The sequence below is a fragment of the Streptantibioticus rubrisoli genome (assembly GCF_024436055.1).
Classification (GTDB): domain Bacteria; phylum Actinomycetota; class Actinomycetes; order Streptomycetales; family Streptomycetaceae; genus Streptantibioticus_A; species Streptantibioticus_A rubrisoli.
The window spans coordinates 1-57,019 of the sequence record NZ_JANFNH010000028.1 but is presented as its reverse complement, the minus strand read 5'-3'; the positions used below and the strand labels follow the sequence as shown (position 1 = coordinate 57,019).

Annotated in this window: 52 protein-coding genes, 1 tRNA gene and 2 pseudogenes (1 of these 55 cut by a window edge); 26 read left to right on the top strand and 29 right to left on the bottom strand. The window is 69.2% G+C overall.

Annotation, left to right across the window (positions count from 1 at the left end):
* The 3 genes from NON19_RS21540 to NON19_RS21530 form a co-directional block, all read right to left on the bottom strand.
* Nucleotides 1–305, bottom strand: partial view of a TetR/AcrR family transcriptional regulator gene (locus NON19_RS21540; protein ID WP_255930422.1) — the 5' portion only. Its footprint begins 319 nt before the window's first position; the window shows 305 of its 624 coding nt (coding positions 1–305); its start codon is at nt 303–305; its stop codon lies off the left edge, out of view.
* 162 nt (nt 306–467) lie between these two features.
* The gene (locus tag NON19_RS21535; RefSeq protein WP_255930420.1) at nt 468–1,349 is read right to left on the bottom strand and encodes an SDR family oxidoreductase; all 882 of its coding nucleotides are present in this window, start codon (nt 1,347–1,349) and stop codon (nt 468–470) included.
* 31 nt (nt 1,350–1,380) lie between these two features.
* On the bottom strand, nt 1,381–3,003 hold the full coding sequence (locus NON19_RS21530) for an FAD-dependent monooxygenase (protein WP_255930418.1): 1,623 nt from the start codon (nt 3,001–3,003) through the stop codon (nt 1,381–1,383).
* Nucleotides 3,004–3,280: 277 nt separating this feature from the next.
* Between NON19_RS21530 and NON19_RS21525 the strand changes: the two genes are divergently transcribed.
* From NON19_RS21525 to NON19_RS21505, 5 genes are all read left to right on the top strand, one after another.
* Nucleotides 3,281–3,580 (top strand): antibiotic biosynthesis monooxygenase family protein, encoded by a 300-nt coding sequence (locus NON19_RS21525; RefSeq protein ID WP_255930416.1) that lies wholly within the window; start codon nt 3,281–3,283, stop codon nt 3,578–3,580.
* Between the two features lie 52 nt (nt 3,581–3,632).
* Nucleotides 3,633–4,073 carry a nuclear transport factor 2 family protein gene (locus tag NON19_RS21520; protein ID WP_255930415.1) on the top strand — a complete coding sequence of 147 codons (441 nt, stop codon included), beginning with the start codon at nt 3,633–3,635 and terminating at the stop codon, nt 4,071–4,073.
* 91 nt (nt 4,074–4,164) lie between these two features.
* Complete coding sequence (locus NON19_RS21515; protein ID WP_255930414.1) at nt 4,165–4,626, top strand: nuclear transport factor 2 family protein; 462 nt, start codon at nt 4,165–4,167, stop codon at nt 4,624–4,626.
* Between the two features lie 104 nt (nt 4,627–4,730).
* Complete coding sequence (locus NON19_RS21510) at nt 4,731–5,498, top strand: SDR family NAD(P)-dependent oxidoreductase (RefSeq protein ID WP_255930413.1); 768 nt, start codon at nt 4,731–4,733, stop codon at nt 5,496–5,498.
* Between the two features lie 28 nt (nt 5,499–5,526).
* Entirely contained in the window at nt 5,527–6,606 is a 1,080-nt protein-coding gene (locus tag NON19_RS21505; RefSeq protein ID WP_255930411.1) for an LLM class flavin-dependent oxidoreductase, read from the top strand.
* A gap of 77 nt (nt 6,607–6,683) precedes the next feature.
* On the opposite strand, the gene NON19_RS33450 is transcribed toward NON19_RS21505, so the two are convergent.
* Both NON19_RS33450 and NON19_RS21495 read right to left on the bottom strand, forming a co-directional pair.
* Nucleotides 6,684–8,165: a GMC oxidoreductase gene (locus tag NON19_RS33450; protein WP_255930409.1), complete on the bottom strand. Its 1,482-nt coding sequence runs from the start codon at nt 8,163–8,165 to the stop codon at nt 6,684–6,686.
* 120 nt (nt 8,166–8,285) lie between these two features.
* Complete coding sequence (locus NON19_RS21495; RefSeq protein WP_255930408.1) at nt 8,286–9,359, bottom strand: phosphotransferase family protein; 1,074 nt, start codon at nt 9,357–9,359, stop codon at nt 8,286–8,288.
* Nucleotides 9,360–9,553: 194 nt separating this feature from the next.
* Between NON19_RS21495 and NON19_RS21490 the strand changes: the two genes are divergently transcribed.
* The 8 genes from NON19_RS21490 to NON19_RS21455 all read left to right on the top strand — a co-directional run bounded on the left by NON19_RS21490 (nt 9,554) and on the right by NON19_RS21455 (nt 17,834).
* Entirely contained in the window at nt 9,554–10,072 is a 519-nt protein-coding gene (locus tag NON19_RS21490) for a flavin reductase family protein (protein WP_255930407.1), read from the top strand.
* Between the two features lie 108 nt (nt 10,073–10,180).
* The gene (locus tag NON19_RS21485) at nt 10,181–10,969 is read left to right on the top strand and encodes an SDR family NAD(P)-dependent oxidoreductase (protein ID WP_255930406.1); all 789 of its coding nucleotides are present in this window, start codon (nt 10,181–10,183) and stop codon (nt 10,967–10,969) included.
* A gap of 72 nt (nt 10,970–11,041) precedes the next feature.
* On the top strand, nt 11,042–11,995 hold the full coding sequence (locus NON19_RS21480) for an aromatase/cyclase (protein ID WP_255930405.1): 954 nt from the start codon (nt 11,042–11,044) through the stop codon (nt 11,993–11,995).
* Nucleotides 11,996–12,240: 245 nt separating this feature from the next.
* Complete coding sequence (locus NON19_RS21475; RefSeq protein WP_255930404.1) at nt 12,241–13,812, top strand: MFS transporter; 1,572 nt, start codon at nt 12,241–12,243, stop codon at nt 13,810–13,812.
* A 116-nt stretch (nt 13,813–13,928) separates the two neighbouring features.
* Complete coding sequence (locus NON19_RS21470; RefSeq protein WP_255930403.1) at nt 13,929–14,576, top strand: hemerythrin domain-containing protein; 648 nt, start codon at nt 13,929–13,931, stop codon at nt 14,574–14,576.
* 111 nt (nt 14,577–14,687) lie between these two features.
* A complete protein-coding gene (locus tag NON19_RS21465; RefSeq protein ID WP_255930402.1) occupies nt 14,688–15,137 on the top strand; it encodes a hypothetical protein in 450 nt (149 codons plus the stop codon).
* Nucleotides 15,134–16,741 carry a multicopper oxidase family protein gene (locus NON19_RS21460; RefSeq protein ID WP_255930401.1) on the top strand — a complete coding sequence of 536 codons (1,608 nt, stop codon included), beginning with the start codon at nt 15,134–15,136 and terminating at the stop codon, nt 16,739–16,741. Before NON19_RS21465 ends, NON19_RS21460 begins: the two co-directional genes overlap by 4 nt.
* A gap of 172 nt (nt 16,742–16,913) precedes the next feature.
* The gene (locus tag NON19_RS21455; RefSeq protein WP_255930399.1) at nt 16,914–17,834 is read left to right on the top strand and encodes a zinc-binding dehydrogenase; all 921 of its coding nucleotides are present in this window, start codon (nt 16,914–16,916) and stop codon (nt 17,832–17,834) included.
* Between the two features lie 49 nt (nt 17,835–17,883).
* Here NON19_RS21455 and NON19_RS21450 read toward each other — a convergent pair whose 3' ends face one another.
* The 10 genes from NON19_RS21450 to NON19_RS21405 all read right to left on the bottom strand — a co-directional run bounded on the left by NON19_RS21450 (nt 17,884) and on the right by NON19_RS21405 (nt 32,540).
* On the bottom strand, nt 17,884–19,338 hold the full coding sequence (locus NON19_RS21450) for an MFS transporter (RefSeq protein WP_255930397.1): 1,455 nt from the start codon (nt 19,336–19,338) through the stop codon (nt 17,884–17,886).
* Nucleotides 19,339–19,463: 125 nt separating this feature from the next.
* A complete protein-coding gene (locus NON19_RS21445; RefSeq protein ID WP_255930395.1) occupies nt 19,464–20,855 on the bottom strand; it encodes a class II 3-deoxy-7-phosphoheptulonate synthase in 1,392 nt (463 codons plus the stop codon).
* Nucleotides 20,856–20,961: 106 nt separating this feature from the next.
* Nucleotides 20,962–22,377: a nitrosuccinate lyase gene (locus tag NON19_RS21440; protein ID WP_255930393.1), complete on the bottom strand. Its 1,416-nt coding sequence runs from the start codon at nt 22,375–22,377 to the stop codon at nt 20,962–20,964.
* Nucleotides 22,374–24,344: an FAD/NAD(P)-binding protein gene (locus NON19_RS21435; protein WP_255930391.1), complete on the bottom strand. Its 1,971-nt coding sequence runs from the start codon at nt 24,342–24,344 to the stop codon at nt 22,374–22,376. The genes NON19_RS21440 and NON19_RS21435 overlap by 4 nt, the downstream gene beginning before the upstream one ends.
* A 104-nt stretch (nt 24,345–24,448) precedes the next feature.
* Entirely contained in the window at nt 24,449–26,659 is a 2,211-nt protein-coding gene (locus NON19_RS21430) for an anthranilate synthase component I (protein ID WP_255930389.1), read from the bottom strand.
* Between the two features lie 85 nt (nt 26,660–26,744).
* Nucleotides 26,745–28,304 carry a class I adenylate-forming enzyme family protein gene (locus tag NON19_RS21425; RefSeq protein WP_255930388.1) on the bottom strand — a complete coding sequence of 520 codons (1,560 nt, stop codon included), beginning with the start codon at nt 28,302–28,304 and terminating at the stop codon, nt 26,745–26,747.
* Nucleotides 28,301–28,789 (bottom strand): acyl-CoA thioesterase, encoded by a 489-nt coding sequence (locus tag NON19_RS21420; RefSeq protein ID WP_255930387.1) that lies wholly within the window; start codon nt 28,787–28,789, stop codon nt 28,301–28,303. Before NON19_RS21420 ends, NON19_RS21425 begins: the two co-directional genes overlap by 4 nt.
* Nucleotides 28,779–30,482, bottom strand: coding sequence for an AMP-binding protein (locus NON19_RS21415; RefSeq protein WP_255930386.1), 1,704 nt, complete (start codon nt 30,480–30,482; stop codon nt 28,779–28,781). The genes NON19_RS21420 and NON19_RS21415 overlap by 11 nt, the downstream gene beginning before the upstream one ends.
* 227 nt (nt 30,483–30,709) lie before the next feature.
* Nucleotides 30,710–30,952 (bottom strand): acyl-CoA carboxylase subunit epsilon, encoded by a 243-nt coding sequence (locus NON19_RS21410; RefSeq protein WP_255930385.1) that lies wholly within the window; start codon nt 30,950–30,952, stop codon nt 30,710–30,712.
* A gap of 10 nt (nt 30,953–30,962) precedes the next feature.
* Nucleotides 30,963–32,540 (bottom strand): acyl-CoA carboxylase subunit beta, encoded by a 1,578-nt coding sequence (locus NON19_RS21405; protein WP_255930384.1) that lies wholly within the window; start codon nt 32,538–32,540, stop codon nt 30,963–30,965.
* A gap of 719 nt (nt 32,541–33,259) precedes the next feature.
* On the opposite strand from NON19_RS21405, the gene NON19_RS21400 reads away from it, so the two are divergent.
* On the top strand, nt 33,260–33,880 hold the full coding sequence (locus NON19_RS21400) for a hypothetical protein (RefSeq protein ID WP_255930383.1): 621 nt from the start codon (nt 33,260–33,262) through the stop codon (nt 33,878–33,880).
* Between the two features lie 65 nt (nt 33,881–33,945).
* Here the strand turns inward: NON19_RS21400 and NON19_RS21395 are convergent, their stop codons facing one another.
* Both NON19_RS21395 and NON19_RS21390 read right to left on the bottom strand, forming a co-directional pair.
* Nucleotides 33,946–34,668 carry an SDR family NAD(P)-dependent oxidoreductase gene (locus NON19_RS21395; RefSeq protein WP_255930382.1) on the bottom strand — a complete coding sequence of 241 codons (723 nt, stop codon included), beginning with the start codon at nt 34,666–34,668 and terminating at the stop codon, nt 33,946–33,948.
* A gap of 278 nt (nt 34,669–34,946) precedes the next feature.
* Nucleotides 34,947–35,882, bottom strand: coding sequence for an MBL fold metallo-hydrolase (locus tag NON19_RS21390; RefSeq protein ID WP_255930380.1), 936 nt, complete (start codon nt 35,880–35,882; stop codon nt 34,947–34,949).
* Nucleotides 35,883–35,995: 113 nt separating this feature from the next.
* Here NON19_RS21390 and NON19_RS21385 point away from each other — a divergent pair, with 113 nt between their 5' ends.
* Entirely contained in the window at nt 35,996–37,066 is a 1,071-nt protein-coding gene (locus NON19_RS21385) for a phosphotransferase family protein (RefSeq protein WP_255930378.1), read from the top strand.
* Between the two features lie 53 nt (nt 37,067–37,119).
* Nucleotides 37,120–37,554 carry a GNAT family N-acetyltransferase gene (locus NON19_RS21380; protein WP_255930376.1) on the top strand — a complete coding sequence of 145 codons (435 nt, stop codon included), beginning with the start codon at nt 37,120–37,122 and terminating at the stop codon, nt 37,552–37,554.
* On the opposite strand, the gene NON19_RS33745 is transcribed toward NON19_RS21380, so the two are convergent.
* From NON19_RS33745 to NON19_RS21355, 5 genes are all read right to left on the bottom strand, one after another.
* The gene (locus NON19_RS33745) at nt 37,472–38,338 is read right to left on the bottom strand and encodes an MmyB family transcriptional regulator (RefSeq protein WP_372514223.1); all 867 of its coding nucleotides are present in this window, start codon (nt 38,336–38,338) and stop codon (nt 37,472–37,474) included. The genes NON19_RS21380 and NON19_RS33745 overlap by 83 nt on opposite strands.
* A gap of 202 nt (nt 38,339–38,540) precedes the next feature.
* Nucleotides 38,541–39,488, bottom strand: a complete 948-nt coding sequence (locus tag NON19_RS21370; protein WP_255930457.1) for a M56 family metallopeptidase — start codon at nt 39,486–39,488, stop codon at nt 38,541–38,543.
* A gap of 13 nt (nt 39,489–39,501) precedes the next feature.
* Nucleotides 39,502–39,903 (bottom strand): BlaI/MecI/CopY family transcriptional regulator, encoded by a 402-nt coding sequence (locus tag NON19_RS21365; protein ID WP_255930374.1) that lies wholly within the window; start codon nt 39,901–39,903, stop codon nt 39,502–39,504.
* Between the two features lie 298 nt (nt 39,904–40,201).
* The gene (locus NON19_RS21360) at nt 40,202–41,377 is read right to left on the bottom strand and encodes an RNA polymerase sigma factor (protein ID WP_255930372.1); all 1,176 of its coding nucleotides are present in this window, start codon (nt 41,375–41,377) and stop codon (nt 40,202–40,204) included.
* Between the two features lie 8 nt (nt 41,378–41,385).
* Nucleotides 41,386–41,793, bottom strand: coding sequence for a YciI family protein (locus NON19_RS21355; protein WP_255930370.1), 408 nt, complete (start codon nt 41,791–41,793; stop codon nt 41,386–41,388).
* Between the two features lie 945 nt (nt 41,794–42,738).
* On the opposite strand from NON19_RS21355, the gene NON19_RS21350 reads away from it, so the two are divergent.
* Nucleotides 42,739–44,994, top strand: coding sequence for an nSTAND3 domain-containing NTPase (locus tag NON19_RS21350; RefSeq protein ID WP_255930368.1), 2,256 nt, complete (start codon nt 42,739–42,741; stop codon nt 44,992–44,994).
* Between the two features lie 30 nt (nt 44,995–45,024).
* Here NON19_RS21350 and NON19_RS21345 read toward each other — a convergent pair.
* Together NON19_RS21345 and NON19_RS21340 are read right to left on the bottom strand one after the other, a co-directional pair.
* Nucleotides 45,025–45,207 (bottom strand): annotated as a pseudogene (locus tag NON19_RS21345) (IS110 family transposase); the annotation flags it as partial.
* Between the two features lie 434 nt (nt 45,208–45,641).
* Nucleotides 45,642–46,376: an XRE family transcriptional regulator gene (locus NON19_RS21340; protein WP_255930366.1), complete on the bottom strand. Its 735-nt coding sequence runs from the start codon at nt 46,374–46,376 to the stop codon at nt 45,642–45,644.
* A 205-nt stretch (nt 46,377–46,581) separates the two neighbouring features.
* Between NON19_RS21340 and NON19_RS21335 the strand changes: the two genes are divergently transcribed.
* The 3 genes from NON19_RS21335 to NON19_RS21325 all read left to right on the top strand — a co-directional run bounded on the left by NON19_RS21335 (nt 46,582) and on the right by NON19_RS21325 (nt 48,547).
* Nucleotides 46,582–46,986 (top strand): ATP-binding protein, encoded by a 405-nt coding sequence (locus tag NON19_RS21335; RefSeq protein ID WP_255930364.1) that lies wholly within the window; start codon nt 46,582–46,584, stop codon nt 46,984–46,986.
* A 535-nt stretch (nt 46,987–47,521) separates the two neighbouring features.
* Nucleotides 47,522–47,992, top strand: coding sequence for a GntR family transcriptional regulator (locus NON19_RS21330; RefSeq protein WP_255930362.1), 471 nt, complete (start codon nt 47,522–47,524; stop codon nt 47,990–47,992).
* Nucleotides 47,993–48,001: 9 nt separating this feature from the next.
* Nucleotides 48,002–48,547 carry an HD domain-containing protein gene (locus NON19_RS21325; protein WP_255930360.1) on the top strand — a complete coding sequence of 182 codons (546 nt, stop codon included), beginning with the start codon at nt 48,002–48,004 and terminating at the stop codon, nt 48,545–48,547.
* 8 nt (nt 48,548–48,555) lie between these two features.
* Here the strand turns inward: NON19_RS21325 and NON19_RS21320 are convergent, their stop codons facing one another.
* Both NON19_RS21320 and NON19_RS21315 read right to left on the bottom strand, forming a co-directional pair.
* Nucleotides 48,556–49,032 carry an NUDIX hydrolase gene (locus tag NON19_RS21320; protein ID WP_255930358.1) on the bottom strand — a complete coding sequence of 159 codons (477 nt, stop codon included), beginning with the start codon at nt 49,030–49,032 and terminating at the stop codon, nt 48,556–48,558.
* Nucleotides 49,033–49,034: 2 nt separating this feature from the next.
* A complete protein-coding gene (locus NON19_RS21315) occupies nt 49,035–49,778 on the bottom strand; it encodes a helix-turn-helix domain-containing protein (RefSeq protein WP_255930356.1) in 744 nt (247 codons plus the stop codon).
* A 265-nt stretch (nt 49,779–50,043) separates the two neighbouring features.
* Here NON19_RS21315 and NON19_RS21310 point away from each other — a divergent pair, with 265 nt between their 5' ends.
* From NON19_RS21310 to NON19_RS21285, 6 genes are all read left to right on the top strand, one after another.
* Entirely contained in the window at nt 50,044–50,256 is a 213-nt protein-coding gene (locus NON19_RS21310) for a hypothetical protein (RefSeq protein ID WP_255930355.1), read from the top strand.
* Nucleotides 50,253–50,537, top strand: a complete 285-nt coding sequence (locus NON19_RS21305) for a hypothetical protein (protein WP_255930354.1) — start codon at nt 50,253–50,255, stop codon at nt 50,535–50,537. Before NON19_RS21310 ends, NON19_RS21305 begins: the two co-directional genes overlap by 4 nt.
* Before the next feature lie 17 nt (nt 50,538–50,554).
* Entirely contained in the window at nt 50,555–50,749 is a 195-nt protein-coding gene (locus tag NON19_RS21300; RefSeq protein WP_255930353.1) for a hypothetical protein, read from the top strand.
* Nucleotides 50,750–50,772: 23 nt separating this feature from the next.
* Nucleotides 50,773–52,608 carry an FtsK/SpoIIIE domain-containing protein gene (locus NON19_RS21295; RefSeq protein WP_255930352.1) on the top strand — a complete coding sequence of 612 codons (1,836 nt, stop codon included), beginning with the start codon at nt 50,773–50,775 and terminating at the stop codon, nt 52,606–52,608.
* A 107-nt stretch (nt 52,609–52,715) separates the two neighbouring features.
* Nucleotides 52,716–52,973 carry a helix-turn-helix domain-containing protein gene (locus NON19_RS21290; protein ID WP_255930351.1) on the top strand — a complete coding sequence of 86 codons (258 nt, stop codon included), beginning with the start codon at nt 52,716–52,718 and terminating at the stop codon, nt 52,971–52,973.
* Nucleotides 52,924–54,372 carry a tyrosine-type recombinase/integrase gene (locus NON19_RS21285; protein WP_255930350.1) on the top strand — a complete coding sequence of 483 codons (1,449 nt, stop codon included), beginning with the start codon at nt 52,924–52,926 and terminating at the stop codon, nt 54,370–54,372. Before NON19_RS21290 ends, NON19_RS21285 begins: the two co-directional genes overlap by 50 nt.
* On the opposite strand, the gene NON19_RS21280 is transcribed toward NON19_RS21285, so the two are convergent.
* The 3 genes and pseudogenes from NON19_RS21280 to NON19_RS21270 all read right to left on the bottom strand — a co-directional run.
* Nucleotides 54,346–54,419, bottom strand: a tRNA-Thr gene (locus NON19_RS21280). The genes NON19_RS21285 and NON19_RS21280 overlap by 27 nt on opposite strands.
* A gap of 142 nt (nt 54,420–54,561) precedes the next feature.
* On the bottom strand, nt 54,562–56,157 hold the full coding sequence (locus NON19_RS21275; protein WP_255930349.1) for an alpha/beta hydrolase: 1,596 nt from the start codon (nt 56,155–56,157) through the stop codon (nt 54,562–54,564).
* A gap of 145 nt (nt 56,158–56,302) precedes the next feature.
* Nucleotides 56,303–57,019, bottom strand: a pseudogene (locus tag NON19_RS21270) (hypothetical protein); the annotation flags it as partial.

The following is a 57,019-nucleotide window of genomic DNA, read 5'->3' as shown; positions in this document are numbered from 1 at the left end:
AACGCGTCCAGCTCACGGACCAGGTCGCCGCGAAGCTCGCCCGTGGGCTCGGGCCGGACCACCGACATCCGCTGGGCGATCGCGTCGTGGATCAGCGAGGCGGCGTCCGGCCAGTGGCGGTAGAGCGTGGTGCGGCCGATGCCGCTGCGGGCGGCGACCGCCACATGGGTGACCGCCGACCAGCCCTGCTCCACGAGCAGTTCCTGGGCCGCGGCGAGGGCCGCCGCCCGGCTGCGCGCCGCGCGGGGGTCGGGACCGCGAGGCGGCCCTCCAAAGGCGCCCTCCGTACCGGCCTGCGTGGTCAATCGCGGCTCCCATCCATCGATCACGGCCGCGGGCAAGCGAGCCGCCGGAGAAGTTACGGTACAATCTGCCCCAGAGCTTACTCCGTCATACGGGCATGAGACACACCTGCGGTTCTCCCCAGGCCGCGGGCCGTGCGGCGCACCGTGCCTGGTGAAGCGGGATCAGGCGCCCGCGGCACTGTGCGCCAAGAACGCGTCCTTGTGGTCCTCGGCCCACTCCCGCAGCGAGCGCGGCGCCCTGCCGAGCAGCCGCCGCACATCGTCGAAAACCGTACCCGCCAGCCGGTCCCCGGACTCGATCACATACCGGATCGACCGGATCACCCCGTCCACGGTCTCCGCGGAGAAGTACCGCAGCATCACCTCGCGCTGCTCCTCAAGGGTGACCGTCTCGAAGCGCAGGGTACGTCCCAGCACCTGGCCGACGATCTCCACCTGCTGCGGAACGGTGAGCCCGGCCGGGCCGGTGAGCGAGTACACCGCGCCCTCGTGCCCGGGAGAGGTCAGCACACGCGCGGCGGCCTCCGCGACATCGCGGGGATCGACCACCGCCTCCGGCACATCGGCCACCGGAGCGCGCACCACACCCTCGGCCCGGATGGACGGCGCCCAGGCGAACGCCATGCTCATGAAGCCGTTGGGCCGCAGGATCGTCCACGGCACCGCGGACGCCCGCAGTGCCTCCTCGGCGCTGCGGTGCCAGTCACCGATCGGGTAACGGCCCTCGCCCGCGGCGGTCTCCACCCCGAGGGTGGACAACTGCACGATGTGCTGGACACCGGCCTTCCCGGCCGCGGCCACCAGATTGGCGTCGTGGACCGTCTTGTCGGCCCCGAGCGACATCAAGAAGACCTTCCGTACACCGTCGAGCGCGGCGGGCAGCGTCTCGGGTCTGCCCAGGTCCGCGCCGACCACCTCGATACCGGTGGGCAGTTGGGCGCGGTCGGGGTCCCGGGTGAGCGCACGGACCGGGTGTCCGGCCGCCCGCAGTCGGGCCAGCACCTTGCCGCCGATGTTGCCGGTGGCACCGGTAACCAGAATCATCGTCATCTCCTTGTCGGGGGCCGGGCGGGCGTCAGTGGGCTTCTTCGCGGTCCAGCACGGTGCGTAGCGCCCGCTCCAACGCGCTGGCCTGCTGCGGCCCGGCCGAGCGCCAGGCGACGAACCGGTCCGGGCGGACCAGCACCGCCCCCTGCGGGGTGATGCCATACGCCTTCTCCCAGGTACCCGCCGGATCGACCAGCCCGTCGGGGCCGCCGATCCGGTGCACCGGAAGTTCGATGCCCAGCCGCGCCGCCACCTGCGCCGCCGCCACCTCCCACGGCGCGCCGTCGGATCCGGCGAGCAGCACGAACGCGCGCCCGAACAGCGCCGTGGTGGACGTGGCGCCGCCGTCCTGCCGCCGCAGCGGTACGTACGGCGCCCTTGAGCCGGGGCGGCCGGTGGGGGCGGTCGGGTCCTCCAGCAGAGCGCCGTCGTCGTCCGGCTCGCGGACCACGGCGCCGCCCGCGTACCGGTAGCCGAAGACCTGGACCACCGGTGGGATCTGCGCGACCTGCGAACCGTCGTCGAACTCCGGCGCCAGCCGCTCGACGGTGTTGGCGTACTGCTGCTGCGAGATCATGTCGGAGACCGGGCGGCGCTCCGCGTCATGGCTGTCCAGAAGGCGCGGCCCGGCCTGGCCCTTGACGACCATGGCGAGCTTCCACGCGAGGTAGAAGCCGTCCATGATCGCGGTGTTGCCGCCGAGCCCACCGGGCGCGAGCACCACCTTCGCCGCGTCACCGACGAGATGGGCCCGGCCGACGGTGAACCGGTCGGCCACCTCGTCCACGAGCGTGGTCTTCCCACTGCCGACCACGGTGAGCGGCAGATCGGGCATCCCGATGCCGTACCGCACCAGTTGCGCGCACTTCTCCTCGGTGTAGCCGGTGAAGTCGGGCTGCTCACGGGTCAGCCCGCGCCCGTAGCCGTACCGGCCGGGCACATCGGTGGTGTAGAAGACACCGGGTACCGGCGAGAGCAGGTGGAACAGGGCGAACCTGCGGCCTTCCGCGACGCCTGGCAGCTGCGCCAGCGGTCCGCTCATGTCCGCGTCGAAGAAGACCCGGAAGACCTCCCCCAGTCGGCCGCGGCCGTGCGTGCCCACGCCGAGCGCGGTACGCACCCGGCTGTGCCGCCCGTCCGCCCCCACCAGGTGGTCGGCCCGCACCGTGCGCTTGGCACCGGTGGTGGTGGAGCGGATGACCGCGGTGACGCCGTCCGCGTCCTGGGTGAAGGACAGCAGCTCGGTGGAGAAGCTCAGCCGGGCACCGAGCTCCACGGCCCGCTCGGCCAGGATCTGCTCGGTCAACTCCTGGCTGGCCATGGCCCACTGCTCCGGGGAGACATGGTCCATGGCCATCTCCCCCTGCGTCATGATGCCCTTGAGCACCGGCCCGGCGAGGGTCTCGGCGAGCGCCATGTAGAACTCGCCGGTGCCGCCGGGTGACGCGGCGGTGATCCGGTCGGCCACGCCCGCGATGCGCAGCGCCTCCATGGTGTGCGGGTACTGGCCGCGGGCCTTCATCACCACCGAGGTTCCGGGGTGCTTCTCGATCAGGAGCGGTTCGACCCCGTGCAGGCCGAGGAAGAGCGCGGTGGTCAGGCCGGACAGGCCACCACCGACGATGATGACGGGTACGTGCTCTTCTGACACGGCCGCTCCTGGTCGGTTCGCGAGGGAAAGTCCTGATCAGCGTGGTGCCAGGAACTGGTGCCCCGCTCGAGCCGCCGTCCACTCGCCGTCAATGGCCGGTCCCGGTCGGCCCGCGGCACGGTCGCCAGGCGCCGCGCGCCCTGCCTCCACCGGCCCCCCAACACGCCATCAGCGGCGGCGGAAAGGGTGGATCAGCGGCCGGTGCGCTGTGCGCCCACCGGACGCGGTGGTCCCGCGAACCGAGGGGCCGTCCCACCATCCACACCCGGGAGACGCCGTGGTTGTCTTCGTCAACAAGCTGACGCTCACCGGCTCGGCCGAGGACCTGGAGCGCATCTACGCCCACGTCGCCGAGTTCATGCTGGCCCAGCCGGGGATCATCCGCTACCAGCTGGTCCGCTCGCAGAAGGAGCCGGGCACCTACTTCAACGTCGCGGAGTGGCAGACGCAAGAGGCGTTCGAAAACGCTCTGTCGGAGCCGGAGTTCAAGAACCGGCTGCGGGCCCTGGGCAGCGTGATCAAGGGCGAGCCGCATGTGTGCGACGTGGTCGAGTCCGGCGAGCGCCAGACGGTCTGAGGCCTGAACCACCAAACGCCAGGCGCGAGTTGGAAGCGTGAGGAGAGCTGTGATGACACAGACCAGCCAGGCGACCGTCCCGGTCAGCGGCGAGACGTACGGGCAGATCCTGGACTTCTACGCCGGTCACATGCAGGCGCTCGACGAGGGATCCGTGGAGCTGTGGGCGTCCGGCTTCACCGAGGACGGTGTCTTCGCCCAGAACGTCAAGCCCGAGCCGTGGCGCGGCCGTTCCGCCATCGAGGAGAACATGCGCCGCGGGCTCGCCCGGCTCGCGCAGAAGAACGTCCAGCGCAGGCACTGGTTCGGCATGGTCACCACCGACCAGCGGGACCAGGACACCGTACGCACCCGCTACTACGCGGTGGTCTTCGAGACACCGGTCGGCGGCAAGGCGTCGGTGTATCTGAGCACCACCGGCGAGGACCTTTTGGTCAGGCAGGACGGGCAGTGGCGGGTCAAGCACCGGCTGATCACCCACGACGCGACCTGACCGACGTCGCCCGGCTCAAGGGCGCGCCAAGCCGAACCTTTCACCACGAGACGGGGGCGGGCAGGTACCCGCGCCGAGAAGGAGACACCGAATGTCGGATCTGACGAAGGAGCGCGTGGAGGCGGCCTACGCCGCACTGGCGACGGGCGACCGGGACAAGATCCTGGAGTACTGGTCGCAGGACGTGCGCTTCCAGATGCCCGGCAACCACCAGTTCGCCGGCTGGTACACCGGCCTCGACGACTACCTCGGCAAGATGGGCAAGTTGATGGAGGCGTCCGGCGGGCGGATCACCGCCACCACGCTGAACGTGCTCATCAACCAGGAAGAGGGCATCTCCGTCGACATCTACCGGCTGGACGGCTACCGGGCGGGCGCCGAGGAGGGCACGATCTCGCCCTACGAGCGCCTGCAGGTGGAGGGCGTGCACCAACTGCGCTGGGAGAACGGCCGGATCGTGGAGGGCCGCAGCGCGCTGTTCGCGGACGGTGTGACCCGGGCGAACCTGTGGTGGTCCCCGGTGGGCACCGACGGCGAGCGCACCGAACTCTGACCGCGGCAGCCGACGCCAGCCGTCGGTACGCACGGCCCGCGGCCCCGTCCGCGGGCCGTACCGCTACGGCCGTGCCCCAGTCCAGGAAGCGAGAAGCACACCCCATGACACAAGCCCAGCAGGGCGCGGTGCGGGACCGCGCGGTCGTCATCACCGGTGGCGGCACCGGCATCGGCCGAGCGGCGGCGCACGCCTTCGCCGACGAGGGTGCCAAGGTCCTGGTGGTCGGACGCAACGCCGACCGGCTGGCCGAGACCGCGCAGGCCCGCCCCGGCATCCGTACCCATCAAGCCGACATCTCAGCGCCCGGCGCGGCCAGCGGCATCGTGGCGGCCGCCGCACGCGAACTCGGCGGCATCGACGTACTGGTGAACAACGCGGTCACCATGAAGTCCGCGCCGCTCGGACACATCGAACAGGACAACACCCAGGCGCAGGTGGCGACCAACCTGCTCGCCCCGATCTTCCTCACCCAGGAGGCGTTGCCGCACCTGGAGGCGGCCAAGGGCCTGGTCGTGAACGTCACCACGGCCGGGAACCAGCGCGGTTGGCCCGGGCACTCGGTGTACGGAGCGACCAAGATCGCGCTCGACTTCCTCACCCGCACCTGGGCACTTGAGCTGGCGCCCAAGGGAATCAGGGTCGCCGGGGTGGCGCCCGGACCGGTGGAGACGCCGATCGGCGAGCACGCGGGACTCGGTCCCGAGGCCATCGCCCGGGTGCGGGCCCGGCAGCGCGAGCGGGTGCCGCTGGGACGCGTGGGGCAGCCGGAGGAGGTGGCGTGGTGGATGGTCAACCTCGCCCGCCCCGAGGCCTCCTTCGCCACCGGCCTCGTCCTGCACATCGACGGTGGCGCCGGCATCGTCTTCTGACCGAGGGCCTCAACCTTACGGAGCTCCCATGGAATTCGGCATCAACTTCTTCCCGACCGTCGGCCCTGACGACAAGTCCGCCGCGGAGTACTTCGGCCAGAGCCTGCGGCTCGTCGAACTGGCCGAGGAACTCGGCTTCGACCACGTCAAGACGGTCGAGCACTACTTCTTCAAGTACGGCGGCTACAGCCCGGATCCGGTGACCTTCCTCGCCGCCGCGGCGGCGCGCACCCACCGGATCAAGCTGGTCACCGGTGCGGTCATCCCGGCGTTCAGCCACCCGGTGAAGCTGGCGGGCAAGCTGGCGATGCTGGACAACATCTCACGCGGCCGGCTGCAGGTGGGCTTCGGCCGTGCCTTCCTGCCGGACGAGTTCGACGCGTTCGGCATCGACATGGACGAGAGCCGTCCGCGTTTCGAAGAGGGCCTGAGGGCCTGCCAGAAGCTGTGGAGCGAGCGGGACGTCGTCTGGAAGGGGCGGTTCTACGAGTTCGGCCCGGTGACCCTGCTGCCCAGGCCGTTCCAGCAGCCGCACCCGAAGATCCTGGTGGCCGCAGCCAAGACCGCGTCGTCCTGCGAGCAGGCGGGCCGGGACGGGCACGGCCTGATGATGGTGCCGTCCATCTCCAAGCGCGAGGTGGTGCAGGAGATGCTGGGCCTGTACCGCAAGGCGTACGCCGACGCCGGGCACGAGCCGGGCGGTGACGAGATCCACATGAGTTACAACTGCTACCTCAGCGAGGACGCCGACGAGGCCAGGGCGAAGGGCAAGCGGTACTCCGAGCGCACCAACGCGGTGATGCGCGACGCGGTGGCCGCCTGGGGCGAGCGCCGCAGCGAGGGGTACGCGGGCTACGAGAACATCGTCAAGAACATCGCCAGGGCCGACTTCGACCGCTCACTGGCGGAGAACAAGGTGCTGGTCGGCAGCCCGGAAGAGGTCACCGAGCGGCTGCGCACCATCCGCGAGTGGTACGGGGACGTGACCATCAGCCTACAGGTGATCTCCGGCAACCCCACCTTCGAGGAGTCGGTGCGCACCATGCGGCTCTTCGCCGAGCAGGTGATACCTCAGCTGCGCGGCGACGGTGCGGCCGGCGCGTCCTGACCCGCGACCGGCGACGAGGAGCGGCTCCCCCAACTGCCCGTGGGGGAGCCGCTCTTGTGTGCGCCGCGCCGGGCGCGCTACCTGGCCCGCACAACGGCCGGGACCAGGCGGGAGACCACCCGGGCCGCGACCGCGGCGACGGTGAGGGCGGGCGGCACGCTGCCGGACGATCCGTGCAGCAGCGAGCTGTCGACCACGTACAGGCCCCGGTAGCCGCGGACCGCCCCGCGGTCGTCGGTGACGATGCCCAGCGGTACGCCGCCCACCACGTTCCCGCCGGTCGTGCCGACCTTGGCGAACGCGGTGCGGCTGCCGGGGTTGGCGGTGTTGAGCCGCTCCAGCGTGTCCTGGACCGCGCTGGCCATCCGGGTCACCCGGGGATCGTCCACCGGCCAGCTCAGTACCACGTCGTCCTTGGCGGAGTCGTAGCGGAACGAACCGAGCGCGGGTGACGGGCAGGCGCCGATGGTGGTGATCCACCCCTGGCCCGAAGGCGCGTCCGGCCAGGGGAAGTTGAGCAGGGTGACCGGCGCGTACGGGTTGTCCTGCCAGTCCTTGACCAGGATCGAGGAGGGACCGCCCTGGGTGGGGTTGTTCTCCGGCATTCCGGTGCGAGCGGTGATGACCTCGCTGTTCCCGACCTTGGTGCCCAGCGCGTCGGGCAGGTCCGGTAGGGCACCGGCCGCCTTGGCCCGCATCAGCAGCCGAGTGGTGCCGAGCGTTCCGGCGGCCAGGACCAGGTTCCCGGTGGCGATGTGGTGGCGGGCCAGCACGGTGCCGCGCTCGTCGATGGTGTCGTACTCGACCACATGGCCGTTGCCCGCGGGACGGATCGCGGTGACCACGCTCAACGGCCGGACCTCCACCCGGCCGGTGGCCTCGGCGCGCGCGAGGATGGTGCGGTCGACGCTGCGCTGCGCACCGCTGTTGACGCCGAAGAGGTTCAGCCCGGCGATCTCCGCGGCCACCCGGGTCCCGGCCATCTCCGCGCGGATGACATCCCAGTCCACGGCCAGGTCGACCAGTTCGTACGGGATGCCCGCCCTGGTCAGCTGGTCGGCGAAGGACCGCGCGGCGGCGTAGAAGTCGGAGTCGTAGACGTCCTTGGGGATCGGGCTACAGCCGATCAGTTCCCGGGCCTGCGGGTACCACGTCCCGGTCATCTCCTCGTGGTCCAGGACATCGCCGAACGCCTGCCGGAACAACTCGGCGGACGGTTCGACCATCGTGGCGTTGCTCAGCAGCGAGGCGCCGCCCACCCCGGCCGCGGCGATCATCGTCAGGCCGTCCCCGTCCAGGGACTCCAGGACGCCGGTGTAGACGTCCAGGGTCTTGTCGGTCAGCGGGGAGCTGGGGCTCAGCCAGGAGGCGCGCCCGTCCGGGCCGCCCGGGTCCGCCTGGGTGGTGAAGGTGTCCCCGCGCTCGGAGACCGGCCATCGGCGGCCGCGCTCCAGGACCAGGGTGTCCACTCCCGCCTCGGCGAGCCGCAGCGCGGCGATCGACCCGGCGTATCCACTGCCTACGACCACTGCGTCGGCCTGGTGTTGCTGGACTTCCACGAGACGGCCTCCATCATCGGAATCGGTGTGCGGGTTCGGGCACGGCCGCGGTCACACGGCCGCGCACCGCGAAGTTCGCTGAGCGCGTTGGTGGTTCGATGGGGGTCGGCTGAACAGCGGTCAGCCAGCCACCGCCGCCAGCGTGCGGGAGAGCAGCCGGGCCGCGTTGCGGGCGAGCGGGACGTCGTCCTCGCAGGCCACGATGGAGTGCTCGACCAGCAGCCGTCCGACCCTGGCGGTGATCACGGCGAACCGCAGTCCGGCGAAGACCTCGTACCAGCCGAGGTGCGGCGCCACCGACCGGCCGGTCAGCTCCTCATAGCGGGCGACGGTGGCGGCCCGGTCCGGCAGGCCGGTCAGCCGCTCGGCCCCGATGCCCTCGCTGAGGTGCCGGTCCAGGTACAGGTACCAGGCCAGGTCGGCCTCGCCCGGGCCGAGCGAGACCATCTCCCAGTCGAGCACGGCGGCCGCCCGTACCCCGCGGAAGACGATGTTCCCCAGCCGGGCGTCGCCCCACAGCAGACCGGGGTCGGCGGGCTGCGGCGGCAGTGCGCCGCGCAGCAGCCGCAGGGCGTCGCGGACCTGCGGCGAGTCGGCGCAGCCGAAGTAGCCCAAGTGCTCCTCGTAGAAGTCGAGTTGGTCGGCGAGTGCGACCGGCGCGGTGGCGGAGTCGGCCAGGGACCGCAGGCCCAGCCGCCGAGGGTCCAGCCGGTGGACGCGGTGCAGGATGTCCACCCCGCTCCACCACAGCGCCTCCCGTGACCCCTCGTCGAGTGCGGCGACCGGCCCTTCCCGGTGGTAGGACGGCAGGTCCGGCGGCACCCAGCCGTCCTCCCGCGACATCACGTAGAAGGGCGCGCCGAGCACCTGCGGATCGGGTTCGTAGCCGTACACCACGGGGACGGGCACGTCGGTGGCGGCGAGCGCGCGCAGCACCTGGTACTCCTCGTGCAGCCGGGAGACCGGCATGACCTGGTACGTGGGCGAGGCGACCCGGACGACCAGCCGCTCGCGGTGCGGACCGCCCGCCGTCGGCCACACCGCGTCGACCAGCAGGGTCTCGTGCGAGAAGCCCGACCGCTCGGGCAGTTCGACCTCGACCCGTGGATCGGCCGCGCCCGGCAGCCGGTCGGTGAGCCACGCGGCCAGCCGTCGCTGGGTGACATCGCGATCGCGCTGCTGGGGAACGGGCACGTCAACTCCTCGGCGTGGCAGGCTGCTTGGTACTGGTCCGATGGTGGCCGCGGCCGCTGGGGGGACGGTGGTGGCCGGACCGGGCCAGCCGTGCCGTGAGCCGTACCCGCCGGTTCCTTCACCGAGCGTCCATCCGCTCCCCATGCGCGGTTGTCAGCATCTGCCTCGGCAACGAGTCCACCGGGGAGGTCAGTATGGGCACGGCTCCGCCCGTCCGGTCCCATGTCGATCCACAAGCGTTCCGCCAGGTCCTCGGCCATGTGCCGACCACGGTGACCGTGGTCACCGCCGGGACCGACGAGGGACCGGCCGGCCTGGTGGTCGGCTCCTTCGTCTCGATCTCCCTGCGTCCCGCCCTGGTCGGCGTGTTCATCGACGAGGCGTCGGTCAGCTGGCCGGCGATCCACCGCACCGGGTCGTTCGCGGTCAACGTGCTGGCCCATGACCAGCAGGCGGTCTGCGCCCGCTTCGCGCGCAGCGGCGGGGACAAGTTCGCCGGGCTCGACCACCGGCTCTCGCCGCACGGCCATCCGCTGCTGCCCGGCACAACCGCCTGGCTGGACTGCGAGATCGAGGACGTCCGGAAGCTGGGCGACCACTTCTTCGCGCTGGCCGGGGTGACCGACCTGGGCACCTCGCAGGGCGTGTTGCCGATGGTCTTCCACCGCGGCGCCCTGCACACCATCGCGGACGGCTCCGCGCCCGGCTCCTGAGCCGTAGTCCCGGCGGTGTCCTGCCAGGTCTACAGCAAGCCTCCAGACCGTCCCTCCAGGCTCCCAGTGGTAGCGGCAGCGACACAGACCCTTTGGAAGGGGACAGCCATGACGACGGAGCAGCAGGCCAGGGTGGCACTGGTCACCGGGGGAACCAGGGGTATCGGCCGCGCCGTGGCCAGCACTCTCGGTGCGGCGGGGATCAAGGTGTTCCTCACCGCGCGGACCTGCGAGGACGTGACCCGTACGGTCAAGGAGCTCGCCGAGCGCGGCGTCACCGCCGACGGCGTCGCCGCCGACGTGCGCGAGGGCGCGGACATCACCCGTGCCGTGGCCACCGCGGTCGACCGGTTCGGCACCATCGACGTCCTGGTCAACAACGCCGGACGCAGCGGCGGCGGCGTCACCGCGGAGATCACCGACGAGCTCTGGTACGACGTGATCGAGACCAATCTGAACAGCGTCTTCCGGATGACCCGTGAGGTGCTCACCGCCGGTGGCATGCGCGAGAAGTCGACCGGGCGCATCATCAACATCGCGTCGACCGGCGGGAAGCAGGGCGTCGTCTTCGGCGCGCCCTACTCGGCCTCCAAGCACGCGGTGGTCGGCTTCACCAAGGCGCTCGGCCTCGAACTGGCCAAGACCGGCATCACCGTCAACGCGGTCTGCCCCGGCTACGTGGAGACGCCGATGGCCCAGCGGGTGCGCGAAGGGTACGCCGCGCACTGGCAGATCAGCACGGACGACGTACTGGAGCGGTTCAACGCCAAGATCCCGCTGGGGCGTTACTCCACACCGGAGGAGGTCGCGGGGCTCGTCGGCTATCTGGTGACGCCGGCCGCGGCGCCGATCACCGCGCAGGCCATCAACGTCTGCGGCGGCCTGGGCAACTACTGACGCCCCGTCACGCACCGCCGCCCGCGTTCCGCCCACCCCGACACCCAGACACACGGAAAGCCGGTCATCACCATGCCACAAACGCATCACGCACAGCACACCATCACCGTCGCGGCCCCGGCGCGGACCGTGTACGGCATCGTCGAGGACGCCGCCAGCTGGCCGCGGGTCTTCCCGCCGTCGGTGCATGTGGAGCGCACCCCGGTCAACGAGGGCGAGGAGATCATCCGCATCTGGGCCACGGCCAACGGGGAGGTGAAGAACTGGACTTCACGGCGGCGGCTGGATCCGGTGGGTCTGCGGATCGCCTTCCGCCAGGAGGTCTCGCAGCACCCCGTGGCCTCGATGGGCGGCGACTGGCTGATCACCCCGCTGACCGAGGCCAGTTGCGAGGTCGTGCTCAACCACGACTTCACCGCCGTCGACGACGACCCCGAGCACGTCAGCTGGATCACCAGGGCGATGGACCGCAACAGCGCCGCCGAACTGGAGACCCTCAAGGCCACCGCCGAGCAGGCCGGGCGCCTGCCTGAACTGCTGCTGAGCTTCGAGGACGAGCTGCGGATAGCGGGCTCGGCCGCGGACGTCCACGAGTTCGTCTGGCGGGCGGACCGGTGGGAGGAGCGGCTGCCACACGTGGCCCGGGTGGAGCTGACCGAGCCGTCGCAGCACACACAGGTGCTGGAGATGGACACCAAGGCGAAGGACGGATCGCAGCACACCACGCGATCGATACGGGTCAGCTTCGCGCCGCGCCGCATCGTCTACAAGCAACTGCTCGTCCCCGCCCTGATGACCGCGCACACCGGGGAGTGGCTGCTGCGCGAGGAGGGCGGGGTCACCACGGCCACCTCGCGCCACACGGTGGTGCTCAAGCCGTCGGCGGTGACCGAGGTGCTCGGCGCGCGGGCCACGGTGGCCGACGCGCGGGAGCTGGTGCGCGGCGCGCTGAGCGCCAACAGCCTGACGACGCTGCGGCACGCCAAGGAGTTCGCCGAGCGGCGCGGTGTCCGCGCCGCCAACTGAGGACGCCGCGAGCCGTCGGGTCCTGCCCGAAACCCGCGTACGGGCCGTGCACCGCGTTCCCTTCACGGAGGCGGTGCACGGCCCTTGTCGATCAGTGCGGCGGGCACACCGGAACAGCTTGCACCGAACAGGTTTTAGGTACACACTGTTCCATAGATTCGGAGCTTCTTGCTCCACACATTGCTCGTCCGCTTCGACGTTCGTCACGCATCCACGTATCGAGAGCTCATGACAGGGAGTGACTCGTGCCCGAATCCAGCGGCCGTTCGGCGGCGTCCCAGCTGAACGCCTCACCACCGGTGGACCTCGCCCCCACGACCGCCAGTACCCACAAGGGCCTGGCACTGGCGGTCATCGCGATCGCCCAGCTGATGGTGGTGCTCGACGTCTCGATCGTGAACGTCGCCCTGCCGTCGATCCAGACGGCCCTCAAACTCTCCCCGACCAGCCTGGAGTGGGTGGTCAACGCCTACGCGCTCGCCTTCGGCGGCCTGCTGCTGCTCGGCGGGCGCATCGCCGACATGTGGGGCCAGCGCAGGACCCTGATCGCGGGGCTGGTCGTGCTGACCGCCGCGTCCCTGTTCGGCGGTATGGCGACCGGCCAGGCCTGGCTGCTGACCGCGCGTACCGCGCAGGGCGTCGCGGGCGCGCTGGTGGCGCCCTCCGCGCTCGCCCTGCTGGCCGGCACCTTCGCCGAGGGCAGCGAGCGCAACCGCGCCATGGGCATCTACGCGGCGGTGTCCGGCGCGGGCGGCGCGCTCGGCAACGTACTGGGCGGCGTCTTCACCGACCAGCTCAGCTGGCGGTGGGTGCTCTTCGTCAACGTGCCGATCGGCCTGTTCTCACTGCTCGCCGCGCCCCGGGCGTTCCGCGAGTCCCAGCGCAACCGCGGTCAACTCGACCTGGCGGGCGCCCTGTCCGCGACCGCTGGCATGACCCTGCTGGTCTACGGCTTCATCCACGCCGCCTCGCACACCTGGGGCGAGACGGGCACCATCGTTCCGCTGATCGCCGGCGGCCTGATCCTGGCGGCCTTCGTGCTCATCGAGGCCCGCAGCCGCTCGGCACTGATGCCGCTACGGCTGTTCGCCAACCGCAACCGCTCCGGCGCGTACGCGATCATGCTCACCCTCGGTGCGGCGCTGATCGCGGTCTTCTACTTCCTGACCCTCTTCATGCAGATCGTCCTCGCGTACAGCCCGCTGAAGACCGGTTTCACCTTCCTGACCTTCGCGGTCGGCGCCGGTGTCATGTCGGGCGTGTGCGGCAAGGTACTCGACCGTACGGGGCCGCGGCCGGTGCTGCTGGTGGGCACGCTGCTGTCGGCGGCCAGCCTCTTCTGGCTCTCCAGGCTCAGCCCGACCGGCGGCTACACCTCCGACCTGCTCGGTCCGCTGCTGCTGTTCGGCGGCGGCGTGGGCCTGTGCTTCGTACCGCTGACCCTGTCGGCCGTCGCGGGGGTGCGGGACGAGGAGTCGGGTGTCTCCTCCGCCCTGCTCAACACCGGCCAGCAGGTGGGTGGCGCGCTCGGGCTCGCGGTGCTCGGCACGATCGCCGCCACCGCCACCAAGAACCGGGTCACCTCGCTGCTGGGCAGCGCCGCCGCGCAGCAGATGAACAACCACAGCGCCTCCGAAGCCGGGTCGATGCCGCCCCAGTTGAAGCACGCCATCTTCGACTCGCTCACCCACGGGTGGAGCATCGCGTTCCTGGTGGGCGGCTTCGTGCTGGTCGGCGCGTGCCTGATCGCCGCCGCGGTCATCCGCGTCTCGGCCGAGGAAGCGGCCGCGAGCAAGAACGCCGGCGTCGTCATCTGACGCGGGCACGCGGTGGCCACGGGCGGCACCGGCACCCCCTTCGCCGGTGCCAGCCAGCGGCCCGGACGAACAACACCCACGTGCCACCGGGCACATGACGACAAGGAAGTCACCCCTTGAGCACCAACGCGGAACCCAGCACCAACAGCCGCATCGACCTGACGATGATGTACGCCACCCACAACGCTTTCCGGCGCGACCTGACGCTCCTGGTGTCGGCATCGGACGGGACGCAGAACTGGGCGGCGTACAAGGCGGGTTGGCAGACGTTCAAGAACTACCTGACGATCCATCACACCGCCGAGGACGTGGCGCTCTGGCCGATCATGCGCAAGAAGCTCGCCAACCGGCCCGACGACCTGCGGCTGCTGGAGGAGATGGAGGCCGAGCACGCGGAGCTCGACCCCATGATGGACGCCGTCGACACCGCGATCGCCGAGTCCAACCGGTTAAGGCTGCGGGAGTACACGGAGGACCTGTCCACCACGCTGCTCGGCCACCTCGACCACGAGGAGGCCGAGGCGCTGCCGCTGCTGCAGTCGGTGCTCACCCCCGAGGAGTGGGCGTCCTTCGGCGCCGAGCAGCGGCGCAACGTCGGCATCAAGGGCGGCCCCGCGTTCTTCCCCTGGCTGCTCGACGGCGCCCCGGAGGCCACCCAGCGCAGGGTGCTGGGGCTGCTGCCCGCGCCACTGCGGCTGATCTACCGTGCCGTGTGGCGTCCGCGCTACGTGCGGCAGTCGCCGTGGAAACTCGCGCGCGCCTGACCGCCGCCGCCAGCCCGGCTCGCGGCGGCGAACCGCAGTCCCGTCCCTTCCGTTTCGCCGGCCCCGGCGCCTCGGCGGCAGCCGGGGCCGGCCGTTGGAGAGAAGTCAGCAGTGAAAGAGCCCCAAGCGCCGCTACCGCCGCGCTGGCCCCTCCTGTTATTCCGCACCATCGCCACCCTCGAAGCGCTCCTCAGCCTGGCTGAGACGTCCCTCGCGGGCAGCTTCCTCAACGGGCACTACGACATGCTCAAGGCGCACCGGATCACCGCCATGGTCATCGTCGCGGTCGCCGTCGTACAGGCCGTCGCCGCCTTCCTGGTCCGACGCGCCGGGCGCGTTCCCGCATGGCTGCTGCCGACCACCCTGCTGCTGCTGATCGCACTGGTGGGACAGACGGGCCTCGGGTTCTCCCGGGTGCTGGCGGCGCACGTCACGCTCGGCGTGATCGTGGTGGCCTGCCTGCTGCTGCTCACCGGCTGGTCCTGGCGGACCCCGCTACCGGCCGCGGACGGCGGGCGGCACACCGAGGCGGCCGACGAGCCGATCGGGGTCTCCTCATGAGTGCGGGCGGCACACCCGCGGCGGCCCGGCGGCTGACCCGGCGCCGGTTCATCGGCGCGGGCTCCGCGGTGGTGGGCGTCGGCGCGATCGCCGCCGTCGGCTGGCCGTTGCTGCAGGGCCAGGGCAGGCCGGGCCATCTGCTGCCCAGCCAGGTGCCGCTGCCCAGGCCGTACCAGGTGCCGCTGCCGGTACCGCCGGTGCTCGAACCGGCGCGTTCCGACGGCACGAGCGACAGCTACGAGATCACCCAGCACCAGGCCGACCTGCACATCCTGCCCGGGCTGCGCACCAGGGCCTGGACGTACGGCGGCAGTTTCCCGGGGCCGACGATCGTCTCGCGCTCCGGACGGCGCACCGTCGTGCGGCACCGCAACGAGCTGCCGCAGCCGGTCGTGGTGCATCTGCACGGCGGCCACACCCCGGCGGCCAGCGACGGCTACCCGGTCGACCTGGTCATGCCGGTGTCCGGTGGCGGCGATCCGATGGCCGGTATGGACATGCCGGGGATGGATGGCATGCCGCGGATGTCCGGTGACATCGCCCACGGCGAGCGCAGCTACACCTATCCGGTCAACCAGCGGGCGGCGACCCTGTGGTACCACGACCACCGGATGGGCTTCACCGGACCGGGTGTCTGGAAGGGGCTCGCGGGCTTCCACCTCGTCCACGACGACGAGGAGGACGCCCTACCGCTCCCGCGCGGCGAACGGGACATCCCCCTGATGATCGCCGACCGGTCCTTCGCCGCGGACGGCTCCTTCCGGTACCCGGCGATCGACCCCGCCATGCACAGGGCCGGAGTGACCGACGCGTACACCAACGGGGTGCTCGGCGATGTCGTGCTGGTCAACGGAGCGCCATGGCCGGTGCTCCAGGCCGACCGGGTGCGCTACCGGCTGCGGCTGCTGAATGCCTCCAACGCCCGCGACTACCGGCTGGAGTTGAGCCCGCAACCGCCGGGCGGCGCGGCGTTCGTACAGATCGGCGGCGACGGCGGGCTGCTGGCGCGGCCGGTGCGGCACGACGCCCTGGAGCTCTCCCCCGCCGAACGCCTCGACGTGGTGGTCGACTTCTCCCGCTACCGTCCCGGCACGAAGGTGCGGCTGATCAACCGGTTCGGCTCGGGGCCCACCAGCGAGGTGATGCGGTTCGACCTCTCCCCGTCCGGGCGCCCACCCGCCGACGACTCCCATGTGCCCGACCAGCTCAGCGAGTTGGCCGCACTGGACCCGGGCAAGGCGGCGGTGACCCGTACCTTCGCCTTCCAGCAGAGCGAGAAGGGCGGCTGGACGATCAACGGCGAGCTGTACCAGCCCGGTCGCACCCTGGCCCGGCCGAAACTCGGCACCACCGAGGTGTGGCGGTTCGTCAGCGACTTCCATCACCCCGTCCACCTGCACCTGGAGCACTTCCAGGTGGTCTCGCGCAACGACGCCGATCCGGGTCCGTACGACGCGGGTTGGAAGGACACGGTCAGCCTGCGCCCGTCGGAGGCGGTCGAGGTCGTCACCCGATTCACCGACTACCCGGGCAAGTTCATGCTGCACTGCCACAACCTGGAGCACGAGGACATGGCCATGATGGCCGACTTCGTCACCGAATGAGATCTGCCGCGGCATCCCTGCGCGCCCCCGTCGCGCGGGGGTGCCGCGGTCACCGGCTCGCCCGTGCTCCCATCGCCTCCTCACCTGCGCACCACTGGTTCACCAGCGCCTGATCCCAGTCTCGAACCGAAGAGGCGGTCCAACTGGTCACTGGAGTGAAGGTGGTTGCCGGGTGAAGGCACTCGTCACGACGGAAGACAGTGGCTTCGGGCTGCGCATGGCCGATGTGCCGGAGCCCGAACCGCGCCCCGGTCAGGCGCTGGTCGAGGTGCGCGCGGTGGCCGTCAACCGCGGTGAGCTGTCCATGATGGCCATGCTCCCGCCCGGTTCCCAGCTCGGCTGGGACATCGCGGGCACCGTGCTGCGTCCTGCGGCCGACGGCAGCGGACCAGCGGCCGGAACCCGGGTCACCGGCCTGGCCGACGGCGCGGGCTGGAGCGAACTGGCGGCGGCGGACACCGCCCGGCTCACCCCGGTACCGGACGATCTGGACTGGACCGCCGCCACCGCGATCCCGGTCGTCGGCCTCACCGCGCTCTACGCGCTGCGCCACGCCGGGCTGCTCCTCGGCCGTACGGTGCTGGTCACCGGTGCGGGCGGCGGCGTCGGCCGGATGGCGGTCCAACTGGCGGCCGCCTCCGGAGCCCGGGTGGTCGCCTGGGTCGGCTCCGCGGAGCGCGCCAAGGGCCTGCGGGAACTCGGCGCGGCGGCCGTCAGCACCTACGACGCGGAGGAGACCGGGCCGGTCGACGTACTGGTCGACAGCGTGGGCGGGCAGGTACTGAACCGGGCCTACCGCCTGGTGGTGCCCGGTGGCAAGGTCATCGTCTACGGCAACACCACCCGCAGCGAACTCAACCTGCCGGTGGACTGGGGCCACGCCAGGCCGGGCGTCCAACTGCGCTATGTCCACCTCTTCCACGAGTTGCCGGCGCACCCGGTCACCCGGGACCTCGGCTTCCTCGTCCAGCGGGTGGCCGACGGCCTGCTCGACCCTCAGGTGGCCACGGTCGCCCCATGGACCGACGCCGAACCGGCGCTGCGCGCTCTCGCCCAGCGCCAGGTCAACGGCAAGGTGGTACTGACCATCTGACCGGTCGCGGGGGGAGGCGGCGCGCGCCGGACCCGGTGCGGCCCCGCCGTCACCGAGCGGCCCGGCGCGCGCCGAACCCCGAGAACGCGATCACGGCGAGAACGAACAGCAGCCCGGCGGTGACCCGGTAGCCGACGGCGACCGCGTTGGCGAAGTCGACCACCACCTCGGAGTGCAGTGCGGCACCGTGCTTCGCCGCCTCGGCCAGCGCGGCCGACGCGGAGTGGACGTGCCCGGCCAGCGCGGACGGCAGCTGATCGGTGAACCGGATGCTGAGCACGGTACCGATGGTGGCGATGCCCAGCGCCGCCCCCAACTCCCGGGCCGCGCTGTTGAGTCCGGAACCCACGCCCGCCTGGTGCTGCGGCAGCGAGGAGACCACGCCCGCTGACAGCGACGGCATGGCCATGCCGACACCGAGCGCCATCACCATGAGGTAGACGGTGTAGAGCAGGTACGGCGTGGCCCGCGTCGCCGTGGACAGCAGCAGTAGCCCGACCACCAGCAGCAGCAGTCCGATGCCGATGGTGGTCCGCGCACCGATCCGCCGGGCCCAGCTCACGCTCGCCTGGGTGACCACCATCATCCCGACCGCCATCGGCACGATGGCCAGCCCGGTCTGCAACGGTGAGAAACCCTTGACGTACTGCAGGAACTGGGCGTTGACGTAGAACAGCGCGAACATGCCGAAGAACGAGGCGCCGACACCGACGGTGCCGGAACGCAGACGCGGCAGCTTGAACAGCCGCGGGTCGAGCAGCGGGTGGGCGGTGCGCAGTTCGTAGCGGGTGAAGGCGGTCAGCAGAACCACGGTGGCGGCGAAGCCGCCGAGCACCGGCACCGACCCCCAGCCGAGCTCCGGCCCCTCGATGATGCTGAACAGCAGCGGCACCAGCCCGAGGACCAGCAGCACGGACCCGACCAGGTCGAGCGACGCCGGGTTGCGGCGGGTACGCGGGGTCACCAGCGCCACCACCGACAGCAGCACCAGCGAGACGGGCACGTACACCCAGAACAGCACCCGCCAGGAGAAGTACTGCAGGATCACCGCGCCCCCGGCGTTGCCGACGATGCCGCCGATGGCGACGGCCGCGCTCCAACTGGCGATCGCGGAGGGGCGGCGCTCAGCGGGCACCACGTGCAGCAGCACCGACATCGAGGCCGGCATCACCAGTGCCGCACCGGCCCCGGCCAGGCCGCGCCCCGCGATGAGCACGGCGACACCGGACGCCGCCGCACTCATCGCGGCCCCCGCGCAGAAGACGCCGATTCCCAGCAGCAGCAGGCCTTTGCGGCCTAACCGGTCGCCGAGCGCTCCGGCGGGTATCAGCAGCCCCGCGAACACGATCACATAGGCGTCGACGATCCACAGCATCTGCGAGGAACTGGGATGCAGACTGCTCGCCGAGAGCTTGGCTATCGCGAGGTTGATCGCCGCGACCAGCGACTGCAGGGTGAGCACGCAGACGCACATCAGCACCAGAGTGGGACGTTGCGGAGGCATACGGGCGTGCTGTGCGACACCTGAACTGCGCGTCGTGGCAAGAGACATGGACACATCCTGGCTAGTTGTTCCAGAGACAAAGCCGCTGGAGTCTCGAGCGATCGCGGATTGCGTGCGGCGGCGGATCAGGCGCCGCGGAACATCTCGGCGACGAGGAAAGCGAGGTCGAGGGACTGGTTCCGGTTCAGTCGCGGATCGCATGCGCTCTCGTACTTCAGGTGGAGGTCCCCGTCGGTGACCTCATGTGCGCCGCCAAGGCATTCCGTCACATGTCCCCCCGTCAATTCGATGTGAATTCCCCCGGGATGTGTCCCGAGGGCGCGGTGCACCTCGAAGAACCCCTTCACCTCGTCGACTATGTGGTCAAGTCGGCGGGTTTTGTAACCCCCCGACTTGAACGTGTTGCCATGCATCGGATCGCAGGACCAGACGACCTGTGCCCCCGAAACCGCTACCTTCGCGACCAGTTCCGGTAGCACATCCCTTATCTTATCCGCGCCCATGCGGGTAATGAACATCAACCGGCCAGGTTCCCGATTCGGATCAAGACGGTCGATGAGCGCCAGGGCGGTATCCGCGGTGGCGTCCGGTCCGAGTTTCACCCCGACCGGATTGGCCACCCGGGCGGCGAACTCGATGTGGGCGCCGTCCAGTTGGCGGGTCCGCTCGCCGATCCACACCATGTGCCCGGACAGGTCGTACAGCTTCCCGGTGCGGCTGTCGACCCTGGTCAGCGCGGATTCGTAGTCCAGCAGCAGCGCCTCGTGGCTGGTGAAGAACTCGTCGAAACGCATGGTGGCCGGGTCGGCGCCGCAGGCCCGCATGAAGCGCAGCGCGGCGTCTATCTCCGCGGCCAGTTCCTCGTACCGGCGACCGGCCGGGGAATCCGCGACGAATTCCCGGTTCCACTCGTGCACCTGGCTCACGTCGGCGAATCCGCCCGCGGTGAAGGACCTCAGAAGATTCAGTGTGGCGGCCGATGACTGGTACATCCGCTTGAGCCGGTCCGGGTCCGGAGTGCGTGACCGCGCCGTGAAGTCCAGGCCGTTGACGGCGTCACCGCGGTAGGTGGGAAGCGTGACCCCGTCCCGCGTCTCGACCGGCTCGGAACGCGGCTTGGCGTACTGACCGGCGATCCGGCCGATGCTCACCACCGGCAGCGCCGCGCCGTAGGCCAGCACCGCCGACATCTGCAGCATCGTCTGCAGCTTGTCGCGGATCTGCTCCGCTGAGACGGCGTCGAACGTCTCCGCGCAGTCGCCGCCCTGGAGGACGAACGCCTCGCCGCGTGCGACGGCCGCCAGTCGGCGGCGCAGCAGGTCGCACTCCCCGGCGAACACCAGCGGTGGAAGGGCGCTCAGCTCGGCGGTGGTGGCGGCCAGGGCCGCCGGGTCAGGCCAGTCAGGCTGCTGGGCGGCGGGCAGGCCGCGCCAGGAGCGGACGGTCCGCGCGGCGCTTCGGGAGGCGGTGGGGCGGCCCGGTTCACGGCCGGGCTGACTCGGTTGGTTGGTAGTCATGGCGTTGCTCGCGGGGGGTCGGGACGACCCCCCGCATCCCCCTTGTCTTGGCTGCGGAGAAGGCGGTTGACGGCGTTGGCTGGTAGCGGGCGCACCGAAGCTGGCCTCACCGTCGCAGCGCCCGGTCGACCAGCGCACCGGCCGCCCCGGTGTAGTGGGCGGGGTCGAGCAGGTCGACCAGTTCCTGCGGGCTCAGCACTTCCCTGACCTCGGGCAGGGCGGCGAGCACATCGCCCAGCGGTGTGCCGGACTGTGCCGCCTGCTGGGACGCGGTGGACAGGAGCCGTTTGGCCGCTGCCTTGCCCAGTGCGGGCGCGAGCACCGCGCTGGCGCGCTCGGAGACGATCTGGCCGCCGGTGAGCTCCAGGTTGGCGCGCATCCGCTGCGGGTTCACGCACAGCCCTTCGGCGAGTTCCGCGGCGCAGGACGCCGCGCCACCGACCAGCCGCAGGCACTCGCGCAGCGGCTGCCACTCGGCGTGCCAGGCTCCCGCGGACCGCTCGTCCTCGGTGGCCAGGCACTGCGTCAGCACGGCGGCGAGCGCGGGCACCTGCAGGGCGGCGGAGCGGACCAGGGTGGCCAGTACCGGGTTGCGTTTGTGCGGCATGGCGGAGGAGGCACCGCGCCCGGCGGCGCCGGGTTCGGTGGCCTCGGCGATCTCCGTCCTGGCCAGCACCTGGACGTCCACGGCCAGCTTGCCGAGGGCGCCCGCGGTGTGGGCGAGGGCGGCGGCGAGGTCCGCGACCGGGGTGCGCAGCGCATGCCACGGCAGTACGGGCACGGCCAGTCCGGTCTGCTCGGCGAAGGCCGCGGTGAGCTCGTCGAGGTAGGCGTCCGGCACGACGCCGTTGTGACCGGCACCGATGCGGGCGTACTCCAGGTACCCGGCGAGTGTCCCGGCCGCACCGCCGAGCGCGACCGGCAACCCGCCGTCGGCCAGCCGCCCCAGCCGCTCGTCCGCGTCGAGCACCAGCTCACGCCAGCCCGCCGCCTTCAACCCGAAGGTGGTCGGCACCGCGTGCAGGGCCAGCGTGCGACCCGCCATCGGGGTCTCCCGGTGCCTGGCGGCGAGCGTCGCCAACGCGCTTGCGGCGCGGGCGAGATCGCAACGGATGAGCCGCAGTGCCCGGGTGGCGACCAGCATGGCACCGGTGTCCAGGATGTCCTGGCTGGTGGAGCCGCGGTGCACGTACTCGGCGGCGTCCGGGCACTCGGCGGCCACCACCGCGGTGAACGCCCGCACCAGGCCGACGACCGGGTTGGCGGTCTCCCGGGCTTCCACCGCCACGGCGCGCAGGTCGAGACGGTCGGCGTCGGCGGCGGCGGTGATGGCCCTGGCGGCGCGCTCCGGCAGGGTGCCGAGGCTGGCCTGTGCCCTGGCGAGCGCCGCTTCCGCGTCGAGCATGGCCTGTAGCCACGCCCGGTCGCAGGTCGCCCGTTCGACCGCCGTGCCCGCGCGGACCGGCGACAGCAACCCGGCGTCCAACGGGGCATCGGGGCACGGCACTTGGGAGGTGCTCATCGCGCCACCTCCGTCCGGCCGCCGCCCGGCACCGCTTCCCGCTCGGTGACGGGCGGCAGGGCGAGCACGGTACGGGCGATGGCGTCGGAGTCGGCCAGGGTGACCGAACCGACCCCGGGGCGGATGCCCGCGGCGGTGACCCAGTGCACCGACTCGGTGGGGACGCCGTAGGCGAACCGCCGCGGATGGCGGCGCCCCGCCGCGTCGATGAGGTGGTACGGGCGCTCGGAGACCGCGAGGCCGCCCGTCTCGTACTCGCCACCGCCTGCCGAGCGGATCCGGTACGGGCGGCACTGGCCGCTCTCCATCAGCTGCCGCAGCAGGGGGTCGGCGGTGCGGCGCAGGTCCGGCTCGGGCAGCCGGGCCTCGATCAGTACGGAGGCGCGCACCGTCACACCCGGAATGTCGCACGTCGCCACGAACGCCGGTGGCTGGGTGCCGTCCTCCTCGGTGTCCACCGCCAGGCCCGGGCCGATCACGGTGAGGACGCCCGCGTTGATGAGGGCGATCATCTCCTCGATGCGGGAGACCGGCGGGCCGATGGACAGGAACGCGTTGAGCGGGGTGTACCAGCCGTCCAGATCGTCGCGGTGCGAGTCGCCGTCCAGCCCGCCGTGGTCGACCGCGAGGCGGACCTCGTTGCGCAGGTCGCGCAGGACGTCGAGGGCCGCCTTGAGCGGGCCGCTGACGTTGCCCGCCCTGGCCTCGCGTACATCGCGGTCGAGGTGGTCGAGCAGCCAGGACTGGAAGTCGGCGAGCCCGGTGAACCGGCGGTCGCCGTACGGCCGGGCGATCCACGCCCAGTCCCAGCGGTCGGCGGCGGGGATGCCCACGGCGTCCAGCAGCGCCTGCTCGGCGGCCTCGTCCGCCGTGGCCAGGTAGCGCTCGGTGAAGTCGGCCGCGTCCGCGTCCGGTTGGCAGTCGGCCAGCAGAGCCGCGTAGTAGACGCTCTGCACCTCCTTGGCTATCAGCGGCCACAACTCGGTTCGGAAGACGGCCGGTTCACCAGCGCTCGACCTGGCGCGCCGGGCCTCGATCCATCCGACGGTGAGCAGCTTCGGCAGGTAGCGGCCGTGCGGACCCTTCTCGTTCTCCCCTCGCGCGTGGTACGGGACGCCGCGGCGCGAACCCGCGTACATCCGCGGCTCCCTGCCGGACGGCCGGTAGACGAGCCGGTCCTCGACCCGCTCGAACGTACCGCCGCGGCCGATGGTGAACAGGGCCATGTGGTCGAAGAAGTTCAGCCCGAGGCCACGCAGCAGGACCGTTTCACCCGGGGCGACCGCGGAGAGGTCGAGGTCGGCCGGATTGGCCGGTGGGACGTACCGCAGACCGTGCCGGCCCGCGAACGCGCCGAGCCGCTGCTCGGCCGCCGACGGCACCACGTCCACATGGCCCTGGGCCAGCACCACCGCCGACAGCCCGGTCAACCGGCTGCCGTCCGCGAGCCGCACGGTCTGCGACCCGCCGGGTCCCTCCTCGCCGTCCCACAGCGCCACCGCCCGTAGCCGCCACGGACGGATCGCGAGGTGGTCCGGCGCTCCGGCGACGATCCGCCGGTAGCACCATTCCAGGTAGTGGCCGTAGAAGGCGCGGGTCGGATAGGAGTCGGGCCCCAGACGGCGGGCCTCGGCCAGCGTCTCGGCTGAGCAGCCCCCGGCCGCGCCGTGCACCGCCAGGGACCGAGCCCATTCGTACAGGCTCGGTCCCTCCTCGATCGGGCCGCCGATCTCCACGCTGTCGTCGGTGAACACGGTGACCTGGGACGCCACGGTGTTCATCAGCAGGACCCCGGACTGCCCGGTGCGCCAGACCCGGCCGGGTCCTGGCGAGTCGGGGTCGACCAGGTGCACCGTGACCCGGTCGGCCGAGGGTGACTTTCGCTCACAGGCGCACAGTCGCTCCAGCACCGACAGGCCGCGGGGTCCGGCGCCAACGATGCAGATCTCCAACTGTCCGGTCTCCAAAGTGTTCTCCACTCCACGGGAAAGGGGGCGTCGCGGTACCGTACGGCCTGAGCGACCCCGGCTACCCGGACGCGGCTCCGCCGGGCCCACGCCCGCACCGCTGGTCACCGCGGTGCGGGCAGCAAGCGGCGGCCGAGAGCCGCTACGGCGTTGTCGACGACACGCTGACCGGCCCGGCCACCGGCGGTCATGATCGACTCAGGGTGGAACTGGACGGCGGCCAGCGGCCTGCTCACGTGCTCCAGGGCCATCACCACGCCGTCATCGGCCGTCGCGGTCACCCGCAACTCCTCGGGCAGCGCCGCGGCTTCGGCGTACAGCGAGTGGTAGCGGCCGACCTCGAACGTCTGCGGCAGACCGGCGAACAGCCCGCAGTCCGGGTCGGTCACCCGCACCCGTGACGCCTTGCCGTGCACCGGTTCGTCGAGCACACCGAGCTGACCGCCGTAGTGCTCCACCAGACCCTGCAGTCCCAGGCAGACGCCGAAGACCGGCAGGCCCAGCCGCTCGGCCTCCTTGAGGGTGGCCGCCAGCTGGAAGTCCGCCGGGCGGCCCGGCCCCGGCGACAGGACCAGCAGGTCCGGCAACTCCCGCTCCAGCAGCGGAAGATGGCGGCCACTGCGGTATGTGGTGACCTCGGCACCGGTCTGCCGCAGGTAGTCGGCCAGGCAGTGGACGAAGGAGTCCCGGTGGTCGACGAGCAGGATGCGCACTCCCGCCCCGGGCGCGGAGCGGGTCACCGCCATCGTCGGGGCGACCGGGGCGGGTGGGTCGAGCACCTCCAGCAGGGCCTTGGCCTTCAACTCGGTCTCGGCCTCCTCGTCCTGCGGCGACGAGTCGTGCAGCAGCGTCGCACCGGCGCGAACGGTGGCGACCCCGTCGCGTATCTGGATGGTGCGCAGCGTCAGGACGGTGTCGAGCGAGCCGTCGAACCCGACGCTGCCGACCGCACCGCCGTACCAACGCCGCGGCGAGCGCTCCTCGCGCTCCAGGAACTCCACCGCGGCCAGCTTGGGGGCACCGGTGACGGTGACCGCCCACAGGTGGGCGAGGAAGCCGTCCAGCGCGTCCAGACCCGGGCGGATCCGCCCCTCGACGTGGTCCACCGTGTGGATGAGGGCGGAGTACATCTCGATGGTGCGGCGGCCGGTGACCCGTACCGAACCGGGCACGCACACCCTGGCCTTGTCGTTGCGGTCCACGTCGGTGCACATCGTCAGCTCGGACTCCTCCTTCAGGGAGCCGAGCAGTGCGCGCACCTGGGCCGCGTCCTCCAGCGCGTCGCGGCCACGGGCGATGGTCCCGCTGATCGGCGAGGAGTCGACCAGCAGCCCGGCACCGTCCGTGCCGTGGTCGTGCCGGACCCGGACGAACATCTCCGGCGAGGCGCCGACGAGGTACTCCCCTTCGCCGAGGTTCACCAGCAGGCTGTGCGGCGCGGGATTGCGCTGCCACAGCCGACGGAAGAGCTCCGAGGGCGGCTGTACGCAGCCGCGCCGGAAGAGCTGCCCTGGCACGACCTCGAACAGGTCCCCCGACCGGAACAGCGGCTTCGCCCGCTCGACCACCTCGGCGTACTCGCCCGGGCGGTGGTCGCGCGGCTCGGTGGTGGTGCCGGGCACGAACGGTTCGGCGGAGGTCCGCCTGGGCAGTCCGGTCGTGTGCGCTCGCTCGGTGGCGAACTCGTACCGGTGGCGGACCACCTCGTCGCGGCGCAGATCGAACTCAAGGATCTCGTCAGGCAGTTGCAGCACCAGGTCCCGGTCGTCCGGGCGGCGCGGCTGGTGCAGCTCGATCTGCTCGAACTGGAAGATCAGGTCGTAACCGAACGCACCGTAAAGGCCCAGTAGTTGGTCGTCGGGCGCGGCCATCGCGGCGATCAGCGCACGCAGTGCGGAGAAGACACCGGCATGCCGTGTGCGGTCCTCCTCGGCGAAGGTCTCGGCCTGCGTGGCGAGCACCCGACCGCCGAACCCGCCGGGCACCTCCCCCGGTTCGCCCAGCACGCCGTCCAGCGCGCCGCGCAACACGGGCAGCAGCACGGCACCCCGCTCGTTCAGCGCCCGCACCGTAAGGCGGCCACCGGCGAAGGCGATCTCGACCGGCGGATCCACGAAGCCGACGGCCCGGTCATGGCCGCGGAAGACGAGCATCCCGCGGCGCTCGTCCAGGGCGTTCTCCAACCGGACCCGAGCGGTACGGGCGTCCGGCAGCCGCCGACTCTCGCGGGTGATCCGCACTCCGCCCGCCGTGCTCCACCGCCCGTCGGCGCCCATGCCGTCCGGTCGTCCCTCGGACGTCTTGAGCGTGGACATTGACACTCCCTCGTCTGGATGTGGCCGGAAACGGGCGACGGGGTGGCCCGTGCGGACCACCCCGTCGCCCGTTGCCCGGGCCGGATTACGACTTGTCGGCGTAGACGGTGCGCATCGTGCGCTTCAGTGCCTTGCCGGTGATGCCCACGTGCTCCTCGCCCGACTTGGCCAGGATCGTCTGGACCAGCGGCTGGCCCTCCTGCGCGAGCAGGGTGTTGATCCGCCCGCGCAGGTCCACCAGGTCGATGTCGGGATCGGCCAGGTCGACGGTGAGCACCAGCTTCTCCTCGCCCTTGCCCGCCCCCTCGGTGCCGACCAGCGTGCAGTCGAAGACCTCGGGGAAGCGGCGCAGGATCAACTCCTCGGTCTGGGTGCTGTAGATGACGCCCTGCCGGGTGACGATGCGGTCGGTGGTGCGGTCGACGTGGTAGACCAAGCCGTCCTCGTCCCGGTAGGCGAGATCGCCGGTCAGCCAGTAGCCCCGCACCCGGTTCTTCTCGCTGAGCACCGAGTTGTTCCAGTAACCGGCCGTGACGGTGGGCGACTTCAGCGCGAGACGGCCCACGGTCATCGGCGGCACCGGCTCGTCGTCGGCGTCGAAGATCTGCACGTCCACCCAGGCGAACGGCTTGCCTATGCACCGCCCGTAGCGGTTGCTGGTCGGCGTGTGGACGGTGCGGAACATCGCGAAGCCGAACTCGGACGAGCCGAAGTTGTCGATGAACAGCGAGCCGGGACGCCGCACACCGTCCCGGTCGATGTGGTTGCCGAGCTTGACCAGCTTCCTGATGTGCCGCTCGTGGTTGGCGTCGCCGGTGGACATCCAGCGGGAGACCGAACCGAAGTCGTAGGAGTCCAGGTCGATCCGGCACAGGTCGACGAAGGTCTTGGGGAAGCCCGCGACGAGGTGCGGACGGAAGACCTGGATGGCGGCGGCCAGGCTGTGCGGTTCGCGGTCGGTGGCCAGCAGCACCGTGGCGCCACGGGCGACCGATGACATCAGCACCGAGATCGCGGAGCCGTGGCTCTGCGGCAGCACGGAGAGGATACGGCTACCGAGATCGGCCTTGATCTGCCGCTTGATGCCGTAGAAGAACCCGCCGTGGTTGAACTGCACGGCCTTGGGCACACCGGTGGTACCGGAGGTGTGCGCGATCAGGGCGGGGTCGCTGTCCTGGTGGGTGAAGACCTTGAACGGCTCGGTGCCGTACGGCTCCTGCGCGTAGTACGGCAGGCCCACCCGGTCCTCGGTCAGCCGGTCGGCGTCAGAGACCACGGCGACCGCGCCGACGTTGCTGATGAACCGGGCCGCGATGTCCGGCGCCAGCTGGCTGTTGAGGAAGACCGGAATCGCGCCGATCTTGGTGAGCGCGATGTAGTGGACGAGGTAGCGCACGCTTTCCGCCACGAACACCGCCACCGGGTCCTTGGGCCGGATCCCATCACGGTAGAAGCCGCTCGCCACCCGGTCGGTCAGCTCGTCGAGCTCGGCCAGGGTCAGCTCGTTGTGGACCCCTCCGGCCGGGTCCCGGTAGGGCCGGTCGAGCACGATGACGCTCTTCGCGGCGGCCGACGCCGAGGCGGCGGCCAACCGGAAGAAGTTCCCGGCACCCAGACCGTCGAGCTCCAACAGATCAGTCGTCATTTGGCTTCTTCCTCTTTCACGTTGGACGCTTCGCGGGATTCCTGCGACGGCGCGCAGTACTGCTCCATGGCCTTCCTGATGTCTTCCGGAATGGGAACCGACCGGTGGTCGTCCAGCGACATGGTCACCAGGACCGCCCGGATCCTGACCCGCACGTCCTGCGGCTCCTGACCCGTGCACTCGAAGCGCAGCTCGAACGAGGACGTGCCGATCCGCTGCACGGTCAGGGTGAAGGCCACCGTGTCGCCGAGCCTGCTGGGGGCCAGGAAGTCGCACTCCAGGCGAATGGTGGGGATGCCGATCCGGCGCTCGGCGAACAGCCCCGCGTAGTCGACTCCGAGGGCGGTCTGGAACCAGTCCTGCAGCACCTCGTTCATCAGCAGCAGGTACTGCGGGTAGAAGACGATGCCCGCCGGGTCGCAGTGGTGGAACCAGATCTGCTTGTCCTGCCTGAATCCGGCTTGGCCGGTTCTCTCAGTTCCCATGGGTTCCTGGTGCACTGACCGCCTCTTTCGGCTCCTGGGTACCGACCGCCGCACGCAGCCGGAAACGCTGGATCTTTCCCGTCTCCGCCCTTGGCAACTCCGCGCGGAACTCGATGGCGCGCGGGTACTTGTAGGGCGCGATCGACTCCTTGACGAACTTCTGGAGCTCCTCGGCGAGTTGGCCGGACGGCCGGTGCCCGTCGGCCAGGACCACATGGGCCTGGACGAGGGAGCCGCGTTCGCTGTCGGGCACGCCGACCACTGCGCACTCCGCCACCGCGGGGTGGGCGAGCAGGGCGTCCTCGACCTCGGCGGGCGAGATGTTGTACCCCGCGGAGACGATCATGTCGTCGACCCGGGCGTGGTAGTACAGATAGCCGTCCTCGTCCGCCCAGCAGGCGTCGCCCGTGATGTTCCAGCCCTCCCGGACGTAGTCCTTCTGCCGTTCGTCATCGAGGTAGCGGCACCCGGTGGGTCCCTTCACGGCGAGCCTGCCGACCTCACCCGGCGGCAGCGGCTGGCCCGCCTCGTCGAGCACGGCGGTCCGGTAGCCGGGGACGGCCCGGCCGATGGCGCCCGGCCGGTTCAGACCCTCCTCACCGCGCATCGAGATGAAGATGTGCAGCATCTCGGTGGAGCCGAGGCCGTCGATCAGGTCGATGCCGGTGTGCTGCTTCCACAGCTTGCGGGTCACCGGCAGCAGTGCCTCACCGGCCGAGACGCACTCGCGCAGCGAGGACAGGTCGTGCTGCTCCCGGTCGGCGGCGATCATCCGGTACGCCGTCGGTCCGCTGAAGCAGATGGTGGCCTTGAACTCGCCTATCGCCCTGGCCAGATGGCTCGGCGCGCCCCGGTCGAGCAGCACCGTCGAGGCCCCCACGTGCAGCGGGAACAGCAGCAGTCCACCCAGACCGTAGGTGAACGCCAGCGACGGCGATCCGATGAACCGGTCGTCGCAGGTGGCCTTGAGGACATGCCTCGGGAAGGAGTTGCAGATGGCCATCACGTCGCGGTGTGAGTGCACCGTCGCCTTGGGCGCTCCGGTGGTCCCCGAGGTGAAGCCGATCAGGCAGGGGTCGGTGGCCGCCGTGTCGACCGCGGTGAACCGGTCGGGCTTGGCCGCCATGGCATGCTCAAGACCGGACTCCGTTTCGTCGCGGAAGAACATCATCCGGGGCGCGCCGCCGGTACGGGCCCGCGCGGCCGCCGCGACCATCTCGGCGTCAAGGGCGCGTTCGCACAGCACGTGGCTGATGCGCGCCTTCTCCATGACGTAGACGAGCTCTTTGGTGCGCAGCAGCGGCATGGTGGTGACGACCACCCCGCCCGCCTTGATCACCGCCAGCCAGACGGCCGACATCTGCGGACTGTTGACGCCACGGAGCAGGACCCGGTTGCCGGGCACCAGACCCATGTCCTCGGTGAGCACATGGGCGATCCGGGAGACCACGGCGTCCAGCTCCGCGTACGTCCAGCGCACGCCCTCGGGCGAGAGCATCGCCAGCCGATCCGCCCATCCCGCGGGCCCGACCGCGCGGTCGACCAACTCCGCGGCGCAGTTGAGGCGAGCCGGGAAGCGCACCGCGGGCTCGTCGAAGAGGAATTCCGGTTGCAGTGATTCCGGCGGCAGGTTGTCTTGTACGAACGTGTCGGTATGAGCCGTTCCGGAGCTCGGTTTCGGTGGAGCGTTCAACGGTGCGTCTCCTGGCTGGGAGATGTGGATCACGGACGGTGGACACAGACGGCCAGGTGGTACGACCAGCGAAAAGGTCCCCGCGCACGGGTGTGCGGGGACCTTGACTGTTTTTTCGGCTGTGTTTTCCCGGGGCGGGCCCGGTCGGCCAGGCCTGAGCTGCGGCCTGCCAGCTATTGGGGTGCGCTGCGTTATCCCGGGGGCAACCCCCGCAACCCCCGGCCGCGTTAGGCGACCGCTTGCCAGCTGTGGGGTGCGTAGAAGCCCTGGGCACGCTCGAGTCGGCGCCAGTGGGCGACGGTTCGGATGTCGTTGTCGGCCGCGGCTGCGGTGCGCGCGGTGGCGGCGCGGGCCAGGAGCACGGCGGTGATCGCCGCCAGCTCCTCGGGCTCGGCGTGCCCGCGCCGCACGGTCACCACGGTCGCGGCAGCGGCATCTACGGGAGTGCTCACAACGTTCTCCATCTCCATAACTACGCGATTACTGCGGCGGGTTGCCGTGCTTACGGGACGGAAGATCAGCGTGCTTGGTACGCAGCATCGCCAACGAGCGGATCAGCACCTCACGGGTCTCGACCGGATCGATCACGTCATCGACCAGACCGCGTTCGGCCGCGTAGTACGGATGCATCAACTCGGACTTGTACTCCTTGACCATCGCCGCCCGCATCGCGTCCGGATCATCCGCCTCCGCGATCTGCCGACGGAAGATCACGTTCGCCGCGCCCTCGGCACCCATCACCGCGATCTCGTTCGTCGGCCACGCATAGGTCAAATCCGCACCGATGGACTGCGAGTCCATCACGATGTACGCACCCCCATACGCCTTGCGCAAAATCAGCGAGATCCGCGGCACCGTGGCGTTGCAGTACGCGTACAACAACTTCGCACCATGCCGGATGATCCCGCCATGCTCCTGATCCACCCCCGGCAAGAACCCCGGCACATCCAGCAACGTCACGATCGGGATGTTGAACGCGTCACACATCTGCACAAAACGTGCGGCCTTCTCCGACGCCTCGATGTCCAGCACACCCGCCAACGTCTGCGGCTGGTTCGCGACAATCCCCACCACCTGCCCATCCAGCCTAGACAGCGCACAGATGATGTTCGTCGCCCACCGCTCATGCACCTCAAGGAACTCGCCGTCATCGACGATCTCCTCGATCACCTTGCGCATGTCATACGCCCGGTTACCGTCGGCCGGAACCAGATCCAGCAGCGCCTCACCACGCCGGTCAACCGGATCCGTAGTGGGCAGCACCGGCGGGTTCTCACGGTTGTTCCGCGGCAACAGCGACAGCAGGTAGCGCACCTCTTCCAGGCAACTTTGCTCATCGTCGTAGGCGAAATGGCACACGCCCGAGGTCTCGGCATGCACATCCGCACCACCCAGACCGTTCTGCGAGACCTTCTCCCCCGTCACCGCCTGCACCACATCCGGCCCAGTGATGAACATCTGCGAGGTCTCCCGCACCATGAACACAAAGTCCGTCAGCGCGGGGCTGTAGGCGGCGCCTCCGGCGCACGGGCCCAGCATCACCGAGATCTGCGGGATCACACCCGAAGCCCTGGTGTTGCGCTGGAAGATCCCACCGTAACCAGCAAGAGCGCTGACACCCTCCTGGATCCGAGCCCCCGCACCATCGTTGAGCGACACCAACGGCGCACCCGCCGCGATCGCCTTGTCCATGATCTTGTGGATCTTCTGCGCATGCGCCTCACCCAACGCACCACCAAAGATCCGGAAATCATGCGCGTACACAAACACCGTGCGCCCATGCACGGTCCCCCACCCCGTGATCACACCATCGGTGTACGGCCGCCTCGCCTCCAACCCGAACCCCGACGCACGATGCCGCCGCAACGGCTCCACCTCGTGGAACGACCCCGCATCCAGCAACAGCTCGATCCGCTCACGCGCAGTCAACTTCCCCTTGGCATGCTGCGCCTCAGTCGCCCGCTCACTCGGCCCCCGCCGCACCTGCTCACGAATCGCGTGTAATTCCTCGACCCGATTCGCCGTCTCATGCGTACCGTCCTTGTGAATGCTGCTCATGCGCGTCCTCCAAAGATCCGTGGGACTGAAGCGCAGGGTTCGGCACCGATAGCGCGGGGCTTGTGCGTGGGTCGGCCAACCGGCGGCAATGGCTGATTCACGGAAGCGCCATCCACCTGGCGCCCGGTCCGGCTTGGTTGACGCCGGAGGCCCTGAAGCATCTGACGGCCACATCTGATGGGCACATCTGGCAGCCACATCCGACGGCCATCTGGCGGTCACATCTGGCGGTCTCAACTCGGCACAGATGACAGGGAACTTAGTCCTCATCCTCTTCGGCGCTGGTCGGGAAGTCAAGGGATTTCCGCCATCGCTACCCGCACCAACCGGACGGATCGGCACTTTCCCCATCGCTGACCGGTTGCTCTCCAGTGTCCCTGGATCGGCAGGCCCGAGAGTTCTCCCAACGGGCTTCCACCGGGCCGTATCGGCTTCGCCCGCCGGAAGCGTGGTGAGTTTAAGGGGGACAACAGGTGAACCGAAACACGGGCCGCACGGCGACCGGGGGGGCGTTGTGCGCGGGGGAGGGCTGCCGGCTCCGTGATGGCAGCGGGCAGCCTCGGCATCGTGTGATCGCTGGACGCCGACTGTGCGGGCTGTGCAGGGACAGGCTCGTCGCACAACTGAGGAGCCTGCCCAGGCTCTATGACGAATGCGGGCAGTTGCTCGGCGGCTCCCGCCAATTCAACGAAAAGACATCGGGCGGCCCCCTGCCGGGAATGCCGTTCAACACCGCGGCGGCCGATGCCCGCGCCGCGATCCTGACCGTGCTCAGTTCCTGGAGTGGGCTAATAGCCAGGGAACGCAAGCTTGCCCCTCCGGCGCGTACCGTGCGGAGCCTGGTCGAATTCGCGGTCCGGCACATCGACTGGCTGACGGCGCACTTCGCGGCCGCCGACCTCACCCGCGAGGTGGCGCACCTGGTGCGCGGTGCGCAGCAGGTGGTGCAACCGGGCGCCGGGCGCCGGGTCGTGGTCGGCGCCTGCATGGAGCCGGAGTGCTCCGGCACGCTGGTCGCGGTCGTATTGCCTCGCGAGCACGGCGAGCCGAACCGGATCGTGTGCACCGCCGACCACGGCCACGCCTGGCCGGAGCACGAATGGTTGCGGTTGCGGCACCGTATGGAACGTGGGCAGACCCGGACCGCCGTCCCATCGGTCGCACGCACCATACGCTGGCTCAGCGCCGCCGACATCTCGCATCTGTGGCACGTCGCGCCGGGCAGCGTCTACCGCCTCGCCAGTGAGCACCAGTGGCGGCGCCGTAACCACTCCGGCCGTACCTACTACCACGAGGCGGACGTCCACCACGCGTTGAGCAGGCGCGTTACCAGCGTCTGACGTCCCGGCATCCGCCCGGCCCGGGTGCCGACGCCCCGCGCGGTGGCGTCGGCACCCGCGTTCCGTCACCATCCCACGCCGCCGTCCACGTTGAGCACATGGCCGTTGACGTAGGAGCTGTCCTGCGAGGCGAGGAAGACCGCCACCTTGCCGACCTCCTCGCCGGTGCCCGGCCGCCCGGCGGCCAGCGCGCCGGAGAAGCGGCCCCACAGCGCCTCGTTGGCCATCAACTGACGCCCCATGCCAGCGTCGATGAAGCCGGGTGACAGGCAGTTCGCCGTGATGCCCAGCGGTCCCAGTTCCAGGGCGCATACCTGGGTGAACATCTCCACCGCCGCCTTGGACGCGCAGTAGGCGGCGGCGCCGGGCATGGGACGCCGGCCGATCAGCGACGAGAGCGTGATGACCCGGCCGCCCGGTGACTCCTTCAGGTAGGGGATCGCGGCGCGCACGGTGTGGAAGACACCGTTGAGGTTGGTGTCGATGACCTCGCCCCAGTGCTCGGCCGCCAGCGCCGCCACCGGACCTGGCCTGCTCACCCCGGCGTTGGCCACCACGATGTGCGGCCCGCCGAACTGCTCCTGCACCGTCGCCATCAGTTCCGTCATCGACTCGGGAACGGTCACGTCGGCCTTGAGCGTCGCGACCCCGGCCGGGGTCCGCCACTCACCCGGGTTGCGCCCCGCGGCCACGACGACGGCACCCGCCGCGGCGAGGGCCTCGGCGACATGGCGCCCGAGCCCGCGGCCACCACCGGTGATGACCGCCGTCCTGCCGTCCAACTGCATGATTCCTCCCGGCCGATGAGCCGCGCCGCTGCCGCGCCCTGTCCCCCGCGATGGTGCGCCAGTGCGGTGGTGATCCGCCGGAGCGCTGGTGGAGCGGTGGTACCGGCCGCTGGGAGTTCGGCCCGAGCGCCGCTCCACCCAGACGCGACCGTCCGTGCCGAGACTCGCTGCCACGAAGGCACGGAACCGCTACGAAGGCGCGGAGACGGGAGGGGAAGTTGGCACCGCACCGCTCCCCGACTCGCCCCTCGGCTCGCCCCCCGGCTCGCCCTCCGGCATCAGGCCGTACAGGTCAGCGGGCGGCCTCCGTTGTACTCGACCATCTCGCGCATCACCGGCGTGGAGCTGATGTAGCCGCCGGGAGCGCCGCCTTCCAACTCGAAGTAGGCGCGGTGCAGATTGGCCACCAGCCGCTCGGGATCGCGAAGTCCCGCGAACTCGCCGAGGTCGGCGCGGCGCGCCGCCTCCAGCGGTGTGAGCCCCTGTGCGCGGGCGGCCCTCGCCGTCTCCCGCACCCAGCGCAGATACGCCTCGTTGGCGTCGATGACCTCAGGGCCGCACACCTCACCGTGACCGCACACGATCACCCGCGGCTCAAGCTCACGCAGCCGCGCCATGGCCCGCAGCGACCCGTCGAGGGAACCCATCAGAACGAAGGGGGTGCAGCCGGAGAACAGGATGTCACCGGCGAACAGCACCCGGTGCTCCGGAAGCCAGGCCACGATGTCGTCCTGGGCGTGCGCCGTCCCGTAGTGCGCCAGCTCCACGCGCGGCCCGCCGGTGTGCAGCGTGAGATGGTCGCGCATGGTCACCGAGGGCAGGGTGATGTCGATCCGCCCCCAGGCCACGTCGTGCCACATCCGCTGCATCCCAAGGCCTTTGCGGACCACTTCGGCCGGTCCCAACTCGTGTGCGATCAGCGTCGCGTGCGGTGCGAACACCCAGTTGCCGAAGGTGTGGTCGCCGTGGTGGTGCGTGCTGACCACGAGTTGCCTACGGCCCGGGGCCAGGGTGAGCACGGTGTCGAGCAGTGCGCGGGCGCGCGACTCGGTCGCCGCGGTGTCGATCACGACCACCGCGTCGGTCCCGACCACGATGCCGGAGTTGCTGACGCACCAGCCGCCGTGGGGTTGTACGTACGCGTGGACCCCCGGGGCGATCTCCTCGGTCCTGGGCCGCGCTTCCGACCCGTTCTCGCCGACCTGTGAACGCATGTCTTCTCCGCAACGATGGGAATCAGGTGCCAGCCGATTAAGCCGCCGCGGGCTTGAGTACCGCTGGAGAGCCGCCCCATCGCCCAACCGCCCGCGCCGATCGGAGGACCACCGTGCCCGCGCTCCTTCAGCGTGATCCCGAACTGACCCGAGCCGTGCTCTTCCACTGGTTCGCCGGGCGCTCCCCCGGGTGGACCGGCGTCGATCTCGGACCGATCCGGCTCCCCGCGTCGATCGGCTGGTGCGCGGAGACCCTGCACTTCGACGCGGAGTGGACGCAGCACGGCAGGCGCCGCGCGGAACCACTGGCGCTGCGCATCGCGCCCACCCTGGAGCGGGTCCACCCCACCGCACGCTGGACCCGTCAGATCCGGCTGCACACCTGCTTACGGGGCACGGGCGTACCGCTGCCCGAGATCGTGGCGCACGAGCCCACCGGCACGGTGCTTGGGGCGCCGTTCCTGGTGTTGCGGCGAACCCCCGGCAACACGCCGTCCGATCTGCCCTCGTACCACCAGCACGGCTGGCTGGCCGGACTGCGGCCGGATGAGCGGCGGACCGTCTGGTTGGGTGGTCTGGAGGTGCTGGCCCGCATCCACACACTGGATCAGCTGCGGCTCGGCGCGCACTTCCTCCCGCGATCCGACCGGCAACTGGATGGCGCGGATGGTCAGTTGGCCTTCTACGGCGCGGGGGCCGACCCGACCGTACGGGCCGCGTTGCGGTGGCTGCGCGACAACCGGCCCGCCCCGTGCGGGGCCGACCATCTGCTGTGGGGCGACGCCAGGATCGGCGGCATCGTCTACCGGGGGAGTACGCCCGCCGCCGTACTCGGCTGGGAGATGGCCGAACGGGGTCGGCCCGAGGCGGACCTGGCCTGGTATCTGCACACGGATCGGTTCCTCAGCGAGGGGATGGGGATACCGCGGCTGGAGGGGCTGCCGGAACGCGACGAGACCGTCGCGCACTATGAGGATCTCGTCGGGCGCCCGGTGAAGGACCTGCCGTACTTCGAGGTCCTGGCGGCCTTCCGCCTCAGCGTGCTCACCGCCCGCCTCGCCCGACTGCTCGAGGAAAGCGGCGTACTACCCTCCGCTTCCGCCGCCGAGCTGCACCGCAACGCCGTCGCACTGCTCGACCTGGCGCTGTCGGCCACTCATGACGCGCCCGTCCACTCCGGTTGAACCGCGGTCGCGGTTGGCCGAAGCCCGCGAAGGGCGCTCGTACCATGACCGCCATGGAGCTGATCTTCTCTGATGTGGCGCCCGGCGACTCCGCCATGGCGGCCGAGGTCGCACCGTTAATCCGCGCGCTGCGTCCCACGCTTACCCACGAGTCGGCCATGGCGTTCGCGGCCGAAGCCCACCAGCAGGGTCTGGTGTTCACCGTCGCACGCGACGGGCGCGGCCGGTGCGTCGGGGTCGCCACGCACCGGGTGCTGGCAACCAGCCGTGGCCGACTGCTGTTCGTCGACGATCTCGTCACCGATCCCGAACTGCGCTCGTGCGGAATCGGCGCCCGGCTGTTGGCCGAGCTGGAGCAGCGCGGCCGAAAAGCGGGATGCGTCCGGATCGAACTCGACTCCGGAGTCACCAATCACGGCGCCCACCGCTTCTACCACGCCCACCGGCTCTCGATAACAGCCCTGCACTTCTCGGCAGAACTGGGCTGAGCCGGTTGGAGCCCGTTCGGTAAGGCTCTTGACTCACACACACACGCGCGTGCCTATGGTGGCACCTGTCCTTCCCCAAAGGGCAGGTGCCCGTATTCCGTTCTGGCTCGGCTGGTCCAAGGGCGCTGGAGAGCGGGCGGGCCCGCACCGTACGTGCGCTGGACGGAATTGCCGAATCCACTGACCACCAAAGCTTCGCTACCACTTCGCACTTGACGCCCAATGGGCAGCGAACAAGCCAGCCACTGGATTCCTCCATCCGGCCCCGCCTTACCATCGCGTGCCGCGGTTTAAAGCTGCCGCTGGGGCAGTGTCGGCTTTCAGCAGCTGCAACGCTGCCTTGGTGGGGGTGTCCTGCCCCGGGCTGAAGGTGACCAGGTGGTGGCGGGGGATTGCCTGGGAAGTCGAAGTTCTCGTAATCGAGCCTCAACACGCCGACCGCTGGGTGCTGAAGTGTCTTGGCCCCGTACGTGCGCTGCTCCACGTCCCCGGTATCCCAAAGTCGACGGAAGTCCGCACTGCGTCGGCGCAATTCGCCGACGAATGACGCCAGTTCGGCATCATCGGGGTGGCGTGCGGCGGACAGCCGTAGTTGTCCCACGGTTGCGGCGGCAACCTCTTCCCACTCGACGTGGAAGTCCCGGGCCGCCTGGTTGAGGGACAAGGCGCGGCCGACCCAGTTGCTCACCGCCTTCGACGCCACCCAGCACCTCCTCGGCAACCACCTGGTGACCGTCCGGGGGGACAGCGCGGAACTCGCCGCGGTGTTCCAGGCCGCCCACATCCTTGCCACCCGGTTCGGCTCACCACGGTGGACGCTGGGCGGCACGTACCGCTTCGGCCTCGCCTGGATCGACGACCGCTGGCTGACCAACGAGGTGGTGATGACCGCCACTGTGGCCCACGGCCGGGGTCGGCGCTGGTGGGATCAGCGGGCGCCGATGGTGTCCTTCCGAGTATCGGCCCTTGAAGTCCTGGGGCTTGGGTCATCCGGCACCGGCGAGCTTGAGCACGACGTGGAGGTCGTGGGCGGCGGCGAAGGCGCACAGGCCGCTGGCGCCCACCACGGCGGCGCAGGCGCCCAAGGGCAGCAGCGGGTACCGCGGCGGTCGCGGTTTCAGCAGTGCGGCGACGCGGCGAGGGACGGGCCCGGCGCGGCGGACCGGGTCGCGGCGCATCCCCAGCAGGCCCAGGGCGGCGGCCGAGAGCCGCCCTCGATCAGGAGTGTGCCTGGAGGCCAGTGCCGCCTTGCCCACCGCGCGGGCGACCTGGCGTCGGTCGCCGCACACGGCCGCCGCGTGCTCGTCGGCCCAGCGTTCCACGGTGTACGCGACGGCCGTGGCCGCCGGACGCAGCAGGGGGTTGGCGGCGGCGGCCAGGTGGGTGGCGGCGACGAAGGCGTAGTGGTGGGCTGCCAGATGGCCGCGTTCGTGGGCGAGCATGGCCTCGCGGTCGGCCTCGTCGAGGGCGTCGAGCATGCCGGTGGAGACCACGACCCGTCCCGGCAGACCGGGCAGCGCGTACGCCTCGGGGGCAGGGTCTTCCAGTACGACCAGTTCGTCGATGCCGGGCAGGCAGGCGGCCTCGAACCCGGCGGCGACCAAGGCCCGTACCCGACGCCACAGCAGGCGCAGCGCCGCGTACACCGCGGTGGCCAACAGCAGGCACGAGAGGGCGGCTTCGGCCGTCGAGACCGGGTCGCCCGCGCGTACGGTCGTCGCCGACCAGTGGCCGACCCAGGCGACCAGGGGCAGGCGGACCAGCCCGGCCACGGCGAGGACGCCGAGCGCGGCAGTACTGAAGGCGGCGAGTGCCACCGTCGAGGCGGTCAACAGCCAGGTCGCCAGGCGGGGTTCCAGGTGTTCGGCGAGCGGCCGGGCCGCGACCGCGGCCAACGCCGGGAAGAGCAGCGGCAGATACGCCAGCAGGTGCATCACCGGGCGGCCCTCACTGGCCGTCGGTGAGGTCGCCGTCGAGCATCTGACGCAGCAACTGCTCGTCGTCGGCCGACAGATCGCTGATGAAGCGGGAGAGCACCGCTTCCCGGTCGGGGTCGCTGTCCAGGACCTGCCGCATGCGCCGCGCGGTTATCCCATGGGCGTCGGCCACCGGCGCGTATGCGTAGGCGCGGCCCCGCTTTGCGCGGGTGAGCAGCCCCTTGTCGTGCATCCGGGACAGCACGGTCACCACGGTGCTGTAGGCCAGGTCGCCGCCCAGACGCTCCAGCACCTCCCCCGGTGAGAGGGCTTGCGGGGCCGCGTGCAGCAGCCCGAGGATCTCGGCTTCGAGCGCCCCACCGGGCCGCCGCCCGCCTGCCGGTTCCGCCGACTCGTGCTCGCCTGCCGCCATCGGTTGGTCGACCTTCCGTTCATGGTCTACAGCCCATAGAACTTCTACGATCATGTAGAAGTTCTTACCCTTCCAGAGTGTGCCATGACCGCGCGGCCTTTCTACCTCTGCCGCACCGAAGGTCCGGTCCGCTTCCCGATTGCGTCGACCTCCATCCCGCGCCGCTGTCGGCTCGAACGAGGGTGGTGGGCGATGGAGACCCCGCACGTTGCCGGGAGGCAGTAGTGGCCACATGGCTACATGACTTGGCTTCATGGCCAGGCCAAGGCCCGACACGATGGCCTCCACACCAGGTTCGTCAGTGACTTCGATGGGCGTTGAGCCGGGCTGCCTGGCGCGTCAGGTGGTCGCGCTCGGCGAGGTTGGGTGCCTTTTGGGCCGCCTCGGCGTACAGCCGTGCCGCCGTCGCCAGGTCGCCGTCACGCTCGTGGAGGTACGCCGCCACCGCTGCGTGGCGGGGCAGGGAGGCGTCCAGCGCCGCGAGTGCCGCCAGGCCCGCGCGCGGTCCGTCGGCCTCGCCGACGGCGACTGCGCGGTTGAGCCGGACGACCGGGTTGTCGGTCAGCCGCGTGAGTTCGTCGTACCACTCGACGATCTGCACCCAGTCGGTCTCCTCGGCGGTGGGCGCGTCAGCGTGGAGTGCCGCGATGGCGGCCTGGGCCTGGAACTCGCCCAGCCGGTCGCGAGCGAGAGCCGCCTGCAGGATCCCGACGCCCTCGGCGATCGACTCGGTGTCCCACCGGCCGCGGTCCTGCTCGGCGAGCGGTACCAGGCTGCCGTCAGGCGCGGTCCGGGCGGCGCGCCGGGCATGGTGGAGCAGCATGAGGGCGAGCAGCCCCGCCACCTCGGGGTCGTCGACCCGGGCGGCGAGCTGCCGGGTGAGCCGGATGGCCTCGGCGGCGAGGTCGACATCGCCGGAATAGCCCTCGTTGAAGACCAGGTAGAGGACGCGCAGCACGGTGGCGACGTCGCCGGGCTGGTCGAACCGCGCGCCAGCCACGGTGCGTTTGGCCCGGCTGATCCGCTGCGCCATGGTGGCCTCGGGCACCAGGTAGGCCTGGGCGATCTGGCGGGTGGTCAGCCCGCCGACGGCGCGCAGCGTGAGTGCGACCGCGGACGAGGGCGTCAGCGACGGGTGGGCGCACAGGAAGTAGAGCTGGAGCGTGTCGTCCGACGCGGGCGCGGGTCCGGGCACCGGCTCCTCCTCGACGAGGCTCTCACGGCGGCGGCGTGCGGCGTCCGACCGGGCCGCGTCGATGAACTTGCGCCAGGCCACGGTGACCAGCCAGCCCTTGGGATCCCGCATGGGGTATCCGCTGCTCGAAGAGCTCGCGGAGGGGTCGGCCGGCCACACGCGGAGCGCCTCGACCAGCGCGTCCTGCACGGCGTCCTCGGCCGCCGCGAAGTCGGCTCCGCGGCGGACGAGGATCCCGAGCACCTTCGGGGTGAGGCTTCGGAGCAGGGCCTCATCCATCGGCGGGGTCACTCCGTGATCGTGGGCGGGCAGCCCAGGAACGGGCGCAGCTCAAGCCACTCGTGGATCGGCTTGCCGCCCGCGCCGGGGGCGGCCGACAACTCCCCCGCCAACTCAAGGGCGCGCTCGTAACTGTCGACGTCGATCACCATCCAGCCGGCGATGAGGTCCTTGGTCTCGGCGAACGGGCCGTCGGTGACCGGCTGGCGCCCCTCACCGTCGTACCGCACGAACGTGCCCTCGGGGGCGAGCGCCTGGCTGTCGACGAACTCGCCGGTCTTCTGGAGCCGGGCCGCGAAGTCCCGCATGTACTGCATGTGCGCCGAGATCTCCTCCGGCGTCCACTGATCCATCGGCACGTCGTTAACCGGAGCCGGGGCGCCGCGGTAGTGCTTGAGCAGCAAGTACTTGGCCATCGTGTTTCTCCTCGCTGGTGCGATCCATTGTGGCCGCTTCACCTCGGAGACGGAGCCGGTCACGGGTTCTCGACATCACCGTCCGATTTTTTTTGGGCTCTCGCGGATGAGCCTGGGCGAGCCGTCTCACGACGTCCGGGTCCACAGCGTGGCGCGAGGACGAGCGCTTCGAAGATCGACACCGACCAAACACCCGACTCTTGGCCCATGAGTAGGCCTTCCAGCACCCAGCGCGTGCGCTGACGCGCTCCCCCTCGCGCTCCCCTTGGGTTCCGTGGCACGGCTTGATGCGCGGCCACCTTTCCCGAAAGCGCTGCAGGATAAGCAAAAGACCAGGTCAGAAACTGTCTGACCTGGTCTTCCAGGGAGCCGCCTAAGGGAATCGAACCCTTGACCTACGCATTACGAGCAAGCCGGACGTAGTCCGGCGACGTCCGGCGGTGTCCATCTGCGCTGGTCAGCCCAAGGGGCGGACAGTGGTGGGCACCGCTGGACAGGGGTGTACTGCTACTGATCTTGCAACGGAGGCTGCCGGGGCGGGTGCCTACTTGCAGGCATCCGCCTCATTGCTTCGATCAGCGACTAGCGAGTGCCAGCGCAAGCGCGACCGAGCACCGCTTTGCAGGTTCGATCCAGGGGGCTGGCTCTGCCTAGCGCCTTCGCTGCTGTACAGCCACAACGGATCAACGGCGGCCGCGACCTGCGTCCGCCTAATCGATCAACGTCCTGACCTGCTGCTGAGCTGTCGGTATCTGTCGGCGTTGATCATCGTTGAGCGCCCTTCCACGGCCCCAGGACAGGCCGGGAGGGCGTTCCGGCCTAGAGAGCGCTAGCTGCTCGCGAAGTCCCCCGTCCAGACAACTCGCGGCAGACTTCGCGCATCTCTGGGTGAACTGTCACGGTGTCAGTCCATAATACGAGGAACGCCAGCAGGGGACGGGAGTTATGGAGAACTTCGATCTAACTAGGCTAACGGACTTCGATTTCGAGGCTGTCTGCAAGGACATTTTCGAGGCAGAGTACGGGTTGAGGCTTGAAATATTCTCACCTGGCGCCGATTCTGGAGTCGATCTACGCTATCTCCATGCAGGCAATACTCACCTAGTGGTCCAATGTAAGCACTGGGTCCGCTCGCCGCGCTCAAAGCTGATAGAGCGCATCAAGGATTCCGAACTCCCGAAAGTGCAAAGGCTGCAACCGGATAGATATATCCTAGCCACTTCCGTAGAGTTGACGAAGGGCGCCAAGGATAAGATATACAATATCCTGTCACCATACGTGAAGACGCCGAGCGACATCTACGGCATCACGGAAATAAATGCACTGCTCCGCAAACATGAAAGTGTTGTCAGGCGTCATGTCCGCCTATGGCTGACCAGTGCTTCGGTCTTGTCTGCACTGCTGTCCAAAAGTGTTTTGACGCGCTCTCAGCAACTCGCAGAAGAGTTGGATTCCACGCTGCGAACATATGCGCCTAACGAGAGCTACGGCAGGGCTGTGGACCTTCTGGAGACGCGGCACACGTGCGTCATAGCGGGGATCCCTGGTATCGGTAAGACAACCTTGGCGCAAGTTCTCTGTGCTGGCTATGTGAGCGAAGGATATGAGCTAGTCGAGATATCTGCGGATCTTGAGGAAGCGAACTCTCTCTGGGACGACAAAGTTGCGCAGATCTACTACTATGACGATTTTCTAGGGCAGACAACTCTAGAAGAGAAGCTCGGAAAAAATGAAGACAGCCGCCTTATTGCCTTTATGGGCAGGATTGAAAAGTCTCGTAACAAGCGGTTTGTCCTCACGACGCGTGAGTATATTCTCGCTCAAGCGCGCCAGCGATACGAAAAGCTCCATAGGCACCGCTTCGATCTGCAGACCTGTGTTGTCGACATGGCGGATTACACGTATCGCGCCAGAGGAACCATTCTCTATAATCACGTCTATGCATCCGGGCTCAGCGATGATATAAAGTCAACCTTTGCGGATCCTGCAGTATATCGACCAATTATTCAGCATCAGAACTTCAATCCCCGCGTGGTGGCAGCAACTATTGCCGAAGCGGATAGCTTCCCGTCCGCCGATGAGGATATCGGGGGACGTATCCTGGAGAATCTCGGAGACCCTCGAAGCGTGTGGTCCCATATAGTGAGTCATCAACTGAAAGACCCTGACGTTCAACTTCTGGCGCTCACTTACTCGTTTATGGGCGGCGTTTACCTGGGGGATATGCAGGATCTCTGGACTTCCTTGGGGCGAAGTTCTAGAGATCTGCGAACCTCTCTCGCCATGCTTGACGGAACAATGTTAAGGACCTATCGAAAATCCGATAGAATCTTCCTGGCCTTCCATAATCCATCCGTTCGCGACTTCATGCGAGAATACCTATTTGAGGATCGCTCGAGTTTCCTTCAGCTCGTCAAGTGCTTCTCTCATTTTGAGCAGATCGAGGCTCTCTTGGTGATGGCTAATCAACAAGAAGCAGTTCTTCGGTTCTTCAAGCAGAATTTGAAGATCGTCGAAAGTGTAGTGCTGAAGGCATTTGACTCACAGGGTCTACGTAGTGACGGTGTAAACACGAGCACCGATCCAGCGCAACGTGCGAGGATGTATCTGCACCTTGGTGAAGTCCTCGCCTCTGAACCGATCCTAGAGTGTGCGCGAAAGGCGATCGTTGAAGACGAAGCCATTCTCGACGCATACGATCCACAGGATGTTATCGATATTATCCAGTTTTTGAATGAGTCGGATCGGGAGTCATTGCGTAACGCCCTCCCGGACGCTGTCGATATGGCGGTTGAATGGATCACGGGAGATTTGTCGTCCTGGGACTTGATGGAATCTGCTAAAAGCTTCCTTGAGAGCGACTCCGATATTTTTCCGAATTCGGCAATTCTAGACGTCGAGGAGCATATGCAGAGATACGCCGAGGATGCGATTGCGGCATGGGCAGAGGAGGGGCCTGACTCGATGATTGATCACTCGGTAATGGAAGGGGTCTTGGCTTTCGCGAATGAATATAAGGATCCGGAGCGAACTTTCCCCGGCTATGGTGAAGCGGTAGATAAGGTGGCGGACCTTGATGAGGACGGAGGTGATTACGGCAGGCGTGAGCTATCGGGATCTGATTCCGGGATGAGCTATATTCAGGAGATGAGAGATGTTGCGGACATGATGGGTTCGCTTCGGGCTGATGATTCAGGTTGACGCGATCTACCGCGGCGCTGGTAGGCGACCCACGGCCCAGCACACTTCTTCCGCCAAGGCCAGGATCTCGCCGAGCGCGCTCAGGATCTCGCTTTCGTCGTTGGGGACTTTCCGGCTCCAGATCGTTGCCCCGGTGGCATCGATGGCGGTCATCCAGTGATGGGCTTTACCGGCGTCGATACCGACCCAGAGACGGGCTGGTCGATCGGCCATGGGCATCTCCTCACCGTCGGGCAGTATCCATTCGTCCGGAGGACACCCGCCGTCAGCTCCGTAAACAGCGACCAATGCGCACATCTCAATCGGCGGCCGGGCGTCCCGGAGAGCCGGGCGGCCACTCCGCCGGAGCCACCGAGGGCAAGCGGCTTTAGAGCCACACCCGACTCTCCCGGACAGCCGAACAACTTACGGAGCGGCTTTGGGCTGGAGCCGCTTTGGCGCGAGTGATCATGGACCCGTAAGCTTCCGGCGCGTAGGGCAGTCTGTGGACCTCCCCGGTAAAGCACGACGTTGGAACCGTGATCTTAGAGACTCTGCCCCAAAGTGGCTGCCTAAAAGTCGTGGAGCCGACCGCCTCAGCCACAAAGGGTTTCTCCCACCTTCTTGCCCGCAGCCGCCGGGCGCGGCCAGCCGGGGCGGATCTCGCTTTATAGCCAATCTATCGGTCCCGCTTCTTGCCATACCCTTTGGAAGCTTGCCTCATAGGCGTTGACTATCGCTGCCTTGCCTGTCGCGTTGAGGTGCACCACTGGGGAGAGAGATGCAGGCTGCCCGTAGACATGCGCGTTGATCAATATCTCATCATCGACACAGAAGATCGAATTATAGAGAGTCGTGCTGTGCTTACGAATTACAACGTTCGGCGCATGACTTAGAGGGTGCAGTAGAACACAGGAATTTCGTATGCGTGCCGCCATAGCGTCACCAATGCCTTCTTCGCCGCCGCGGGTGGTGACGTAGTCGCTGTCTGGGTCGCCCAGAAGCAGGCGCACCCTGACTCCTGCCGCTGCTTTGCCCGCCCAGATACGGAGGATGGCGGCGTCCTCTACGAGGAAAAGTCCGCTGTAGACCAGGACGCCGATCTCATGCTCTGCGCGAGCGAAGAATGTGCGCCAGACTTCCTGGGGGACCATCCAGCGGTGGGGGTAGATCGCTTGGATTTCTGGGCCCAGGGAGCGTGGTTGGCGGCGTCGGCCAGCATCTGGCCATAGCTCGGGCTCCTGTACGCCGACCAGCTCACTGACACGCCTACGGTGACGAGCGTGCGGCACTCGGCCGCCTAGCCAGCGGCTCACTGTCTTGGGGTCTACCTCGCACCGTGCCGCCACGTTGACGACGTCCAGACCGGCACGCGAAAACGCCTGCTTCAGGGCGTAGTTCATTGGCTGCTCCCGCCCGGAGGGACGTTTCCAATGTAGCGAAGACGTCCCAAGACGTCCCTAGAACGCGGTACTTGAGCAGGTCCGCCGTCAGAAGACTCCTGCACATGCAGAGCCTGTTGGCGACAGCCTCAACCTGTGAGGTACCCCTGTGAGCAGTTCCCCAAGTCGGCCTCTGGCCGCCCAAGGGCACCCGGACCACGATGAGTTGCTTGCCTACCTGGTCCTCGACAATGCCCCGGCTTCCGTACCTCTCGCTCGTCAGTTCGCGAGACTCGCGCTGACGGCGCGCGGGTACCAGGCCCACACGGGCACCCTGGAGTTGGTCACATCGGAGCTCGTGACCAACTCGGTGGTCCATGCGCAGCCCTCTTGCGACGCGCCGATCAGCGTTCGTCTGTTGGCCCAGGGGGCTGTGCTACGCCTCGAAGTGAACGATGGGAAGCGGCGACGGCCGACGCCGCGCACAGCACGTCCCGACCACGAAAGCGGTCGTGGACTGCGGATCGTCGAAGCGCTGACGATGAGCTGGGGCAGCTACCTCACCAACCACGGCAAGTGCGTGTGGTGCGAGGTGGACACGAAGTGCCGCGTGGAATGGCGGTCACAGTGAAGCCCACGGCAGTGAGCGTGACCAGCCGCGGAGCGTACGCGTGGCCCGGCTATTGGTGCGAGTGCCTTCTCTACGGTGCCACGGACCACAGTGTGGACTTGGTGGCCTCGTTCGACGCGACCAGGCCCGAGCAGGCCATTCGGTGGGTTCGCGTCGCGCTCCGGACCCTCGTTTCCGTGCTCTCCCCGGAGGAGACGGAACGAGTCCACGACTGGCTTGCACTCGGGCACCACGAGTCCATCCACCGCCTACGGGACGGTAAGCCGTTCTCCTTCTCAATCTCACATGCGGACAAGCACGTTGAATGGACGGCAAGGCAGGTGCTTTTTCTGCCTCTGCCGCATCGGAAGTCCGGTCTGCTCCCGCCATGCGTCGACCTGTATCCCGGACCGCTGTCGGCTCGAACGAAGGTGGTGGGCGAATGAGGGCCTGCACGTGGCCGGGACGCACCAGCGGCTACACGACCAGACCAAGACCCGAGACGATGGCCTCGGCACCAGGTTCAACGAGCGCGAACGACCCACGAGAGGACAGCGTGAGTCCGAGATCGACGGCATGGGGCGCGTACACGAAGATCGCGAGCGCTCTGCGGGAACGCATCCGTTCAGGGGCCGTACGCCCGGGGGAGCTGCTGCCCTCCGAGGCCGCGCTGTCGGCCGAGTTCGGCGTCGTCCGCAACACCCTGCGGCGGGCGCTCGCGCAGCTCGAAAGCGAGGGGCTGATCGAGTCTCTTCCGGGGCGTGGGCGGGTGGTGCGCCCGGCGGACGAGCAGGGAGCGGGTCCGGCACGGCCCAAGCCCCCGCAGTACCGCCAGATCGCCGCGGATCTCCGGTCGGCGATCGAGAGCGGGGAACTGGCGGCGGGTGCCGCTCTTCCCAGCGAGGCCACGCTGACGGCCCGCTACGGCGTCTCTCGCGGCACGGCACGGCAAGCGCTGGCCGATCTATGCGGTGCTGGACTTGTCGAATCTGTGCAAGGCAAGGGCTGGTTCGTGTGCGGCGGTTAGCCTCGATGCATGGACGTCACACGGGCTCGCGACCTTGCACGTCGACTGCTTGAGGAACCGCTACCTCGTCGCTGGGCGCATTCCCAGGGCGTTGCGGCTCAGGCCGAGCGTCTGGCGCCGATCCTGGGGGACGATGCCGAACTCCTGCAATGTGCCGCATGGCTGCATGACATCGGCTACTCCCCCACCATCTCGAAGACCGGATTCCACCCGTTGGACGGCGCGCGTTACCTGCGGGACGTCGAACATGCCGACCGCAAGCTGTGCAATCTCGTGGCGCACCATTCCTGCGCTCTGATCGAAGCCGAGGAGCGGTCCCTCGATCATGAGCTTTCGGAGGAATTCGGCGTTGAGGACGGCGAGTTGGTCGATGCACTGATCTACTGCGATATGACGACGACTCCCGATGGGCAGGAGACAACGGCGGGCGAACGCCTCTCGGAGATCCTGTCCCGATATGGGCCGGGGCATGTCGTCAGCCGGTCGATCGAGCGTGCTGCGCCGCAGATCCAGGCGGCGGAGAGCGCGGTGCGGGCGCGGCTCGCGCGGTGGTGATCCACCCCCTACCCGAGGTGGAGAGTGCCGCTGTTGTCCACGTAGTGCTCGATGCGCATACGCATCGACCTGTCCATCTGGAGTTCAGCGAGCCTAGCTCGCGGGACCCACTCCACCTCGCGTGACTCGTCGCTCGGCGTTGGCTCTCCGCCGGTCGCCCGAGCGGTGAAGACGACAGAGAATTCCTGCCTGCACTCGCCGTTGCTGGTGTAGAGGATCACGTGCCGAGGGTCGGTGTAGATGCCGACGAGTCCGGTGATCTCGCAGGTAATGCCCGTCTCCTCCTCGACCTCTCGGACGCCGGTAGTGGGAAGCGACTCGCCCAAGTCCATGGCGCCGCCAGGGAGAGCCCAGTTTCCGTTGTCGCTTCGGCGGATCATCAGGATCTCGTCGTGCTCGTTCAGGACGACGACGTTGGCCGAGGGAACGAGGCTGTTGGCCTTCGGAGCCTGCGCGTCGTCGAAGTAGTCAATCCTGCTCGCCATGCTCATCCCCACGTAAGAGGTTTCGCCTGTGCCCAGACCTTTTCGAAGCTTTCGAGGTACGTGTTCACCATCTCACCCCCGGGGATCCGCTTCAGGTGCAGGACCGGAGCGTGGGACGCGGCGAAGCCGTACACGTGCGTGTTCACGAGGAGTTGATCGTCGGCGCAGTACATGGAGTTGTACAGGACCGTGTCATGTAGGCGGATGTCGATCCCGGAGACACCGCCTACAGCACGCTCATACAGCACCATCACATTGCGGATCTTTGCCGCCATGGCGTCGTCGATTCCTTCGTCGGCCCCTCGGTTCGCCACGTGGGGGCTGTCCGGGTCGCCCAACAGGATGCGCACGTGAACCCCCGCCCGAGCCTTCTCAGCGAACGTGCGCAGGACTCCGGCGTCCTCCGCGAGGAACAGGCCGCTGTAGACCAGGACGCCGATCTCGTGTTCCGCCGTGGCGAAGAGATGTCCCCAAGCATCCCTGGGCACTGCCCAGCGATGGGGGTACACCGTCAGGATCTCGCTCTCCGAGGCGCTGGCCACCTGTTGGCGCGGCAGGGCCTCGGGCCACAGGTACGCCTCGTCGACGCTGAGGAAAGTGGCCACGGCGTACCGGTGCCGCCGGTACGGCATGCGCCCGCCTATCCAGCGCTCGACCGACTTCGGATCGACGTCCACAGCACTGGCCAGGGCGTTTGGGGTCACGCCTCGTTCCAGAAGGGTCGCTCGTAATCTCTCGTTCGGCATGTACCCCCACTTGGGACATCTGAGGACGTCCATGTCCTCGGGGACGTCTTGCACACGTCCAGTCATGTGGTGATCCGGTCCCATCCTCTCATCGGATGCTCGTTGTCGTGCGGATTCGTCCGCACAGATCCATCGACAACTGCGAGTCGAGATCCCCTCGTTGACAGTGCTCGGCGCTGCCGCGACGCTTAGAACTTGCGCATGTTGCGCATGCTCAAGTTCGCAGCTCCTCCGGTCTCGACTCCGATCTCGGAGAGGAGGCGCGATGCGATCCAGGAAGAGGAACGTCCAGGAAGCACAGCCGGATACGCCCCGGATCTGCCTGTGTGGCGCGCAAGTCGAGGGGAGCGGCGATCTGTGCCGGAAGTGCCGTGGTCGGCTCCGCTGGCTGCGGCGGGCGAGCGGCAAACGGCGGGACCAGTGGCGCGAGTTCAACCGGTCCAACTTCTTCTTCAACGAGGCGGTGAGCGCATCGTGACCACGCAGACGACCCAGTTGGTGCCCGCAAAGCACAAGGGCCACCGCCCGTGGGGGAAGCAGCCAGCGGCCGTCGAACTGAGTGCCATCTCGGTTCGGCCCGCTGTGCACTACACCCGCCCGTGGTCCGCCGCCACCGAAGATGTCCCGTTCGCGTTCCGGCTGGCCGTGCTGCCTGTACGGGCTATGGCTCTCGTCGTGCTCTGGGCGACGTCGTCGCCACAGCGGCTGTCCGTCGCCGTTGCGCTGTCCAGCGTGCTCGCGCTCGTGCTTCTCGGCTGAACCAGGAAGGAGGTGCCATGTTCCTCTCAATGTCGGCAATCGTCCTGCTCGGAGCCGCGATCTTCGCGCTCTGGCGCTTCGGGCGGCTCTCGCCCTGGCATGCCGTGCTCTGCACGCTCTTCGGCTTCTTCCTCGCGTCCAGCTCCGTCGCGCCGTACATCGGCGCGACGGTCCGCGCGGCGGCTCGCCTTTTGGCAGGCATCCATCCGTGAAGTCCCAACCCGTAGAAGGAGGAATGCACTTGAACCGAACTCCTCGTAGGTATGCGCGGCGGCTCCGCAAGCAGATCGGAGGTGCCGATGCGCCGCCGTTCATGCTCGTGGTGAACGACCGCTACTCCGGGGCCGTACTGGAGGCTGTTGCGCGGTGGCTGTTCCGCTATCGCTCCGAATTGGCACCCATCGTCGTCGGGCTGTGGGTCGGAGTCGCCGGCCTGGTCCTGCACTCGACTCATCCGGGTGTGTGGCCGTTGATCGCGATTGGGTCCGTGCTCCTGTCTGGGGCGGTGCTCAAGGGGTGGCTGCTACGGCGTCTCGACCGCTTTGAGGAACGGCTGTACGCGGCTGTGACGGCCTTCGCGGCGGGTGGCTGGCTGGCCAGTGCCACGGCGCTCGGCGGGGGCTGCTTCCCCTTGCCCTGGCTGCTCCTCGTCGGCACGCTGGCAGCCGCGGTGCCGTGGTGGACTCACCGGCGGCGTAGGGCACGGGTCGCCGTCGATCGCACCATCCGAGCGTGGCCTGACGTCGCCGAGTCCATCGGCCTGGTCGGCTCGCACGTCGTCTCGGCTGCCGTTGATCTGTGGGGCTGGCGCGCCCGTGTCAGCCTGCGCCGGGGCCAGACCGTGGCGGACGCGTTGAGCCGCGTCCCGGCCATCGAATCGGGGCTGGGGACGCGACCCGGGGCGGTACGCGTCACGCCGGACGAGAGCCGGGCCGACCGGTTCACGCTGCGGGTGCTCGATCGCGACCCGCACGCGGAACCCATCCCGTGGGCCGGTCCGTCCGTGGCATCGATCTGCGACCCCATCGAACTCGGCGTCTACGAGGACGCCTCTCCCGTCCGAGTCTCTCTCCTACGTCGTCACGCACTGATCGGCGGTATCGCCGGTTCCGGCAAGAGCGGAGTCCTGAATGTCATCCTCGCGAATCTCGCCGCGTGCCGGGACGTCGTGCTCTGGGGCATCGACCTTAAGGGAGGCATGGAACTCCAGCCGTGGGCCGCCTGCCTCGACAGGCTGGCGACCACGCCCCGAGAGGCCGCCGCCCTACTGCACGACGGAGTACGGGTGTTGGAGGGGCGGGCGGGGGCGCTGAGCCGTCGTGGGCTGCGCGTCTGGGAGCCGAGCGAGACAGCTCCAGCACTGGTGATCGTGGTGGACGAGTACGCGGAGCTGGCCGAGGAAGCCGGAGACGCGCTCGTACACGCCGACTCGATAGCGCGACGTGGCCGAGCCGTCGCTGAGACGCTGCTCGCCGCCACCCAGCGACCGACCCAACAGGCCATGGGCAGGAAGGCCGTTCGCTCGCAGATGGACGTACGGGTCTGCCTGCGCGTACGGGAGCGGCGGGACGTCGACCTGATACTCGGGCAAGGGATGCTCGCCGCAGGGTGGGCAGCGCACATGCTGGACGCGCCAGGGAAGTTCCTGCTCTCCGCCCCCGGTGCCGACGCTCCGCAGCGTGCTCGCGCGTTCCTCGTCAGGGACGCGGATGTCCACGCCACCGTGGATCGGTACAGCCCCAGTCGGACCGCTCTCGACTCGCTCTCGCTGTCGGCCACCCGTCCCGACGTCACGCCTGATGAGGACTCCGACGTCGTCGACGCCGAACTCGTCGACGTTTCGGCTAGCGCACCGCCCCAGGGGCCAGAAGCGGTACTACTCGATGCCCTCAACGACGCACCGCCACAAGGCCGTTCCGTCGCCGAGCTAATGCGGGCCACCGGCATGGGGCGCACGTGGGTCTACGACCGTTTGCAGGAGTACGCCAGCGCCGGACGCGTCGTCCAAGTCTCCCGAGGCCGCTGGCGAGCGCACCAAGGCGGCGACTCGGCGGCAGCCATGACCGGATAGCCGTCCGCGTCCGCCGGACGTCCGCGCCACCCCGCGCGCCTGCGCGTATGGGGCCGCGGACGCCGCTCGCGGACGGGCCCACGGACGACCCCACACCCCGAAAGAAGGTGATCACCACGACCATCGCCAACCCGACCGAACGCCTCGTCTACACCGTCGCGGAAGCCGCGTACGCCCTACGGATCGGCAGGAGCAAGCTCTATGAACTTCTCGCCTCGGGTGAGATCGAATCCATCCACATCGGCCGGAGCCGCAAGATCCCCGCCAGTGCGCTCGACGACTACCTGACCGACTACGCGAACAGGAGGTATCCGCATGAGCAAACGACAACCCAACGGCAACGCCAAGATCTTCCTTGGCTATGACGGTGACTACCACGGCTTCATCACCGTCGGCCTCAAAGACGACGGCTCGCCCGATCGACGGCATCGTCAGGGCAAGACGGCAGGCGAAGTACGCGACAAGCTGCGCGAGTTGGAGCGCAAGCGGGACGCTGGCCACGTGCCCGGCAAGGGGCGCGTCCCGACCGTCGAGGAGTGGGTCACGGCCTACCTCGACACCATCGCGCCGCGCACCCTGGCGCCCCGCTCACTCGACGACTACCGGTCCAAGGCGAAGAACTGGATCATCCCCGGACTCGGGCAGCACAAGCTCGACCGAGTCCAGCCCGAGCACCTTGATCGGCTCTACGCCAAGATGCTCGACGCCGGTAAGGCTCCGAGCCACGTGCTCAAGGTCCACCGCGTCCTGTCCCGGATGCTCAAGATCGCTGTGCAGCGTGGCATCGTGGCGCGCAACGTAGCGCAGCTAGTCCAGCCGCCCACGGTTCGGGAGGCGGAGATCATCCCGTTCACGCGGGAGGAGACACGCAAGATCCTCGCAGCCGCGCAAGCCCAACCCAGCGCGGTCCGTTGGGCGGTGGGGCTCGCGCTCGGGCTCCGGCAAGGCGAGGCGCTGGGGCTGCGCTGGACGTACCTCGACCTGAACACCGGCCGCGTACGCGTGTGGTGGCAGCTCCAGCGCAACACCTGGCGGCACGGGTGCGACGACCCGCACGCTTGCGGCGCGAAGCGCCACAAGACCAGGCCGTGCCCGAAGACGTGCAAGCAGCACAAGCGGAAGTGCCCGCCACCGTGCCCGAAGGACTGCGTGCGCCACGCCAGCACGTGCCCGGAGCGCAAGGGTGGCGGGCTTGTCTTCCGGGAGCCGAAGGGCAAGAGCAAGCGCACCATCTCGCTCCCGCCCGAACTCATCCCCGTGCTCGAAGCGCACCGCGTCGCCCAGCAGCGTCAACGTGCCTTGGCGGGCACAGCCTGGGAGGAGCGCGATCTCGTGTTCTGCCAGCCGGACGGGCGGCCGGTTGACCCTCGGGACGACTGGGAGGACTGGAAAGGGCTGTTACGCGCCGCGGGAGTACGGGACGCCCGCGTGCATGACGGTCGCCACACGTCGGCGACGCTGCTCCTCGAATACGGCGTCGACGTCCGGATCGTGATGGAGACCCTCGGTCACTCCGATCTGCGCGTCACCACCCGGTACACGCACATCGCGACGCCGCTGGCGCAGGAAGCCGCTCGGCGGATGGGACAGGCCCTCTGGGGCAACAACACCAGTCCTCAGCCGAGCACGGCGGAACCCATCGCCACAGCCGCGCACGAAGGCCCTACTGCTACGGGCGCTGCTACGGAAAAAGCCCAGGTCTCCGACGCGAACGTCGTTGACCTGGGCTTTTATCGGAGCCGCCTAAGGGAATCGAACCCTTGACCTACGCATTACGAGTGCGTCGCTCTGGCCGACTGAGCTAAGGCGGCGTGTTGCAACGGCGCTAAGTCTACACAGTGTGCGGGGGTGCTCCGCACGGGACGTGTTTTACGGAGCGTAGGGGCTGTCCACGGTGATCCGGGGTGTCTTCGCCCGTCCGCGCGAGTGCGCCCTCGGGCTGGGGCGCTGGTGTCAGGAGCAGGTCTTGCCGGGGGGTGGGACCCTGCCCTCCAGAAGGTAGAGGTTGACGGCGGTGTCGATGCAGTCGTTGCCGCTGGCGTAGGCGGTGTGGCCGTCGCCCTGGTAGGTCAGCAGGTGTCCGGACGACAGCTGGCTGGCGAGCGAGCGGGCCCACTGGTACGGGGTCGCCGGGTCGCGGGTGGTGCCGACGACGAGGATGGGTGCGGCGCCCTTGGCCTCGATGCGCATCGGTCGGCCGGTGGCCTTGACCGGCCAAGGGGCGCAGCTCAGGGTCATCCAGGCGAAGTCCGGTCCGAGGTGCGGCGAAGCCTTGCGGAAGGCGGGCAGCACGGCCTGGACGTCGGCCACGCTGCGGGTGGCGGGGGGCAGGTCGAGACAGTTCACGGCGGCGTTGGCGTACATCAGGTTGGAGTAGGAGCCGTCGCTGGAGCGTTCGTAGTACTGGTCGGAGAGGGCGAGCAGCGGGCCGCCGTCGCCGCGGTTGGCGGCGGCCAGGGCGACCCGTAGCACCGGCCACAGCTGCTTGGCGTACATCGCCTCGATCAGCCCGGAGGTGCCCAGCGACTCGCCGAGCTGGCGGCTCTGGCCGGTGGGCAGCGGGTGCGCGTCGAGGCTGCTGAGGAAGCTGACGATGTACCGGCCGGCGGCGTCGGTGGTCTGGCCCATGGGGCAATCGGGGTGCTGCGCGCAGTCCTTGGCGAACGACTGGAAGGCGGTCTCGAAGCCCTCGGCCTGGGTGCGGCTCTCTTCGAGGGAGGACAGCGAGGGGTCCATGGCGCCGTCGAGCACCAGGCGGCCCACCCGGGACGGGAAGAGGCCCGCGTAGGTGGCGCCGAGCATGGAGCCGTAGGACTTGCCGAGGTAGTTGAGCCTGGCGTCACCGAGCAGGGACCGCAGGATGTCCATATCGCGGGCCGCCTCGATGGTGCTGATGTGCCGGAGCAGCTTCGCGGCGCGCTGCTCGCAGCCGTCCGCGAAGCGCTTGTCGGCGGCGCTGATCGCGTTGATCTCCGACCGGTTGTGCGGGTCGTTGTCGACCTGGGTGAACGCGTCCATCTGACGGTTCGTCAGGCATACGACGGGATCGCTGTGGGCGACGCCGCGCGGGTCCATGCCGACGATGTCGTAACGGGCGCGCACCGGCGCGGGGTAGTGGGTGGCGGCGATCTGCGCGTAGTCGATCGCGGAGCCGCCGGGTCCGCCCGGGTTGACCAGCAGTGAGCCGATCCGCTGGCCGGGTCCTGTGGCCCTCTTGCGGGTGATCGAGAGGGTGAGGTCGTCGGCGGCGACTGGGTGGTGATAGTCGAGTGGGGCCTTCATGGTGGTGCACTGGAAGCCCCCGGAACCACAGTCGTGCCACACCAGCTTCTGTTCGTAGTACGGCTTGAGCGCGTCCGGGATGGTGGCGGGTAGCGGCGCCAGGGGGGCGGCCGCCCGGTTGGCGGCCGTCGTCTGTGACGCGGCGACGGCGCCGGTGGGCGTCGAGGCGGCGGCGCTGTGTCCGGCGCCCGCCGAGCAACCGGACAGCAGCAGGCCCGCGACGGCGAGCACGGTCGTGGAGGTACGGAGCAGGCGTGCGGTGTCCATGGGTGCCACAGGTCCTCCCGTCGGGTTTCGCGAGCCTATCCACACCGTCGTCCGGTATGCGTGCTTCCGCGAGTTCTTATGAGTGACTGTTCGGCCGGGTTTTCGATCGAACCGAAGGTCAGCGGGCCCGTCGGGCGGTGCCCAGTCAGTGGATGTGGAAGACGGCCATCCGGGTGAGCCGGTGCCTTCGGCGGAAGTACGCCAGGCGGTGCCCGTGCGAGTGCCTGTGGCGGTACGGGTGCGGGTGCAGTTCCTCGGTGAGGTAGCCGGAGACCAGGGCGAGCAGATGGCGGTGGGCGTCGCCGCCGAGGGCGGGGTCGCGGGTGACCTCGTCGAGGAACCGGGCCCGCACCCCTACTCTGCGCAGCGCGGCGCGCAGCCGCAGCCCGGAGGCCCGCTGCCGTACCTCGTCCACGGCGGCGGCGAGCAGCAGCCGCGGCCGGGCACCGGGCGTCACACGCGGGACGGCGTCGTACGTACCGGAGACGCCCGCCGCCGCGCGGTACCGCTCGGGGTGCGCCAGTTCGGCGCGCACCGCGCACTGGGCGCGGTCCCCCAGGCCGATCACCGCGCGGGCGGCGCGGCCCCGGGCGGCGTGGTAGCGGCGGGCGGCGGCGTCGAGCGCGGCGGACGGGTCGGTGGCGCAGTCGCGCGCCTGGACGACGATCAGCGGATCGGCCAGCCCATGGGCAACCGAGCCAGCCAGCGCGGCGTACAGCCGCCCGCCGTCTCGATCACCCGGTAGATAGGCCGCGACCAGCGGAAACGCCGGTTCGCCCGGACGGTCGTACTGGGCGGGCAGCCAGACCCTGGTCCCGTCCGGCAGTTCCTGCAGGGTGCCGCCAGCCGGGTGGGCCACGGT

Coding starts and splice junctions, on each gene's coding strand:
- NON19_RS21285 (WP_255930350.1), top strand. CDS start 52,924: ATGAGCAAACGACAACCCAACGGCAACGCCAAGATCTTCCTTGGCTAT.
- NON19_RS21480 (WP_255930405.1), top strand. CDS start 11,042: ATGCCACAAACGCATCACGCACAGCACACCATCACCGTCGCGGCCCCG.
- NON19_RS21430 (WP_255930389.1), bottom strand. CDS start 26,659: ATGTCCACGCTCAAGACGTCCGAGGGACGACCGGACGGCATGGGCGCC.
- NON19_RS21350 (WP_255930368.1), top strand. CDS start 42,739: ATGGAGAACTTCGATCTAACTAGGCTAACGGACTTCGATTTCGAGGCT.
- NON19_RS21370 (WP_255930457.1), bottom strand. CDS start 39,488: ATGCACCTGCTGGCGTATCTGCCGCTGCTCTTCCCGGCGTTGGCCGCG.
- NON19_RS21400 (WP_255930383.1), top strand. CDS start 33,260: ATGCCGTTCAACACCGCGGCGGCCGATGCCCGCGCCGCGATCCTGACC.
- NON19_RS21275 (WP_255930349.1), bottom strand. CDS start 56,157: ATGGACACCGCACGCCTGCTCCGTACCTCCACGACCGTGCTCGCCGTC.
- NON19_RS21425 (WP_255930388.1), bottom strand. CDS start 28,304: ATGACGACTGATCTGTTGGAGCTCGACGGTCTGGGTGCCGGGAACTTC.
- NON19_RS21450 (WP_255930397.1), bottom strand. CDS start 19,338: ATGCCTCCGCAACGTCCCACTCTGGTGCTGATGTGCGTCTGCGTGCTC.
- NON19_RS21320 (WP_255930358.1), bottom strand. CDS start 49,032: ATGGCGAGCAGGATTGACTACTTCGACGACGCGCAGGCTCCGAAGGCC.
- NON19_RS21365 (WP_255930374.1), bottom strand. CDS start 39,903: ATGGCGGCAGGCGAGCACGAGTCGGCGGAACCGGCAGGCGGGCGGCGG.
- NON19_RS21405 (WP_255930384.1), bottom strand. CDS start 32,540: ATGAGCAGCATTCACAAGGACGGTACGCATGAGACGGCGAATCGGGTC.
- NON19_RS21445 (WP_255930395.1), bottom strand. CDS start 20,855: ATGACTACCAACCAACCGAGTCAGCCCGGCCGTGAACCGGGCCGCCCC.
- NON19_RS21340 (WP_255930366.1), bottom strand. CDS start 46,376: ATGAACTACGCCCTGAAGCAGGCGTTTTCGCGTGCCGGTCTGGACGTC.
- NON19_RS21535 (WP_255930420.1), bottom strand. CDS start 1,349: ATGATTCTGGTTACCGGTGCCACCGGCAACATCGGCGGCAAGGTGCTG.
- NON19_RS21520 (WP_255930415.1), top strand. CDS start 3,633: ATGACACAGACCAGCCAGGCGACCGTCCCGGTCAGCGGCGAGACGTAC.
- NON19_RS21510 (WP_255930413.1), top strand. CDS start 4,731: ATGACACAAGCCCAGCAGGGCGCGGTGCGGGACCGCGCGGTCGTCATC.
- NON19_RS21325 (WP_255930360.1), top strand. CDS start 48,002: ATGGACGTCACACGGGCTCGCGACCTTGCACGTCGACTGCTTGAGGAA.
- NON19_RS21395 (WP_255930382.1), bottom strand. CDS start 34,668: ATGCAGTTGGACGGCAGGACGGCGGTCATCACCGGTGGTGGCCGCGGG.
- NON19_RS21420 (WP_255930387.1), bottom strand. CDS start 28,789: ATGGGAACTGAGAGAACCGGCCAAGCCGGATTCAGGCAGGACAAGCAG.
- NON19_RS21380 (WP_255930376.1), top strand. CDS start 37,120: ATGGAGCTGATCTTCTCTGATGTGGCGCCCGGCGACTCCGCCATGGCG.
- NON19_RS21485 (WP_255930406.1), top strand. CDS start 10,181: ATGACGACGGAGCAGCAGGCCAGGGTGGCACTGGTCACCGGGGGAACC.
- NON19_RS21295 (WP_255930352.1), top strand. CDS start 50,773: ATGCACTTGAACCGAACTCCTCGTAGGTATGCGCGGCGGCTCCGCAAG.
- NON19_RS21440 (WP_255930393.1), bottom strand. CDS start 22,377: ATGAGCACCTCCCAAGTGCCGTGCCCCGATGCCCCGTTGGACGCCGGG.
- NON19_RS21490 (WP_255930407.1), top strand. CDS start 9,554: ATGGGCACGGCTCCGCCCGTCCGGTCCCATGTCGATCCACAAGCGTTC.
- NON19_RS21355 (WP_255930370.1), bottom strand. CDS start 41,793: ATGGCCAAGTACTTGCTGCTCAAGCACTACCGCGGCGCCCCGGCTCCG.
- NON19_RS21315 (WP_255930356.1), bottom strand. CDS start 49,778: ATGCCGAACGAGAGATTACGAGCGACCCTTCTGGAACGAGGCGTGACC.
- NON19_RS21505 (WP_255930411.1), top strand. CDS start 5,527: ATGGAATTCGGCATCAACTTCTTCCCGACCGTCGGCCCTGACGACAAG.
- NON19_RS21515 (WP_255930414.1), top strand. CDS start 4,165: ATGTCGGATCTGACGAAGGAGCGCGTGGAGGCGGCCTACGCCGCACTG.
- NON19_RS33745 (WP_372514223.1), bottom strand. CDS start 38,338: ATGTGGGCGGCCTGGAACACCGCGGCGAGTTCCGCGCTGTCCCCCCGG.
- NON19_RS21360 (WP_255930372.1), bottom strand. CDS start 41,377: ATGGATGAGGCCCTGCTCCGAAGCCTCACCCCGAAGGTGCTCGGGATC.
- NON19_RS21460 (WP_255930401.1), top strand. CDS start 15,134: ATGAGTGCGGGCGGCACACCCGCGGCGGCCCGGCGGCTGACCCGGCGC.
- NON19_RS21390 (WP_255930380.1), bottom strand. CDS start 35,882: ATGCGTTCACAGGTCGGCGAGAACGGGTCGGAAGCGCGGCCCAGGACC.
- NON19_RS21410 (WP_255930385.1), bottom strand. CDS start 30,952: ATGGAGATGGAGAACGTTGTGAGCACTCCCGTAGATGCCGCTGCCGCG.
- NON19_RS21310 (WP_255930355.1), top strand. CDS start 50,044: ATGCGATCCAGGAAGAGGAACGTCCAGGAAGCACAGCCGGATACGCCC.
- NON19_RS21300 (WP_255930353.1), top strand. CDS start 50,555: ATGTTCCTCTCAATGTCGGCAATCGTCCTGCTCGGAGCCGCGATCTTC.